This window comes from Sulfitobacter sp. 1A13496 (assembly GCF_043557225.1).
In the GTDB taxonomy this organism is placed as follows: Bacteria; Pseudomonadota; Alphaproteobacteria; order Rhodobacterales; family Rhodobacteraceae; genus Sulfitobacter; species Sulfitobacter faviae.
The window spans coordinates 1-55,428 of sequence record NZ_JBIFFP010000001.1; the positions used below are offsets into that span (position 1 = coordinate 1).

The 55,428-nt window shown below is 61.2% G+C and carries 62 protein-coding genes and 1 rRNA gene (1 of these 63 only partly in view); 55 read left to right on the forward strand and 8 right to left on the reverse strand.

The genetic code is table 11. The features are described 5' to 3' along the window. The 12 genes from rrf to ACGYLX_RS00060 form a co-directional block, all read left to right on the forward strand. Positions 1-102 (forward strand): 5S ribosomal RNA (rrf, locus tag ACGYLX_RS00005); the annotation flags it as partial. 443 nt (positions 103-545) lie between these two features. Beyond that, the gene (locus tag ACGYLX_RS00010) at positions 546-905 is read left to right on the forward strand and encodes a hypothetical protein (protein WP_394446638.1); all 360 of its coding nucleotides are present in this window, start codon (positions 546-548) and stop codon (positions 903-905) included. A gap of 76 nt (positions 906-981) precedes the next feature. Beyond that, positions 982-1,179 carry a preprotein translocase subunit SecE gene (secE, locus tag ACGYLX_RS00015; protein ID WP_007118815.1) on the forward strand — a complete coding sequence of 66 codons (198 nt, stop codon included), beginning with the start codon at positions 982-984 and terminating at the stop codon, positions 1,177-1,179. 208 nt (positions 1,180-1,387) lie between these two features. After that, positions 1,388-1,921 (forward strand): transcription termination/antitermination protein NusG, encoded by a 534-nt coding sequence (gene nusG, locus ACGYLX_RS00020; RefSeq protein ID WP_067264099.1) that lies wholly within the window; start codon positions 1,388-1,390, stop codon positions 1,919-1,921. A gap of 145 nt (positions 1,922-2,066) precedes the next feature. Beyond that, positions 2,067-2,492: a 50S ribosomal protein L11 gene (rplK, locus tag ACGYLX_RS00025; protein WP_067622128.1), complete on the forward strand. Its 426-nt coding sequence runs from the start codon at positions 2,067-2,069 to the stop codon at positions 2,490-2,492. Between the two features lies 1 nt (position 2,493). Beyond that, a complete protein-coding gene (gene rplA, locus ACGYLX_RS00030) occupies positions 2,494-3,192 on the forward strand; it encodes a 50S ribosomal protein L1 (protein WP_168612833.1) in 699 nt (232 codons plus the stop codon). Between the two features lie 272 nt (positions 3,193-3,464). Beyond that, complete coding sequence (gene rplJ / locus ACGYLX_RS00035) at positions 3,465-3,980, forward strand: 50S ribosomal protein L10 (RefSeq protein ID WP_067267943.1); 516 nt, start codon at positions 3,465-3,467, stop codon at positions 3,978-3,980. 74 nt (positions 3,981-4,054) lie between these two features. Beyond that, positions 4,055-4,426, forward strand: coding sequence for a 50S ribosomal protein L7/L12 (gene rplL, locus ACGYLX_RS00040; protein WP_067267945.1), 372 nt, complete (start codon positions 4,055-4,057; stop codon positions 4,424-4,426). Positions 4,427-4,669: 243 nt separating this feature from the next. Further along, entirely contained in the window at positions 4,670-8,806 is a 4,137-nt protein-coding gene (gene rpoB, locus ACGYLX_RS00045) for a DNA-directed RNA polymerase subunit beta (protein WP_168612832.1), read from the forward strand. A 94-nt stretch (positions 8,807-8,900) separates the two neighbouring features. Then, positions 8,901-13,151: a DNA-directed RNA polymerase subunit beta' gene (gene rpoC / locus ACGYLX_RS00050; protein ID WP_394446640.1), complete on the forward strand. Its 4,251-nt coding sequence runs from the start codon at positions 8,901-8,903 to the stop codon at positions 13,149-13,151. Between the two features lie 182 nt (positions 13,152-13,333). Beyond that, on the forward strand, positions 13,334-13,738 hold the full coding sequence (locus ACGYLX_RS00055) for a two-component system response regulator (RefSeq protein ID WP_067267950.1): 405 nt from the start codon (positions 13,334-13,336) through the stop codon (positions 13,736-13,738). Positions 13,739-13,851: 113 nt separating this feature from the next. Further along, positions 13,852-14,739, forward strand: a complete 888-nt coding sequence (locus tag ACGYLX_RS00060; protein WP_168613255.1) for a DMT family transporter — start codon at positions 13,852-13,854, stop codon at positions 14,737-14,739. Here ACGYLX_RS00060 and ACGYLX_RS00065 read toward each other — a convergent pair. Then, positions 14,712-15,515, reverse strand: a complete 804-nt coding sequence (locus ACGYLX_RS00065) for a putative rhamnosyl transferase (protein WP_168613254.1) — start codon at positions 15,513-15,515, stop codon at positions 14,712-14,714. The genes ACGYLX_RS00060 and ACGYLX_RS00065 overlap by 28 nt on opposite strands. Before the next feature lie 401 nt (positions 15,516-15,916). On the opposite strand from ACGYLX_RS00065, the gene rpsL reads away from it, so the two are divergent. The 15 genes from rpsL (at position 15,917) to rplP (ending at position 28,626) form a co-directional block, all read left to right on the forward strand. Beyond that, entirely contained in the window at positions 15,917-16,288 is a 372-nt protein-coding gene (gene rpsL / locus ACGYLX_RS00070; protein WP_007118826.1) for a 30S ribosomal protein S12, read from the forward strand. Positions 16,289-16,375: 87 nt separating this feature from the next. Further along, a complete protein-coding gene (gene rpsG, locus ACGYLX_RS00075) occupies positions 16,376-16,846 on the forward strand; it encodes a 30S ribosomal protein S7 (protein ID WP_067267956.1) in 471 nt (156 codons plus the stop codon). Between the two features lie 65 nt (positions 16,847-16,911). After that, positions 16,912-19,038 carry an elongation factor G gene (gene fusA / locus ACGYLX_RS00080; protein WP_168613253.1) on the forward strand — a complete coding sequence of 709 codons (2,127 nt, stop codon included), beginning with the start codon at positions 16,912-16,914 and terminating at the stop codon, positions 19,036-19,038. A gap of 93 nt (positions 19,039-19,131) precedes the next feature. Next, on the forward strand, positions 19,132-20,307 hold the full coding sequence (gene tuf, locus ACGYLX_RS00085; protein ID WP_067260569.1) for an elongation factor Tu: 1,176 nt from the start codon (positions 19,132-19,134) through the stop codon (positions 20,305-20,307). A gap of 427 nt (positions 20,308-20,734) precedes the next feature. Beyond that, complete coding sequence (rpsJ, locus tag ACGYLX_RS00090) at positions 20,735-21,055, forward strand: 30S ribosomal protein S10 (RefSeq protein WP_067267998.1); 321 nt, start codon at positions 20,735-20,737, stop codon at positions 21,053-21,055. An 18-nt stretch (positions 21,056-21,073) separates the two neighbouring features. Further along, a complete protein-coding gene (gene rplC / locus ACGYLX_RS00095) occupies positions 21,074-21,952 on the forward strand; it encodes a 50S ribosomal protein L3 (RefSeq protein WP_209218388.1) in 879 nt (292 codons plus the stop codon). Next, positions 21,949-22,566: a 50S ribosomal protein L4 gene (gene rplD / locus ACGYLX_RS00100; RefSeq protein ID WP_067267960.1), complete on the forward strand. Its 618-nt coding sequence runs from the start codon at positions 21,949-21,951 to the stop codon at positions 22,564-22,566. Before rplC ends, rplD begins: the two co-directional genes overlap by 4 nt. Continuing rightward, entirely contained in the window at positions 22,563-22,859 is a 297-nt protein-coding gene (locus ACGYLX_RS00105; RefSeq protein ID WP_067267962.1) for a 50S ribosomal protein L23, read from the forward strand. Before rplD ends, ACGYLX_RS00105 begins: the two co-directional genes overlap by 4 nt. 398 nt (positions 22,860-23,257) lie before the next feature. Beyond that, positions 23,258-24,289: a fatty acid desaturase gene (locus tag ACGYLX_RS00110; protein ID WP_394446643.1), complete on the forward strand. Its 1,032-nt coding sequence runs from the start codon at positions 23,258-23,260 to the stop codon at positions 24,287-24,289. Positions 24,290-24,529: 240 nt separating this feature from the next. Next, on the forward strand, positions 24,530-25,672 hold the full coding sequence (locus ACGYLX_RS00115) for a PRC-barrel domain-containing protein (RefSeq protein ID WP_394446644.1): 1,143 nt from the start codon (positions 24,530-24,532) through the stop codon (positions 25,670-25,672). Positions 25,673-25,983: 311 nt separating this feature from the next. Then, positions 25,984-26,826: a 50S ribosomal protein L2 gene (gene rplB / locus ACGYLX_RS00120; RefSeq protein ID WP_067267965.1), complete on the forward strand. Its 843-nt coding sequence runs from the start codon at positions 25,984-25,986 to the stop codon at positions 26,824-26,826. A 3-nt stretch (positions 26,827-26,829) separates the two neighbouring features. After that, positions 26,830-27,108 carry a 30S ribosomal protein S19 gene (gene rpsS, locus ACGYLX_RS00125; RefSeq protein WP_067267967.1) on the forward strand — a complete coding sequence of 93 codons (279 nt, stop codon included), beginning with the start codon at positions 26,830-26,832 and terminating at the stop codon, positions 27,106-27,108. Positions 27,109-27,111: 3 nt separating this feature from the next. Next, complete coding sequence (gene rplV, locus ACGYLX_RS00130; protein WP_067267968.1) at positions 27,112-27,492, forward strand: 50S ribosomal protein L22; 381 nt, start codon at positions 27,112-27,114, stop codon at positions 27,490-27,492. Further along, a complete protein-coding gene (gene rpsC / locus ACGYLX_RS00135) occupies positions 27,492-28,199 on the forward strand; it encodes a 30S ribosomal protein S3 (RefSeq protein WP_394446646.1) in 708 nt (235 codons plus the stop codon). Before rplV ends, rpsC begins: the two co-directional genes overlap by 1 nt. Before the next feature lie 13 nt (positions 28,200-28,212). Beyond that, complete coding sequence (rplP, locus tag ACGYLX_RS00140; protein ID WP_007118841.1) at positions 28,213-28,626, forward strand: 50S ribosomal protein L16; 414 nt, start codon at positions 28,213-28,215, stop codon at positions 28,624-28,626. Positions 28,627-28,695: 69 nt separating this feature from the next. On the opposite strand, the gene ACGYLX_RS00145 is transcribed toward rplP, so the two are convergent. Then, positions 28,696-29,250 carry a hypothetical protein gene (locus ACGYLX_RS00145; RefSeq protein ID WP_394446648.1) on the reverse strand — a complete coding sequence of 185 codons (555 nt, stop codon included), beginning with the start codon at positions 29,248-29,250 and terminating at the stop codon, positions 28,696-28,698. 294 nt (positions 29,251-29,544) lie between these two features. Continuing rightward, positions 29,545-30,165, reverse strand: coding sequence for a TIGR02466 family protein (locus ACGYLX_RS00150; protein ID WP_394446650.1), 621 nt, complete (start codon positions 30,163-30,165; stop codon positions 29,545-29,547). A gap of 181 nt (positions 30,166-30,346) precedes the next feature. Between ACGYLX_RS00150 and rpmC the strand changes: the two genes are divergently transcribed. The 28 genes from rpmC to ACGYLX_RS00290 all read left to right on the forward strand — a co-directional run bounded on the left by rpmC (position 30,347) and on the right by ACGYLX_RS00290 (position 50,854). Further along, the gene (gene rpmC, locus ACGYLX_RS00155) at positions 30,347-30,550 is read left to right on the forward strand and encodes a 50S ribosomal protein L29 (RefSeq protein ID WP_209218384.1); all 204 of its coding nucleotides are present in this window, start codon (positions 30,347-30,349) and stop codon (positions 30,548-30,550) included. Between the two features lie 14 nt (positions 30,551-30,564). Continuing rightward, a complete protein-coding gene (gene rpsQ / locus ACGYLX_RS00160; RefSeq protein ID WP_067267977.1) occupies positions 30,565-30,810 on the forward strand; it encodes a 30S ribosomal protein S17 in 246 nt (81 codons plus the stop codon). 63 nt (positions 30,811-30,873) lie between these two features. Then, positions 30,874-31,242: a 50S ribosomal protein L14 gene (rplN, locus tag ACGYLX_RS00165; RefSeq protein WP_005621870.1), complete on the forward strand. Its 369-nt coding sequence runs from the start codon at positions 30,874-30,876 to the stop codon at positions 31,240-31,242. 2 nt (positions 31,243-31,244) lie between these two features. Next, positions 31,245-31,556 carry a 50S ribosomal protein L24 gene (gene rplX, locus ACGYLX_RS00170; protein ID WP_067267981.1) on the forward strand — a complete coding sequence of 104 codons (312 nt, stop codon included), beginning with the start codon at positions 31,245-31,247 and terminating at the stop codon, positions 31,554-31,556. Beyond that, complete coding sequence (rplE, locus tag ACGYLX_RS00175) at positions 31,549-32,112, forward strand: 50S ribosomal protein L5 (RefSeq protein WP_209218383.1); 564 nt, start codon at positions 31,549-31,551, stop codon at positions 32,110-32,112. Before rplX ends, rplE begins: the two co-directional genes overlap by 8 nt. A gap of 18 nt (positions 32,113-32,130) precedes the next feature. After that, a complete protein-coding gene (rpsN, locus tag ACGYLX_RS00180) occupies positions 32,131-32,436 on the forward strand; it encodes a 30S ribosomal protein S14 (RefSeq protein ID WP_136720403.1) in 306 nt (101 codons plus the stop codon). 12 nt (positions 32,437-32,448) lie between these two features. Further along, a complete protein-coding gene (gene rpsH, locus ACGYLX_RS00185; protein ID WP_067267987.1) occupies positions 32,449-32,841 on the forward strand; it encodes a 30S ribosomal protein S8 in 393 nt (130 codons plus the stop codon). 10 nt (positions 32,842-32,851) lie between these two features. After that, the gene (gene rplF, locus ACGYLX_RS00190; protein ID WP_394446652.1) at positions 32,852-33,385 is read left to right on the forward strand and encodes a 50S ribosomal protein L6; all 534 of its coding nucleotides are present in this window, start codon (positions 32,852-32,854) and stop codon (positions 33,383-33,385) included. Between the two features lie 11 nt (positions 33,386-33,396). Beyond that, positions 33,397-33,756, forward strand: a complete 360-nt coding sequence (gene rplR, locus ACGYLX_RS00195; RefSeq protein ID WP_067267990.1) for a 50S ribosomal protein L18 — start codon at positions 33,397-33,399, stop codon at positions 33,754-33,756. A gap of 169 nt (positions 33,757-33,925) precedes the next feature. Beyond that, complete coding sequence (gene rpsE / locus ACGYLX_RS00200; RefSeq protein ID WP_067267992.1) at positions 33,926-34,507, forward strand: 30S ribosomal protein S5; 582 nt, start codon at positions 33,926-33,928, stop codon at positions 34,505-34,507. 2 nt (positions 34,508-34,509) lie between these two features. Beyond that, on the forward strand, positions 34,510-34,698 hold the full coding sequence (gene rpmD, locus ACGYLX_RS00205) for a 50S ribosomal protein L30 (RefSeq protein ID WP_067267994.1): 189 nt from the start codon (positions 34,510-34,512) through the stop codon (positions 34,696-34,698). A 431-nt stretch (positions 34,699-35,129) separates the two neighbouring features. Then, complete coding sequence (gene rplO, locus ACGYLX_RS00210) at positions 35,130-35,612, forward strand: 50S ribosomal protein L15 (protein WP_394446654.1); 483 nt, start codon at positions 35,130-35,132, stop codon at positions 35,610-35,612. A 119-nt stretch (positions 35,613-35,731) separates the two neighbouring features. Further along, positions 35,732-37,114, forward strand: a complete 1,383-nt coding sequence (gene secY / locus ACGYLX_RS00215; protein ID WP_394417095.1) for a preprotein translocase subunit SecY — start codon at positions 35,732-35,734, stop codon at positions 37,112-37,114. Then, positions 37,111-37,758, forward strand: coding sequence for an adenylate kinase (locus ACGYLX_RS00220; protein ID WP_394446656.1), 648 nt, complete (start codon positions 37,111-37,113; stop codon positions 37,756-37,758). Before secY ends, ACGYLX_RS00220 begins: the two co-directional genes overlap by 4 nt. Positions 37,759-38,003: 245 nt before the next feature. After that, positions 38,004-38,372 (forward strand): 30S ribosomal protein S13, encoded by a 369-nt coding sequence (gene rpsM, locus ACGYLX_RS00225; protein ID WP_067263150.1) that lies wholly within the window; start codon positions 38,004-38,006, stop codon positions 38,370-38,372. A 15-nt stretch (positions 38,373-38,387) separates the two neighbouring features. Beyond that, positions 38,388-38,777 (forward strand): 30S ribosomal protein S11, encoded by a 390-nt coding sequence (gene rpsK / locus ACGYLX_RS00230; RefSeq protein WP_067263152.1) that lies wholly within the window; start codon positions 38,388-38,390, stop codon positions 38,775-38,777. A gap of 114 nt (positions 38,778-38,891) precedes the next feature. After that, complete coding sequence (locus ACGYLX_RS00235) at positions 38,892-39,908, forward strand: DNA-directed RNA polymerase subunit alpha (RefSeq protein WP_007118862.1); 1,017 nt, start codon at positions 38,892-38,894, stop codon at positions 39,906-39,908. Between the two features lie 163 nt (positions 39,909-40,071). After that, complete coding sequence (gene rplQ / locus ACGYLX_RS00240; RefSeq protein WP_067263154.1) at positions 40,072-40,488, forward strand: 50S ribosomal protein L17; 417 nt, start codon at positions 40,072-40,074, stop codon at positions 40,486-40,488. Between the two features lie 114 nt (positions 40,489-40,602). Beyond that, positions 40,603-41,976: a trypsin-like peptidase domain-containing protein gene (locus ACGYLX_RS00245; RefSeq protein WP_394446658.1), complete on the forward strand. Its 1,374-nt coding sequence runs from the start codon at positions 40,603-40,605 to the stop codon at positions 41,974-41,976. 1 nt (position 41,977) lies between these two features. Further along, a complete protein-coding gene (locus ACGYLX_RS00250) occupies positions 41,978-43,285 on the forward strand; it encodes a replication-associated recombination protein A (RefSeq protein ID WP_394446660.1) in 1,308 nt (435 codons plus the stop codon). A gap of 31 nt (positions 43,286-43,316) precedes the next feature. Beyond that, positions 43,317-43,670, forward strand: a complete 354-nt coding sequence (locus ACGYLX_RS00255) for a fluoride efflux transporter FluC (RefSeq protein WP_394446661.1) — start codon at positions 43,317-43,319, stop codon at positions 43,668-43,670. Then, positions 43,667-44,713, forward strand: a complete 1,047-nt coding sequence (locus ACGYLX_RS00260) for an RluA family pseudouridine synthase (protein ID WP_271692978.1) — start codon at positions 43,667-43,669, stop codon at positions 44,711-44,713. The genes ACGYLX_RS00255 and ACGYLX_RS00260 overlap by 4 nt, the downstream gene beginning before the upstream one ends. Beyond that, positions 44,710-45,393: an HAD-IA family hydrolase gene (locus ACGYLX_RS00265; protein WP_394446663.1), complete on the forward strand. Its 684-nt coding sequence runs from the start codon at positions 44,710-44,712 to the stop codon at positions 45,391-45,393. The genes ACGYLX_RS00260 and ACGYLX_RS00265 overlap by 4 nt, the downstream gene beginning before the upstream one ends. Then, on the forward strand, positions 45,390-46,103 hold the full coding sequence (locus ACGYLX_RS00270) for an ATP12 family chaperone protein (protein ID WP_394446665.1): 714 nt from the start codon (positions 45,390-45,392) through the stop codon (positions 46,101-46,103). The genes ACGYLX_RS00265 and ACGYLX_RS00270 overlap by 4 nt, the downstream gene beginning before the upstream one ends. Positions 46,104-46,296: 193 nt before the next feature. After that, a complete protein-coding gene (locus ACGYLX_RS00275) occupies positions 46,297-47,313 on the forward strand; it encodes an amino acid ABC transporter substrate-binding protein (protein WP_209218372.1) in 1,017 nt (338 codons plus the stop codon). A 242-nt stretch (positions 47,314-47,555) separates the two neighbouring features. Next, positions 47,556-48,770 carry an amino acid ABC transporter permease gene (locus ACGYLX_RS00280; RefSeq protein WP_067263100.1) on the forward strand — a complete coding sequence of 405 codons (1,215 nt, stop codon included), beginning with the start codon at positions 47,556-47,558 and terminating at the stop codon, positions 48,768-48,770. Between the two features lie 3 nt (positions 48,771-48,773). After that, positions 48,774-50,072 (forward strand): amino acid ABC transporter permease, encoded by a 1,299-nt coding sequence (locus ACGYLX_RS00285; RefSeq protein WP_394446667.1) that lies wholly within the window; start codon positions 48,774-48,776, stop codon positions 50,070-50,072. A gap of 14 nt (positions 50,073-50,086) precedes the next feature. Then, positions 50,087-50,854: an amino acid ABC transporter ATP-binding protein gene (locus ACGYLX_RS00290; RefSeq protein WP_067263096.1), complete on the forward strand. Its 768-nt coding sequence runs from the start codon at positions 50,087-50,089 to the stop codon at positions 50,852-50,854. A 62-nt stretch (positions 50,855-50,916) separates the two neighbouring features. Here ACGYLX_RS00290 and ACGYLX_RS00295 read toward each other — a convergent pair whose 3' ends face one another. From ACGYLX_RS00295 to yidC, 5 genes are all read right to left on the reverse strand, one after another. Beyond that, positions 50,917-51,411: a SixA phosphatase family protein gene (locus ACGYLX_RS00295; protein WP_394446669.1), complete on the reverse strand. Its 495-nt coding sequence runs from the start codon at positions 51,409-51,411 to the stop codon at positions 50,917-50,919. A gap of 66 nt (positions 51,412-51,477) precedes the next feature. After that, the gene (gene argB / locus ACGYLX_RS00300; RefSeq protein WP_394446671.1) at positions 51,478-52,341 is read right to left on the reverse strand and encodes an acetylglutamate kinase; all 864 of its coding nucleotides are present in this window, start codon (positions 52,339-52,341) and stop codon (positions 51,478-51,480) included. A 37-nt stretch (positions 52,342-52,378) separates the two neighbouring features. Then, a complete protein-coding gene (gene yihA, locus ACGYLX_RS00305; RefSeq protein WP_093927124.1) occupies positions 52,379-53,029 on the reverse strand; it encodes a ribosome biogenesis GTP-binding protein YihA/YsxC in 651 nt (216 codons plus the stop codon). Continuing rightward, on the reverse strand, positions 53,029-53,766 hold the full coding sequence (locus ACGYLX_RS00310; RefSeq protein WP_394448058.1) for an MOSC domain-containing protein: 738 nt from the start codon (positions 53,764-53,766) through the stop codon (positions 53,029-53,031). Before ACGYLX_RS00310 ends, yihA begins: the two co-directional genes overlap by 1 nt. After that, a protein-coding gene (gene yidC, locus ACGYLX_RS00315) for a membrane protein insertase YidC (protein ID WP_394446673.1) crosses the window boundary here: on the reverse strand, positions 53,766-55,428 show its 3' portion. It continues 209 nt past the right edge of the window; only the last 1,663 of its 1,872 coding nucleotides appear in the window; its start codon lies off the right edge, out of view — the gene reads right to left on this strand; the stop codon is at positions 53,766-53,768. The genes ACGYLX_RS00310 and yidC overlap by 1 nt, the downstream gene beginning before the upstream one ends.

The following is a 55,428-nucleotide window of genomic DNA, read 5'->3' on the forward strand; positions in this document are numbered from 1 at the left end:
GCGCGAGCAAAACACCTGGTCCCATCCCGAACCCAGCCGTTAAGTGCCGTAGCGCCGATGGTACTGCGTCTTAAGACGTGGGAGAGTAGGTCATCGCCAAACCTAATAAGTTCCTAGACTATAGTATCTCTCTACGATGATCAGAATAACAAAACCGCCGCAGCTCAAAGCTGCGGCGGTTTTGCGTTTGGGGGGGGAAGTGATGCCCAATAACTGTCTATTTTCCGCCCTTCACTTGGCGCAATGAATCAGTAACTCTTTCGCAACTGCGTAGAGAGACTGATATGACGCCCCCCATTGATAAGGCTGCCCCTTCTTCGTCCGAGCTGGACCCCGCCGCGATGTCTGCGATTCGGAATCTCATGGCAGATACGGAGAGTGTTCCGGACCCACGCGCCGGTTCGGGCACGGCAGAGCCCCCGGTGGCCCCTCGGCGGCCGGGGCGCGTGGCTTTTCCGGACTTGCCGGAACCGGAAGCCGTAGAAGTTGATATCAGGAAGCCATCGCGCCGTAAGCGTGCCGCGAAACGTCCTCCGGCCCGGGCAGTGATCCTCAGCCTTCTGGCACTGGCGGTGGTTCTGCGCCCTTGGTTGGTGTTCGGCGTGCTATTCATCACCGTGTTTATCGTGTTGGGGGTCTTCCTCGCCCTCGGTTATGACGGATTTTGGCAGCGGGCGATGGCGCTTGGGCGCTGGTATGCAGCGCGGCGGCCGGAGCGTGCGGCGGCGCTTCATGCGCGGTTGGATGCTTTCGCGATAAAATGGGACGCCGTGCTTGACCGTTTCCCCGAAGGCACCGTCGACGGGCTGTATCTTCCTGACTTTGGCGAGATGGCAGCGGCTGAAGCGCGGCACGACGCGGCGCTTGACCGCCGGTTCGATCGTCTGCGCGACCCGGAAGCCTGAGGCGCGCGCGAAGACGTCTTGAAACTAGGGGGCGGACCCGTTACATCCGCCCAATCGGGCAACAGGGAAAGATGTCATGGCCACCACCAATCCGCTTCAGTTCATCCAGCAGGTTCGCACCGAAGTTGCAAAGGTTGTTTGGCCGACAAAGCGCGAAGTGATGCTGACCACGGTGATGGTCTTTATCCTCGCCGCGCTGACAGCTGTTTTCTTTGCAATTGTCGATATCCTGATCCGCGGCGGCTTGCAGCAGATCCTTGGGATGTTCGGCTGAGCACCGCCCGCATGGGTGATTTTATCTTTACACCCTTGAAACCTGCGTCTGCGCGGGCTATTGCGCAGACCTGACCTGAAAAGGGCGTGCGGCGATTCGAGTTGCGCGCCGATTTTTTGTTCAGATGTTGCGGGGGCTTTGCCCCCGTGTTGATTGACGAATTTCATGCCGGGGCAGCCCGCATGGCAAGACAGGGACCAGAGTTCAGATGGCAAAACGGTGGTATTCGGTCAGTGTCCTGTCGAACTTCGAAAAGAAGATCGCCGAGCAGATCCGCGCGTCCGTGGCCGAGCAGGAACTTGAAGACCAGATCGACGAAGTGCTGGTGCCCACCGAAGAGGTGATCGAGGTCCGGCGCGGCAAGAAGGTGACAACCGAGCGTCGCTTCATGCCCGGCTATGTGCTGGTGCATATGGAAATGTCCGACGCAGGCTATCACCTGATCAACTCGATCAACCGCGTCACCGGGTTCCTTGGCCCGCAGGGCCGCCCGATGCCGATGCGCGATGCCGAGGTTCAGGCGATCCTGGGTCGCGTGCAGGAAGGCGAAGAAGCGCCGCGCACGCTGATCCACTTCGAGGTCGGTGAGAAAGTCAAAGTCGCCGATGGTCCTTTCGAGGATTTCGACGGCATGATCGAAGAGGTCGACGACGAGAACCAGCGTCTCAAGGTCTCGGTCTCGATCTTTGGCCGGGAGACCCCGGTCGAATTGGAATTCACTCAGGTCAACAAACAGGTCTGAGTGTGCGGCGGGGTTTGCCTCGCCATCCCGGCACCCGAGGGAGCCGGTCATTGTGGGAGGGAAGGGGCGCCGCGGCGCCTAGGCCCGGACCACGCAACGAAGAACCCGCGGGGCGCGCCCCAAGGGTGTTGAAAGGAGAAGGCCAATGGCCAAGAAACTCGTCGGTACGATGAAGTTGCAAGTTAAAGCGGGTCAAGCAAACCCGTCCCCGCCCGTGGGTCCCGCCCTCGGTCAACGCGGCATCAACATCATGGAATTCTGCAAGGCGTTCAACGCCAAGACCGCAGATATGGAGCCGGGCGCACCGTGCCCCACCGTGATCAGCTACTATCAGGACAAGTCCTTCACCATGGACATCAAGACGCCCCCGGCGTCCTACTACCTGAAGAAAGCTGCCAAGGTAAACTCCGGCGCGAAAACGCCCTCGCGTGAAACCGTCGGCACCGTGACCACCAAGCAGCTGCGAGAGATCGCAGAAGCAAAAGCCGCCGACCTGTCCGCGAACGACGTGGAAGCGGCGATGAAAATCATCCTGGGCTCCGCCCGGTCCATGGGCATCGAGGTGAAGTAAGATGGCAAAACTTGGAAAACGCACCCGCGCCGCCCGTGAAGCTTTTGCTGGCAAAGAAGAGATCACCGTTGAAGAAGCGGTAAGCCTCATCAAAGCGAACGCCACCGCGAAGTTCGACGAAACCATCGAGATCGCGATGAACCTCGGTGTTGACCCGCGTCACGCAGACCAGATGGTCCGCGGCGTTGTCGGTCTGCCCAACGGCACCGGCAAAACCATGCGCGTTGCTGTCTTCGCCCGTGGCGCGAAGGCTGAAGAAGCCGAGAAGGCTGGCGCAGATATCGTTGGCGCAGAAGACCTGATGGAGACCGTGCAGTCCGGCAAGATCGACTTCGATCGTTGCATCGCGACACCCGACATGATGCCGATCGTTGGCCGTCTGGGTAAAGTGCTTGGTCCGCGCAACCTGATGCCGAACCCCAAGGTTGGCACCGTGACCATGGACGTCGCCGACGCCGTGAAAGCGGCCAAGGGTGGCGAAGTGCAGTTCAAAGCCGAAAAGGGCGGTGTCGTCCACGCAGGCGTTGGCAAACTGTCCTTCGACGAAGCCAAGCTGGTTGAGAACATCCGTGCCTTCGTCGGCGCCGTGTCCAAAGCCAAGCCGGCCGGTGCCAAGGGCACCTACATGAAAAAGATCAACCTGAGCTCCACAATGGGCCCGGGCGTGTCGGTCGCTGTCGAGAACGCGACTGCCGAGTGATCCCGTGGGGTGGGGGCGAGCCTCCCACCTTACGACCCGAGATTTGGCGGCTTCGGTCGCCAGATACGCAAGGACCAGAACATCGGTCCGCGCGTCTGTCCGAGACGGAGGGTTTGGGCCACGGCCTGAATAATTCCTTCCTGAGATGGGAAACCGGAAATTCCTGCCTTCGGGCGGTTTTGGCCGGGACCCTGACATTGGACCCGAATGGGGTGCAGAAGACCGCATCCTGAACTGAGCCGGGGGGCAACCCCCAAATTTGGAGTGAAACTGTGGATAGAGCACAAAAAGAACAGTTGGTCGACGAACTCGGCCAAATCTTTGAAAGCTCTGGCGTCGTTGTGGTTAGCCACTACGTCGGTTTGACAGTTGCCGAAATGCAGGACCTTCGGGCGCGCGCACGCGCAGCCGGTGGGGCCGTGCGTGTTGCCAAAAACAGGCTCGCCAAGATCGCCCTTGAGGGCAAGCCATGCGAAAGCATTGCTGACCTTCTGACGGGTATGACCGTTCTGACCTACTCTGAGGATCCTGTGGCCGCGGCCAAGGTTGCTCAGGAGTTCGCCAAGGAAAACAGCAAGCTTGTTATCCTCGGCGGCGCAATGGGTGAGAACGCGTTGGACGCCGCCGGTGTCGAAGCCGTGTCGAAAATGCCTTCGCGCGAGGAGCTTATCTCCTCCATCGCGGGCATGCTCGGCGCACCTGCTTCGAACATCGCCGGGGCCATTGGCGCACCTGCAAGCAACATCGCATCCATCTTGTCCACCATCGAGGACAAGGCGGCTGCGTAAGGCAAATCGTCAAACTGGCGCACGGGTTGAACACGCGCGTTGGAACACACATATCGTAACGGAAAGAGCTAAACATGGCTGATCTGAAAAAACTGGCAGAAGACATCGTTGGTCTGACTCTGCTTGAAGCACAAGAACTGAAAACCATCCTGAAAGACGAGTACGGCATCGAGCCCGCCGCTGGCGGCGCAGTGATGATGGCCGGCCCTGCTGAAGGTGGCGCTGCCGAAGAAGAAAAGACCGAATTCGACGTCGTTCTGAAGAACGCCGGCGCATCCAAGATCAACGTGATCAAGGAAGTCCGCGGCATCACAGGTCTCGGCCTGAAAGAAGCCAAAGACCTGGTCGAAGCCGGTGGCAAGATCAAAGAAGGCGTCGACAAAGCCGAAGCCGAAGACATCAAAGGCAAGCTGGAAGCAGCTGGCGCCGAAGTCGAGCTGGCCTAAGCCAGAGGTGCGTGTTCTCACGCACTACGCATGAACGAGGGCTGGACGGGAATTTTCCTGTCCAGCCTGACCTGTTTTGACGAATGTTCCCCGCGGGAGCATTTCTCTGGAGAGGTCCAAGGTCGGAAGGGGTGCAGTGGGACGCATTCCAAGAATTGACCCGGATTTTCCGCTCTTATGGGCGCGCACCACGGCCCCGGTGGTTGATGCGCTCGGCGAGAGACACGAAAGGTGACACGACACATGGCACAATCCTTCCTTGGCCAGAAACGTCTGCGTAAATATTACGGCAAGATCCGCGAAGTGCTGGAGATGCCGAACCTCATCGAGGTTCAGAAATCCTCCTATGATCTGTTCCTGAATTCCGGCGACGCCGAGACCCCCACCGATGGTGAGGGGATCACGGGCGTTTTCCAGTCGGTCTTCCCGATCAAGGACTTTAACGAGACTTCGGTACTCGAATACGTCAAGTACGAGCTAGAAAAGCCCAAGTACGACGTTGAAGAATGCCAGCAGCGCGACATGACCTATAGCGCGCCGCTGAAAGTGACCCTGCGCCTCATCGTGTTCGATGTGGACGAGGACACTGGTGCCAAGTCCGTCAAGGACATCAAGGAACAAGACGTCTTCATGGGCGACATGCCCCTGATGACCCCGAACGGCACCTTCGTCGTCAACGGCACCGAGCGTGTGATCGTCTCCCAGATGCACCGCTCCCCGGGCGTGTTCTTTGACCACGACAAGGGCAAGACCCACTCCTCGGGCAAGCTGCTCTTCGCCTGCCGCATTATTCCCTACCGCGGCTCCTGGCTGGACTTCGAGTTCGACGCCAAGGACATCGTCTATGCCCGCATCGACCGTCGCCGCAAGCTGCCGGTGACGACCCTGCTCTATGCCCTGGGGCTGGACCAAGAAGGCATCATGAATGCCTATTACAACACCGTCACCTTCAAGCTGGAGAAGAACAAGGGTTGGGTTGCGCCCTTCTTCCCCGACCGCGTGCGCGGCACCCGTCCGACCTACGATCTGATCGACGCCAACACCGGCGAGATCCTTTTCGAGGCCGGCAAGAAGGTTACCCCCCGTGCCGTCAAGAAGCTCTTGGACGAAGGCAAGGTCAAGGAACTGCTCCTGCCCTTCGACCACATCGTTGGCAAGTTCGTCGCGCGTGACATCATCAACGAAGAAACCGGCGCGATCTACGTCGAGGCCGGTGACGAGCTGACGCTGGAATACGACAAGGACGGTACGCTGATCGGCGGCACCGCGAAGGAGCTGATCGACGCGGGCATCACCGAGATTCCGCTGCTGGACATCGACAACGTCAACGTCGGTCCCTACATGCGCAACACCATGGCGATGGACAAGAACATGAACCGCGACACCGCGCTCATGGACATCTACCGCGTCATGCGTCCGGGCGAGCCGCCCACCGTCGAGGCCGCCTCGGCGCTCTTCGACACGCTGTTCTTCGATAGCGAGCGTTACGACCTCTCGGCCGTGGGCCGCGTGAAGATGAACATGCGTCTGGCGCTCGACAAGCCCGACACGCAGCGCACGCTGGACCGTGACGACATCGTCGCCTGCATCAAGGCGCTGGTGGACCTGCGCGATGGCCGTGGCGACATCGACGACATCGACCACCTCGGCAACCGCCGTGTGCGCTCGGTCGGCGAGCTGATGGAAAACCAGTACCGCGTCGGCCTGCTGCGCATGGAGCGCGCGATCAAGGAGCGTATGTCCTCGGTCGAGATCGACACCGTGATGCCGCAGGACCTGATCAACGCCAAGCCCGCCGCGGCTGCGGTGCGTGAATTCTTCGGCTCCTCGCAGCTGTCACAGTTCATGGACCAGACCAACCCGCTGTCGGAAGTGACGCACAAGCGTCGTCTCTCGGCGCTTGGGCCGGGCGGTTTGACACGTGAGCGTGCGGGCTTTGAAGTGCGCGACGTGCACCCGACCCACTATGGCCGGATGTGCCCGATTGAGACGCCGGAAGGTCCGAACATTGGTCTGATCAACTCGCTGGCCACCTTTGCCCGCGTGAACAAATACGGCTTCATCGAAACGCCTTACCGCGTTGTGAAGGACAGCAAGGTCACCGATGAGGTGCACTATATGTCCGCGACCGAGGAAATGCGTCACACCGTGGCGCAGGCCAACGCCAACCTCGACGACGACATGAAGTTCGTGAACGAGATGGTCTCGACCCGTCAGTCCGGTGACTACACGCTGGCGCCGACCGAGAACGTGGACCTGATCGACGTGAGCCCGAAGCAGTTGGTCTCGGTCGCCGCATCGTTGATCCCGTTCCTCGAAAACGACGACGCCAACCGCGCTCTTATGGGCTCGAACATGCAACGTCAGGCGGTTCCGCTTCTGCAAGCCGAGGCGCCGCTCGTCGGTACCGGCATCGAAGAAGTCGTGGCACGCGACTCTGGCGCTGCCTACACGGCACGCCGCGCGGGTATCATCGACCAAGTCGATGCCTCCCGTATCGTGATCCGGGCCACAGAAGACCTCGAGTTGGGCGACGCGGGTGTGGACATCTACCGCATGCGCAAGTTCCAGCGTTCGAACCAGAACACCTGCATCAACCAGCGTCCGCTGGTGAAAGTGGGCGAGAAGGTCACAAAGGGTCAGGTCATCGCGGATGGTCCCTCCACCGACATGGGGGAACTGGCGCTCGGCAAGAACGTCGTCGTCGCCTTCATGCCGTGGAATGGTTACAACTACGAAGACTCCATCCTGATCTCCGAGCGGATTTCCCGCGACGACGTCTTCACCTCGATCCACATCGAGGAATTCGAAGTCGCCGCGCGTGACACGAAGCTTGGGCCGGAAGAGATCACCCGTGACATCCCGAACGTCGGCGAGGAAGCTCTGCGCAACCTCGACGAAGCCGGTATCGTTTACATCGGTGCGGACGTGGAGCCGGGCGATATCCTCGTCGGCAAGATCACTCCGAAGGGCGAAAGCCCGATGACGCCGGAAGAGAAGCTTCTGCGCGCCATCTTTGGTGAGAAAGCCTCGGACGTGCGCGACACCTCGCTGCGGGTAAAGCCGGGCGACTTCGGCACCGTCGTTGAGGTGCGCGTCTTCAACCGTCACGGCGTTGAGAAAGACGAGCGTGCGCTGCAGATTGAGCGTGAGGAAGTCGAACGTCTGGCCCGTGACCGGGACGACGAGCTGGCGATCCTCGACCGCAACATCTACGCGCGTCTCAAGGACATGATCCTCGGCAAGGTCGCCGTGAAAGGCCCGAAAGGCGTGAAGGCGAACAGCCAGATCACCGAGGAACTGCTGGAAACCCTGACCCGCGGTCAGTGGTGGCAGCTGGCCCTCGAGGACGAGGATGACGCGAAGATCGTCGAGGCCCTGAACGAGCAATACGAGATCCAGAAACGGACCTTGGATGCGCGTTTCGAGGACAAGGTCGAGAAGGTCCGCCGTGGCGACGACCTGCCCCCGGGCGTGATGAAGATGGTCAAGGTCTTCGTGGCGGTGAAGCGTAAGCTGCAGCCGGGCGACAAGATGGCCGGTCGTCACGGGAACAAGGGTGTGATCTCGAAAGTGGTGCCGATGGAGGACATGCCGTTCCTCGCCGATGGTACCCCGGTCGACTTCTGCCTCAACCCGCTCGGCGTGCCGTCGCGGATGAACGTCGGTCAGATCCTTGAGACGCATATGGGTTGGGCCGCACGCGGTCTGGGCCTGAACGTCGACGAGGCGCTGCAGGAATACCGCCGCTCGGGCGACCTGACGCCGGTGCGCGAAGCGATGCAGCTGGCCTATGGCGAGGATGTCTACGAAGAGGGCATCACCGGCATGGACGAGGATACGCTGCTGGAAGCGGCCGACAACGTCCGCCGCGGCGTGCCGATCGCCACGCCGGTCTTCGATGGCGCCAAGGAAGCGGACGTGAACGACAGCCTCAAGCGGGCCGGGTTCGACACCTCCGGTCAGTCGGTGCTCTTCGATGGTCGGACAGGCGAGCAGTTCGCGCGTCCGGTGACCGTCGGCGTGAAGTACCTGCTGAAGCTGCACCACCTGGTAGACGACAAGATCCACGCGCGTTCGACCGGGCCGTACTCCCTCGTCACACAGCAGCCGCTGGGTGGTAAGGCGCAGTTCGGTGGCCAGCGCTTCGGTGAGATGGAGGTCTGGGCTCTGGAAGCCTATGGCGCCGCCTACACCCTGCAGGAAATGCTGACCGTCAAGTCGGACGACGTCGCGGGCCGGACCAAGGTCTACGAAAGCATCGTCAAGGGCGAGGATAACTTCGAAGCGGGCATTCCGGAGAGCTTTAACGTTCTCGTCAAGGAAGTGCGCGGCCTCGGCCTGAATATGGAACTCCTGGATGCGGAGGAGGATGAGTGAGGCATAGACGGAATTTTTCAAAAATTCCGGGCCGTTTTCTTTCAAAGAAAACGGCACCCCTCACTCCCAACGCACCCCTTTCAAGGATTTGAAAATGAACCAGGAACTGACAAATAACCCGTTCAACCCGCTGACGCCGCAAAAAGCGTTTGACGAAATTAAGGTCTCTTTGGCCTCGCCCGAGCGGATCCTGAGCTGGTCCTTCGGTGAGATCAAGAAGCCGGAAACCATCAACTACCGCACGTTCAAGCCCGAGCGTGACGGCCTGTTCTGCGCGCGTATATTTGGCCCGATCAAAGACTACGAATGCCTCTGCGGCAAATATAAGCGCATGAAGTATCGCGGCGTCGTCTGCGAGAAATGCGGCGTCGAAGTCACGCTGCAAAAGGTCCGCCGTGAGCGCATGGGCCACATCGAGCTCGCCTCGCCGGTGGCCCACATCTGGTTCCTCAAATCGCTGCCCTCGCGCATCGGCCTGATGCTGGACATGACTCTGCGTGATCTGGAGCGCGTGCTCTACTTCGAAAACTACGTGGTGATCGAGCCGGGTCTCACCGATCTTCAATACGGTCAGATGATGACCGAAGAAGAATATATGGACGCGCAAGACGCCTATGGCATGGACGCTTTCACCGCCAACATCGGCGCCGAAGCGATCCGCGAGATGCTGGCGGCGATCGACCTTGAAGCTGAAGCCGAAAACCTGCGCGCCGATCTGAAAGAGGCGACAGGCGAGCTGAAGCCCAAGAAGATCATCAAGCGTCTGAAAGTGGTCGAGAGCTTCCTTGAGTCCGGCAACCGTCCGGAGTGGATGGTCATGACCGTGATCCCGGTCATCCCGCCCGAGCTGCGCCCGCTGGTGCCGCTGGACGGTGGCCGCTTCGCGACCTCCGACCTCAACGACCTGTACCGCCGCGTGATCAACCGGAACAACCGCTTGAAGCGTCTGATCGAACTGCGCGCGCCTGACATCATCGTGCGCAACGAAAAGCGGATGCTGCAGGAATCGGTCGACGCACTCTTCGACAACGGCCGCCGTGGCCGCGTCATCACCGGTGCCAACAAGCGCCCGTTGAAGTCGCTGTCGGACATGCTGAAAGGCAAACAGGGCCGCTTCCGTCAGAACCTTTTGGGTAAGCGTGTCGACTTTTCGGGCCGTTCGGTCATTGTGACCGGCCCGGAGTTGAAGCTGCACCAATGTGGTCTGCCCAAGAAGATGGCGCTCGAACTGTTCAAGCCGTTCATCTACTCGCGGCTCGAGGCCAAAGGTCTGTCCTCTACCGTGAAACAGGCCAAGAAGCTGGTCGAGAAAGAGCGCCCTGAGGTTTGGGATATTCTTGATGAGGTGATCCGTGAGCACCCCGTCATGCTCAACCGCGCGCCGACGCTGCACCGTCTGGGCATTCAGGCGTTCGAACCCGTCCTGATCGAAGGCAAGGCGATCCAGCTGCATCCGCTGGTATGCTCGGCCTTTAACGCCGACTTCGACGGTGACCAGATGGCCGTTCACGTCCCGCTCTCGCTGGAAGCCCAGTTGGAAGCGCGTGTTCTGATGATGTCCACGAACAACGTTCTGTCGCCTGCAAACGGCGCGCCGATCATTGTGCCGTCGCAGGATATGATCTTGGGTCTCTACTACACGACCCTTGAGCGTGAAGGCATGGTTGGCGAAGGCATGGTCTTCGGCTCCGTCGACGAGGTGCAACACGCCCTCGACGCCGGTGCGGTTCACCTGCACTCGAAAATCAAGGCGCGGATCAAACAGATCGACGCCGAAGGCAACGAAGTGATGATGCGCTTTGACACGACCCCCGGTCGTATCCGTCTTGGTGCGCTTCTGCCGCTGAACGCCAAAGCGCCGTTTGATCTGGTCAACCGTCTGCTGCGCAAGAAAGAAGTGCAGCAGGTCATCGACACCGTCTACCGTTACTGCGGTCAGAAAGAATCGGTCATCTTCTGTGACCAGATCATGACCATGGGTTTCCGCGAAGCTTTCAAAGCGGGCATCTCCTTCGGCAAAGACGACATGCTGATCCCCGACACCAAATGGCCGCTGGTTGAAGAAACCCGCGAGCAGGTGAAGGACTTTGAACAGCAGTATATGGACGGCCTGATCACTCAGGGCGAAAAGTACAACAAAGTCGTCGATGCATGGTCGAAGTGTAACGACAAGGTGACCGAAGCGATGATGGGCTCCATCTCCGCCGTGGCTCACCATGAGAACGGTTCCGAGAAAGAGCCGAACTCGGTCTACATGATGGCTCACTCCGGTGCTCGTGGCTCGGTCACGCAGATGAAACAGCTGGGCGGGATGCGCGGCCTGATGGCGAAGCCGAATGGCGACATCATCGAGACGCCGATTATCTCGAACTTTAAAGAAGGTCTGACCGTTCTCGAGTACTTCAACTCGACCCACGGTGCGCGGAAAGGTCTGTCGGATACCGCTCTGAAAACAGCGAACTCCGGTTACCTGACACGCCGTCTGGTGGACGTGGCGCAGGACTGCATCGTGCGCGAGCATGACTGCGGCACCGAAACCGCGATCACCGCCGAAGCGGCTGTCAACGATGGTGAGGTTGTCTCCTCGCTGGCCGAGCGTCTGCTGGGCCGTGTTGCGGCGGACGACATTCTGGTGCCCGGCACCGAGGATGTTCTGGTGCCCGCAGGCACGCTGATCGACGAGCGCATGTCGGATGCCATCGACGAGGCCGGGGTGCAGTCCGCACGGATCCGCAGCCCGCTGACCTGTGATGCCGAAGAGGGCGTCTGCGCCATGTGCTATGGCCGTGACCTCGCACGCGGCACGCTGGTCAACCAAGGTGAGGCCGTCGGCATCATCGCGGCTCAGTCGATTGGTGAACCCGGTACCCAGCTGACGATGCGGACCTTCCACATCGGCGGTGTTGCGCAGGGTGGTCAGCAGTCCTTCCTTGAGGCCAGCCAGTCGGGCAAGGTCGCTTTCGAGAACGCACAGACGCTTGAAAACAGCGCCGGTGAAGTGCTCGTCATGGGGCGGAACATGAAGCTGTTGATCGTCGATGAGAATGGCGAGGAGCGGGCCAGCCACAAGATCGGCTACGGCACCAAGCTGCACGTCAAAGAAGGCGACGACGTTGCACGCGGTGACAAGCTCTTCGAATGGGACCCTTACACCCTGCCGATCATCGCCGAGAAACCCGGTACGACCAAATACGTCGACCTGGTCTCGGGCATCGCGGTCAAGGAAGACACCGACGAAGCAACCGGCATGACCCAGAAGATCGTGATCGACTGGCGCGCGGCCCCCAAGGGCAACGAGCTTAAGCCCGAGATCATCTTGGTCGGTGAAGATGGCGAACCGGTCCGCAACGATGCGGGCAACCCGGTGACCTATCCGATGTCGGTCGATGCGGTTCTCTCTGTCGAAGACCAGACGCAGGTTCAGGCCGGTGACATCATCGCGCGTATCCCGCGTGAAGGTGCCAAGACCAAGGACATTACCGGTGGTCTGCCGCGTGTGGCCGAACTCTTTGAGGCACGTCGCCCCAAAGACCACGCCATCATCGCGGAAATCGACGGCTATGTCCGCTTTGGCAAGGACTACAAGAACAAGCGCCGCATCGCGATTGAAAGCTCGGATGATCCGGACGTGAAGGTTGAATACATGGTGCCCAAGGGGAAACACATCCCCGTGGCCGAAGGCGACTTCGTGCAGAAGGGCGACTACATCATGGATGGCAACCCCGCGCCGCACGACATCCTCGCGATCATGGGCGTCGAAGCCTTGGCCGAGTATATGATTGACGAGGTGCAGGACGTTTACCGCCTGCAGGGTGTGAAGATTAACGACAAACACATCGAAGTCATCGTCCGTCAGATGCTGCAGAAGTGGGAAATCCAAGAAAGCGGCGACACCACGCTGCTCAAGGGTGAACACGTCGACAAGCAGGAGTTCGATCAGGCCAACGAGAAGGCGCTCAAGAAAGGAGGCCGCCCCGCCAAGGGCGAACCGATCCTCTTGGGCATCACCAAGGCGTCGCTGCAAACCCGCAGCTTCATCTCGGCCGCCTCCTTCCAGGAAACCACGCGCGTGCTGACCGAAGCCTCGGTTCAGGGCAAGCGGGACAAGCTGGTCGGTCTGAAAGAGAACGTCATCGTGGGCCGTCTGATCCCCGCCGGGACCGGTGGCGCGACGCAGGCGATGCGCAAAGTGGCGACAGACCGCGACAACGTCGTGATCGAAGCACGCCGCGAAGAGGCCGAAGCCGCTGCCCGTCTGGCCGCGCCGGAAGCCTCTGTGGAGGACGACATCGTCGGTGGCGATGTGTTCAACACGCCGGTCGGTGACGACGAGAGCCGCGATTGATCGCAGCACCTTATTGAAAAACAAAAGCCCCCGCAGTGACGCTGCGGGGGCTTTTTTATGGGGTGGGCAAATGCCGCGGCCAGACTCTGCCCCGGGGGGGGCTGGTTTCTGAGGCCAAAGCCTTATATCCGCCACATAGTCCGAATAGGTTTGCAAAAGCTTAACCGTCGTAAGGTGCTTTGATGACGTCCCGCATTCTACATATCGACGACGACCCGATCGTTCTGGAACTGGTCAAGATGATCTTTTCCGACGACAGGTCGCTGAGCTTTGTCTCCTGTCTGAACGCCCGCGATGCGCTGGCGGTGGTCGATGATCTCAAGCCTGACCTGATCATCAGCGATATTTCCATGCCGGATATGGGCGGGTTGGAACTGGCCCATCGGTTTGGCGAGAATCCGGCCATCGCCGGGACGCCGATCATATTTCTCAGCGGGCGCACCCGCGATCTTGAGGTCTATGACGCCTTCCGCGATCTGGCGGCCACGGTGATGCAAAAGCCGGTCGAGCCGGGGTTGCTGCGAAGCACGGTGCGCAATCTGCTGGCCAGCCAGCAGCAGCCGGTGGCGCAGGCTTCGAACCAGTAGAGCGCGCCAATCTGGGGGGGGCGGGCCGCCGTTCTTGACAGCCCCCGTAGCCGCTGCCAGTCATTCGGGGGCGGCAGTGAAATAAGCCGCACCATTTTTCCCGGAGCGCTTTCATGTCCCCCAATACCATCGGCGCGCTGCTGATGATCGCCTCGATGGCCTGTTTCACGTTTAACGACACGCTGCTCAAAATGACCGACGGGGCGCTGCCCCTGTTTCAGCTGTTGTTCCTGCGCGGGGTGACAACCTCGGTGCTGATCTTGGCCCTCAGTCGGCAGCTTGGTCGGATCGATTTCCGGCTTCAAGCACGGGACTGGCAGGTCATCGGCCTGCGCTCGGTGGCCGAGATCGCGGCGGCTTATTTCTTTCTCACCGCGTTGTTCAACATGCCCTTGGCGAATGTCACCGCCATCCTCCAGGTCGTGCCGCTTTCGGTGACGCTCGCGGCAGCGCTGGTTTTCCGGCAGGCCGTGGGCTGGCGGCGTTTGGTCGCCATCGGCATTGGTTTCTGCGGCGTGCTGTTAATCGTCAAACCGGGGGCGGAAGGGTTCAATATCTGGTCGATCTACGTTTTGATCGCCGTGCTCTGCGTGACGGTCCGTGACCTGTCGACCCGTGCCTTGTCACCGGCGGTGCCCTCGATGACCGTGACCTTGGTGACCGCCCTGTCAGTGATGACGGCGGCGGGTTTGGCGTCGCTGAGCGCGCCTTGGGCGCCGGTAGCGCCCTCGGTCGCGGCGCTGATCGGCGGCTCAGGGGTCTTTGTGCTAGGCGGCTATTTCTTCTCGATCCAAGTGATGCGGGTGGGCGATATCGGCTTTATCGCGCCGTTTCGCTATACCGGCCTGCTCTGGGCGCTTTTGCTGGGCTGGGTCGTCTTTGGTGACTGGCCGGGGGCCTTGACCCTCATCGGCGCGGGGATCGTGGTGGCCACGGGGGTCTTCACCCTCTACCGCGAGCGGAAGTTGAAGGTTCAGGCCGAGAAGACGCGCCGCACCTGAGCTTGGTCGATGGCGAAACGCTCCTGAAACAGCGCGTCGCCTTCGGCATCCAGCGGGGCCACTTCCACATGCCGCGCGAGCCCCTGCCGCGAATCGTTCGAGCCGTTGTGGCTGCGCACGAACATCGCCGCATCGGGCAGGCTGACGCAGGGCATGAAGCGGGGCAGTTTCTCATGGGCGAAGTTCATAATGGTGACCGGGCTGCCGCCCTTCACATACATCGCCAGCGCCGCGACGTTCAGCGGGCGGTACACTTCGGCGGCGCGGATCCCCTGCGGGCCGAATTCCGCGATGTAGCCCTTGGGCCAGTCAAAGGCGACGGAGCGCTGGCCTTTCAGCAGACCCGCGCTTTGCGCGACCGTCTGGCGCAGCCGGGCGATGAAGTCGACCGAGACCGCGTCATCGTCGTCGTAGCGGAATTGCAGGCAGGGTTCGGCCGGGTTGATCCGCGCGGCGTTGAGCACCTCCTTCATCACCTCCCGATGATTGCGCGGCGGCTCACGGTGAATAACCGCCTGCGGCAGGTCGGCCAGCAGCGATTCGAGGCGTCGGGCGTGTTCGGTGGGAAACTGGTCTCCGATCACGAAGACCATGGAGAAATCCGGGTCGGTTTGCGCCTTGAGGCAGGGCAGGGCGACGGTTTCGAGCAGGCGGAAACGTTCTTCGAGCCGGGCCGCGTCATAGAGATAGGCGATGCGTTCCTCGGTGGTCTCGTGGCCGACCTGAAAGCCACCCAAGGCCGGGTAGGAAAAGCGGCAAAGGCCGATCGCTTGCATGGAGATTTCCTTCTGTCCTTCGCCGGACTATGGCGAGCGGGGCAGGGGCGTGGCAAGGGTGGAATGTGCCACCCGGGCCCGGAACCAAGCCGCAGGCGCCGGGCCATCACCCGGCAAACCTCCGCGACCCCACCGGGGCCCACCTGTTGACAGGCCCCGCGCAACGCTCTATACGCCCGCTATCTCGGAGGTGGAGGCCGCTCTGCCAGTCCGAATTCATAACTGAAGTGGTCACGATCCGGCCTACTACTGGCCCGATCCTCTGTTAACCCACCGCGTCGTTTTCCTCGGTACGGGAACGTTGCGGTCATTTTGCTTTGTGGACGCACGAAGTAGCCGAATTTAGCCGCATGGGGGATCCCCCGTGTACACAATCTGAGCGATACGGGGATATAACCGGAATGCCAACGATCCAACAGCTGATCCGCAAGCCGCGGCAGCCGAAAGTCAAACGTTCGAAATCCATGCACCTGCAGGAGTGCCCGCAAAAGCGCGGCGTCTGCACACGCGTGTACACCACCACACCGAAGAAGCCGAACTCGGCGATGCGTAAGGTTGCCAAGGTGCGCCTGACCAACGGGTTCGAAGTGATCTCCTACATCCCGGGTGAGAGCCACAACCTTCAGGAACACTCCGTGGTTCTGATCCGCGGCGGTCGTGTAAAAGACCTTCCGGGTGTGCGTTACCACATCCTGCGCGGTGTTCTTGATACGCAGGGCGTGAAAGACCGTAAGCAGCGTCGTTCGAAGTACGGCGCGAAGCGTCCGAAGTAATCTCGCACCGGTGGGGCCCGCCCCCGCCGATCCACCCGATGTTCGGTGGGGCAGCGCCCCACCACCCGCCAAGAGGAAGACACTGACATGTCACGCCGCCACGCCGCTGAAAAACGCGAAGTCCTGCCAGACGCCAAATACGGCGATCTGGTTCTCACCAAATTCATGAACAACCTGATGATCGACGGCAAGAAATCTGTCGCCGAGCGTATCGTCTACAACGCGATGACCCGCGTCGAAGACAAGATCAAGCGCGCGCCGATCGAAGTGTTCCACGAAGCGCTGGAAAACATCCAGCCTTCCGTCGAAGTGCGCTCGCGCCGCGTCGGCGGTGCCACCTATCAGGTGCCGGTCGAAGTGCGCCCCGAGCGTCGTCAGGCGCTGGCGATCCGCTGGTTGATCAAAGCCGCCCGTGCGCGTAACGAAAACACCATGGAAGAACGCCTTGCCGGCGAGCTGCTGGACGCTGTGCAGTCCCGTGGTACCGCTGTTAAAAAGCGCGAAGATACGCACAAGATGGCCGACGCGAACAAAGCGTTCAGCCACTACCGCTGGTAATTTCAACGTCGCGCCCGGTTTCGGGCGCGATCCGTTCGTACTGATATTTTCGAGGAAGCAGCCCCATGGCACGCGACTATCCGCTCCAACGCTACCGCAACTTCGGCATCATGGCTCACATCGATGCCGGTAAAACCACTTGTTCCGAACGCATCCTGTTCTACACCGGCAAAAGCCACAACATTGGTGAGGTGCATGACGGCGCCGCAACCATGGACTGGATGGAGCAGGAACAAGAGCGCGGCATCACCATTACCTCCGCCGCGACCACCACTTTCTGGCAGCGTCAGGAAGAGCCCACAGCCGATGCGACATCCGACACCAAGTTCCGGATGAACATCATCGACACCCCCGGCCACGTTGACTTCACCATCGAAGTTGAGCGTTCGCTGGCCGTTCTCGACGGCGCGGTTGCCGTTCTCGACGCCAACGCCGGTGTTGAGCCGCAGACCGAAACCGTCTGGCGTCAGGCTGACCGCTACAAGGTGCCGCGCATCGTTTTCGTCAACAAGATGGACAAGATCGGCGCGGACTTCTTCAACTGCGTGCACATGATCAAGGACCGCACAGGCGCCACGCCTGCTCCGATCCAGATCCCGATCGGTGCCGAGAACGAGCTGGAAGGCATCGTCGACCTCGTGACCATGAAAGAATGGGTCTGGGCCGGTGAAGACCTCGGTGCCGCCTGGGAACAGCGCGAAATCCGTGACAGCCTGAAAGCGACCGCCGACGAATGGCGTGCCAAGCTCATCGAGACCGCGGTCGAGATGGACGACGAGGCGATGGAAAACTACCTGATGGACGGCGCCGAGCCCGACGTCGACACCCTGCGCGACCTGATCCGCAAGGGTACTTTGGCCATCAAATTCATCCCCGTTCTCTGTGGTTCCGCCTTTAAGAACAAAGGTGTTCAGCCCCTCTTGAACGCCGTGATCGACTATCTCCCCAGCCCGCTGGACGTTGTCGACTACATGGGCTTCAAGCCGGGCGACGAGACCGAGACCCGCAACATCCCGCGCCGCGCGGATGACGACATGGCGTTCTCGGGCCTTGCGTTCAAAATCATGAACGACCCCTTCGTTGGCTCGCTGACCTTCACCCGTATCTACTCGGGCGTTCTGCGCAAGGGCGACACGCTTCTGAACTCCACCAAGGGTAAGAAAGAGCGCGTCGGTCGTATGATGATGATGCACTCCAACAACCGCGAGGAAATCGAAGAGGCCTTCGCGGGCGACATCATCGCGCTGGCGGGTCTCAAGGACACCACCACCGGTGACACGCTCTGCGCGCAGAACGATCCGGTCGTCCTCGAAACCATGACCTTCCCCGATCCGGTGATCGAGATCGCGGTCGAGCCGAAGACCAAGGCCGACCAGGAAAAGATGTCCGCAGGTCTGGCCCGTCTGGCCGCCGAAGACCCTTCCTTCCGCGTCGAGACCGATCTGGAATCCGGTCAGACCATCATGAAGGGCATGGGCGAACTTCACCTCGACATCCTCGTCGACCGTCTGAAGCGCGAATTCAAGGTCGAGGCGAACATCGGTGCGCCGCAGGTGGCCTATCGTGAGACGATCTCGAAAGAGGCCGAAATCACCTACACCCACAAGAAGCAGTCGGGTGGTTCGGGTCAGTTCGGTGAGGTCAAGATGATCCTGACGCCGACCGAGCCGGGCGAAGGTTACTCCTTCGAGAGCCGCATCGTCGGTGGTGCCATTCCCAAGGAATACATCCCGGGCGTGGAAAAGGGTATCAAGTCGGTTCTGGACTCCGGTCCGCTGGCGGGCTTCCCGGTCATCGACTTCAAAGTGGCCCTGATCGACGGTAAGTTCCACGACGTTGACTCCAGCGTTCTGGCCTTCGAAATCGCCGCCCGTATGGCGATGCGTGAAGGCATGAAGAAAGCTGGCGCCAAGCTGCTGGAACCGATCATGAAGGTCGAAGTTGTAACCCCGGAAGAATACACCGGTGGCATCATCGGTGACCTGACATCTCGTCGGGGCCAGGTGCAGGGTCAAGATACGCGCGGCAATGCCATCGCGATCGACGCCTTCGTGCCGCTGGCCAACATGTTCGGCTACATCAACACCCTGCGTTCGATGTCGTCGGGTCGTGCGAACTTCACCATGCAGTTCGACCACTACGAACCCGTGCCGCAGAACATCTCGGACGAGATTCAGGCCAAGTTCGCTTAAGGAAATCGGCGCGTGGGAAACTGCGCGCCGACCCAAATCGTTGGGTGTGTGCTGCGCATACACCATTGAGAAAGACCAAAAGGAGCCAACACCATGGCAAAGGCAAAGTTTGAACGCACCAAACCGCACGTCAACATCGGCACGATCGGCCACGTTGACCACGGTAAAACCACGCTGACCGCGGCGATCACCAAGTATTTCGGTGACTTCCAGGCGTATGACCAGATCGACGGCGCGCCCGAAGAGAAGGCCCGCGGCATCACCATCTCGACCGCGCACGTCGAGTATGAGACCGAGAACCGTCACTACGCCCACGTCGACTGCCCTGGCCACGCTGACTATGTGAAAAACATGATCACCGGTGCGGCGCAGATGGACGGCGCGATCCTGGTTGTGAACGCGGCCGACGGCCCGATGCCCCAGACCCGCGAGCACATCCTGCTCGGCCGTCAGGTTGGCATCCCCGCCATGGTCGTCTTCATGAACAAAGTTGACCAGGTTGACGACGAAGAGCTGCTCGAGCTCGTCGAGATGGAAATCCGCGAACTGCTGTCCTCCTACGACTACCCCGGCGACGACATCCCCGTTGTTGCAGGTTCCGCTCTGGCGGCGATGGAAGGCAACAAGCCCGAGATCGGCGAAGAGTCCATCAAGAAGCTGATGGCCGAAGTTGACGCCTACATCCCGACACCTGAGCGTGCCGTGGACCAGCCCTTCCTGATGCCGGTCGAAGACGTCTTCTCGATCTCTGGCCGTGGTACCGTTGTGACTGGCCGTGTCGAGCGTGGCGTGATCAACGTTGGCGACGAAATCGAAATCGTCGGCATCCGCGACACCAAGAAAACCACCTGCACCGGTGTGGAAATGTTCCGCAAGCTGCTGGACCGTGGTGAAGCTGGCGACAACATCGGCGCCCTGCTGCGCGGCGTTGAGCGTGACGGCGTTGAGCGTGGTCAGGTTCTCTGCAAGCCCGGCTCCGTGACACCGCACACCAAGTTCGAAGCCGAAGCCTACATCCTCACCAAAGAGGAAGGTGGCCGTCACACGCCGTTCTTCGCGAACTACCGTCCGCAGTTCTACTTCCGTACAACTGACGTGACCGGCACCGTTCAGCTGGCAGAAGGCACCGAGATGGTCATGCCCGGCGACAACGTGTCCTTCGGCGTTGAGCTGATCGCACCGATCGCCATGGAAAACGGCCTGCGCTTCGCGATCCGCGAAGGTGGCCGGACTGTTGGCGCGGGCGTCGTTTCCAAAATCACTGAGTGATTTTGAAACGGACCCGGTGGGCGGCTGTCGCTCCGCAGGAGCGATGAGAGCCCACCCCCTGGCCTGACCGGGGACCACGGTTCAGATATTCGAAAGGCCGCAGCGTTTGCTGCGGCCTTTTGCTTTGGCGGGAGAGGGGCCTTTGGCGTGCGCGTGATACTGGGGGAGACGCCGCATTTATTGATTGTGATTGAACGCGGACGGGGTGCGCGGTCACGCCGGGGCGGCGTGACTTTGCGCGCTGGTTCTAAAAACACGGGGGTTTTTAGAACCCTCTTGCCACTTGCTTTGATTCCCCCTATAGGACGCGCATCGAACCGGGGTGCGTTAGACGCGCCCCGTTTGATTTATTACCAAGGCGCGAAGAGGGGGCCGGATGAGCCTGCTTCCTCCAATCCGTTAGAATCCCAAAACAAGGGATATGCATATGGCCGTTCAAAGCCAGAACATCCGCATTCGCCTGAAGGCGTTTGACTACCGGGTGCTCGATGCCTCCACTCAGGAAATCGTCAGCACCGCCAAGCGCACAGGCGCTTCGGTTCGCGGTCCCATTCCGCTGCCGAACAAGATCGAGAAATTCACCGTTCTTCGTGGTCCCCACGTCGACAAGAAATCCCGTGACCAGTTTGAAATCCGCACGCACAAGCGTCTGCTGGATATCATCGATCCGACCCCCCAGACCGTGGACGCGCTGATGAAGCTCGACCTCGCCGCTGGCGTGGACGTCGAGATCAAGCTGCAATCGTAAAGCCGGGAGGGTAATCATATGTTGCGCTCAGGCGTTATTGCAAAAAAAGTCGGCATGACCCGGCTGTTCATGGAAGACGGCAAGCAGATCCCTGTGACCGTTCTTCAGTTGGACAAGCTTCAGGTTGTCGCACAGCGCACCGCGGACCGTGACGGCTACACCGCCGTTCAGCTCGGTGCCGGTTCGGCGAAAGCCAAACGTACAAGCCAAGCGATGCGTGGCCACTTCGCCGCGGCGAAAGTGGAACCAAAGCGCAAGCTGGCCGAATTCCGCGTCGACGCGGATGCGATGATCAACGTCGGTGAGGAAATCACCGCTGACCATTACTTCGCCGGTCAGTATGTTGACGTTGCAGGCACTTCGATCGGTAAAGGTTTTGCCGGTGCGATGAAGCGTCACAACTTCGGCGGTCTGCGGGCGACACACGGTGTCTCCATCAGCCACCGTTCGCACGGCTCCACAGGCCAGTGTCAGGATCCCGGCAAGGTTTTCAAAGGTAAGAAAATGGCCGGTCACATGGGTGCTGCCCGTGTCACTACGCAGAACCTCGAAGTCGTCAAGACCGACAGCGCGCGTGGCCTGATCATGGTCAAAGGCGCCGTTCCCGGCTCCAAAGGTGGCTGGGTCACCGTCAAGGATGCGGTCAAAAAGCCGTTCCCCGAAGACGCGATTCTGCCCGCCGCTCTGAAATCTGCCGCTGACGAAGCCGCGAAAGCCGCCGAAGAGGCCGCCGCCGCAGCCGCCGCAGAGGCAGAAGCCGAAGCCAAGCGTTTGGCCGAAGAGCAAGCCGCACAGGAAGCTGAAGCGCTGAAAGCCGCAGAAGCCGAAATCGCAGCTGAAGGTTCGGATGCCGACAATTCCGATGCCGACGCTGACAAGAAAGAAGGTGACGCATGAAACTCGATGTCATCAAACTCGACGGTGGCAAAGCCGGGTCGGTAGACCTGGACGAAGCCCTGTTCGGCCTGGAGCCGCGTGCCGACATCCTGCACCGCGTCGTGCGCTGGCAGCGTAACAACGCGCAGCAGGGTACGCACAAGGTCAAGACCCGGTCCGAGACCAGCTACTCGACCAAGAAGATCTATCGCCAGAAGGGCACCGGCGGCGCACGCCACGGTGACCGCAACGCGCCGATTTTCCGCAAGGGTGGTATCTACAAGGGTCCGACCCCGCGCAGCCACGGCCACGAGCTGACCAAGAAGTTCCGCAAGCTGGGCCTGCGCCACGCGCTGTCCGCCAAAGCAAAAGCCGGTTCGCTGGTCATCATCGACGAAGCAACTTCCGAGGGCAAAACCGCCGCTCTGGCCAAGCAGGTCTCGAACCTGGGCTGGAAACGCGCGCTGGTCATCGATGGCGCTTCGGTCAACGAGAACTTCGCACAGGCCGCGCGCAACATCGATGGGTTGGACATCCTGCCGTCGATGGGCGCAAACGTCTATGACATCCTCAAGCGTGACACCCTGGTGATCACCAAAGCGGGGATCGAAGCATTGGAGGCACGCCTGAAATGAGCGCCAAGCATCAACACTACGACGTGATCCGCAAGCCGGTCATCACCGAGAAGGCAACCATGGCGTCCGAACAGAACGCCGTCGTCTTTGAAGTCGCGATCGACAGTAACAAGCCGATGATCAAAGAGGCCGTCGAGGCGCTCTTCAACGTCAAGGTGAAGGCCGTGAACACGACCATCACCAAAGGCAAGGTCAAGCGTTTCCGGGGCCAGATGGGCCGCCGTAAAGACGTGAAAAAGGCCTATGTGACGCTCGAAGAGGGCAACACAATCGACGTTTCCACCGGGCTGTAAGCCCTCGGTTTGGAATTTGGGAAAGGCCTCCGCTTTGCGGGGGCCTTTTTCGTTTCGGGGATGCGCCGGGGCCCGGGACAAGCCGCAGGCGCCGGGCCATCGCCTGCCCGCCCGAACGGGTAGGCGATTTGGTGAGGCTGGACGTGACCTCGCAAAAGCACATCTCGGTTGAACCATAAAGTGGCACCAAGGTCCGTCAGATCGCCGACCCGCGGGCAGGCGCTGGCCCTCGGACCATGAATGCCACCCCGGCCATGGACTAGCCACAGGGTCAACCCTCCCCCAAAGCAGGCTGTTTCCAGCCTAAATGCCGCGACGTAACGGCAAAGGGTGACGTGGGCGTTGCTTGCGGCGTGCTTTCCTCTACAAGACCTCGGATAACGACAAAAAGCAGGTCCATGTCCCACGAAAAATCTACCTCTGGCGCGTCTGCAGACGTGTCGAACGCGCGCGACTGGGTGCGCGTGCTGGCCCGTTACCGCGAGCCGAGCACATGGCGCAGCAGTTTTGAACTGGCGATCACGCTTGGCCCCTTCATCCTCTTATGGACGCTCGCTTGGTGGGCGCTCTCAATCAGCGGCTGGCTGACGCTTGCCATCTCGCTGGTGAACGCGGGCTTCTTGCTGCGGCTCTTTGCGATCCAGCATGATTGCGGCCATGCGGCCTTTTTCAGCAGCCGTCGCACAAGCGATTGGGTGGGCCGCGTGTTGGGGGTGCTGACGCTGACGCCCTATGATGTCTGGCGACGGACCCATTCGATCCACCATTCCTCGGCCGGGAACCTTGGCCGTCGCGGAATCGGCGACATCCATACACTCACCGTGGCGGAGTATCGCGAGCTCGGGCTGTTCGGGCGTTTGCACTATCGCCTCTACCGCAATCCGATCGTGCTCTTCGGTCTTGGGCCGAGCTATCTGTTTTTCGTGCAGAACCGCGTCCCGCTGGGGCTGATGGCGCAGACACGCTATTGGCTGAGCGCGATGGGCACCAACCTGACGATCCTCGTAGCACTTGCGGTGATCTTCTACTTCGGGGGGATCATGCCCATTCTGCTGATCTTCGTGCCCAGCACCCTTCTGGCGGCCACGGCGGGCATGTGGTTGTTCTATGTGCAGCACCAGTTCGAGACGACCCATTGGGAGGAGAACGACGCTTGGGACCTGCATGATGCGGCTTTTCACGGCTCGTCGCACTATATCCTGCCCCGTCCGCTGCAATGGCTGAGCGCGAATATCGGCATTCACCATGTGCACCATCTTTACAGCCGCATTCCCTTCTATCGTCTGCCAGAGGTGCTGCGGGATCATGTGGCCTTGGCCGAAGGTAATCGCATGACCATTCGCGAAAGCCTCGCCAACGCGCGGCTGCACCTTTGGGATGAGAAAAGCAAACGTCTGCTGTCCTTCGCGCAGGCACGTCGCGCCGCTTGAAGCCCTCGCTACTGATGAAAGAAGCCCCCGCCTTGGCGGGGGTTTTTGCGTTTTGAGGTCATGGTATTACTCATACGCGATCCAGCTGCCGCCGGGTTCAATCATGCGGCGACCCCTTAAAAGTTCCGAAAAAAAGCCATCAATTTTCTTGGAACAGAGCAGAAAGCTGCCGGTTGTCTCACCGTGGAAGACGGGGTGCTGCGCGCCTCATTTAACGTAAACGAACACGGGAGAGACCTAATGATCTATACCAAAACACTCATGGCTGGCGTATCCGCCGTTGCCCTTTTCGCGGCCGCTCCGGTTCTGGCGCAGGATGCGACAGAGAACGTCGAAGAGACCATCGAGCGCAATGCCGAAGTCGAAGCCGAGATGGAAGCCGAAGTCGAAGGTGGCGCAGCCGCGACCGCGAATGTTGCTGGCGGCCAAGTGGTTGTCGAGCAGGAAGACGCCGAAGTTGACGTGACCGTTCCCGAGCCCGATGTGAACGTCTCGCAGGACGCGCCCGTTGTGACCGTTGAGCAGGGCCAGCCCGAAGTGAACGTCGCCGTTCCCGAGCCGACCGTTCGCGTGCAGCAGCAGGCTCCCATCATCACCGTTGAGCAGGCCCAGCCGCAGGTTACCGTGCGCATCCCCGAGCCCGTCGTGACCGTGCAGGTGCCTAAGCCACAGGTTGATGTCGACACCGGCGAGCCGATCGTTGACCTCGAGCAGCCCGAACCCGTCGTGAAGTTCGTGCGCCCCGAGCCGAAAGTAACCATCGAAGAAGCCGAGCCGCGCGTGACCGTTGAGCAGGCCGAAGCCGATGTAAACGTGGCTGAATCCGAAGAAGCCCGCGTCGACGTTGAGCAGCAAGAAGCCAACGTGAACGTGCAGCAGGGCGAAGACGCGAATGTCGTCGTCGAAGAAGCCGAAGCGCCGCAGGTTAACGTTGAAGGTGCCGAAGGCGCCGAGATCGACGTCGAGCAAGAGCAAGCGCGCGTGCTGATGGAAGACTTCAACGCGGACGAGCAGGGCAATATGGCCGAAGAAGACCGCGCCCGCTATCAGGAGAACGTGCAGCGTCTGCCGATCTTCAACCTGACCGCCGAAGAACTGACTGGCCGCAGCGTTGCCACCGAGACCGGTGAAGATGTTGGCGAAATCGACTTCATTGGCGTCCGTGGTGACACCGTTGTAGCGATCATCGGCGTTGGCGGTTTCCTTGGTATGGGCGAAAACGAAGTCGCCATTCCGGTTGAGAAGCTGATCATGCGCGAAGACGAAGTCATCGTCCCCGGCGTGACCGAGGAGCGTCTGGAAAGCATGCCGGAATTCAACGAAGCCGAAGTTGAAATCCTCGACCCCGGTATGCGTCTGGCCGAGAGCATTGGCCTTGACTAATACCCACCTTGGGTAGTCGCTAAACCAATAGAAGTAGGCGCTTCGGCGCCTTCTTTTCTTTTGTGCGGGCAGGGGAGAGGATTTTCGCCATGCCCACTGGACGGGCTGTTGCGAACCTGTTACGTCGCCACATCGGCTCAGACCCCGGATTCGTCCGGGGTTTGGCTATTTGAACGATCCCGGTGGTTGGGATGCCTGCCTCGCAAGAGATTTAAACCCATCCACCACTCCCACAGGGGACCTTCGGGGCCCTATAACCAACGCGCTTTCACCTCGGTGCGAGCGTGCCTAGCAAACGGAAGACAGAGAACATGGCACTCAAGTCGTACAAACCGACGACGCCAGGCCAGCGTGGACTGGTACTGATCGACCGTTCGGAGCTGTGGAAAGGCCGCCCGGTCAAAGCCCTTACTCAGGGTCTGACCAAATCCGGTGGCCGGAACAACACCGGACGAATCACAATGCGTCGTACAGGTGGTGGTGCAAAGCGCCTCTACCGTATCGTTGATTTCAAGCGTAACAAGCTGGACATGTCCGCTGTTGTCGCGCGGATCGAATATGACCCCAACCGCACAGCCTTCATCGCACTGATCCAGTACGAAGACGGCGAGCAGGCCTACATCCTGGCCCCGCAGCGTTTGGCCATCGGCGACAAGATCATCGCCGGCGCCAAAGTGGACATCAAGCCCGGCAACGCGATGCCTTTCTCGGGCATGCCGATCGGTACGATCGTCCACAACATCGAGATGAAGCCCGGCAAAGGCGGTCAGATCGCCCGTGCCGCCGGCACCTACGCCCAGTTCGTGGGTCGTGACGGTGGCTACGCTCAGATCCGTCTGAGCTCCGGCGAGCTGCGTCTCGTGCGTCAGGAATGCATGGCCACCGTCGGTGCCGTCAGCAACCCCGACAACTCCAACCAGAACTACGGTAAAGCGGGCCGCATGCGTCACAAGGGCATCCGTCCTTCTGTTCGTGGTGTGGTGATGAACCCGATCGACCACCCGCACGGCGGTGGTGAAGGCCGGACCTCTGGTGGTCGTCACCCGGTTACTCCTTGGGGTAAGCCGACGAAGGGTGCCAAGACCCGCAACAAGAACAAAGCGTCCAGCAAGCTTATCATCCGCTCGCGTCACGCCAAGAAGAAGGGGCGTTAATCAATGGCTCGTTCAGTATGGAAAGGTCCTTTTGTCGACTCTTATGTCCTCAAAAAGGCAGAGGCTTCCCGTGAGGGCGGCCGTAACGAAGTGATCAAGATCTGGTCGCGCCGCAGCACGATCCTGCCCCAGTTCGTGGGTCTGACGTTCGGCGTTTACAACGGTCACAAGCACATTCCTGTCAACGTCAGCGAAGAAATGATCGGTCAGAAGTTCGGTGAATACTCTCCGACTCGGACCTACTACGGTCATGCCGCCGACAAAAAAGCGAAGCGGAAATAAGCCATGAGCAAGGATAAGAATCCCCGCCGCGTGGCAGACAACGAAGCAATGGCAAAGCTGCGCATGCTTCGTACGAGCCCGCAGAAACTGAACCTGGTTGCTGCCCTCATCCGTGGCAAGTCCGTGGACAAGGCGCTGACCGACCTGACCTTCTCCAAGAAGCGGGTCGCGCAGGACGTGAAGAAATGCCTTCAGTCCGCCATCGCCAACGCGGAAAACAACCACAACCTGGACGTCGATGAGCTGATCGTGGCCGAGGCCTATGTCGGCAAGAACCTGACCATGAAGCGCGGTCGCCCGCGGGCCCGTGGCCGGTTCGGCAAGATCATCAAGCCGTTTGCCGAGATCACGATCAAAGTGCGTCAAGTTGAGGAGCAAGCCTGATGGGTAACAAAGTCAATCCGATCGGTATGCGCCTTCAGGTGAACCGCACCTGGGACAGCCGCTGGTACGCCGACACCAAGGATTACGGTGATCTTCTGCTCGAAGACCTCGCAATCCGCGACTTCATCAAGAAAGAGTGCCACCAGGCCGGTGTTGCCCGTGTGATTATCGAGCGTCCGCACAAGAAGTGCCGCGTCACGATCCACACAGCACGCCCCGGCGTCATCATCGGCAAGAAAGGCGCGGACATCGAGATGCTGCGCCAGAAGATTGCCAAGATGACCAACTCGGAACTGCACCTCAACATCGTTGAGGTCCGCAAGCCCGAGCTGGACGCACATCTGGTTGGTGAGAGCATTGCACAGCAGCTGGAGCGCCGGGTGTCTTTCCGCCGCGCCATGAAACGTGCCGTGCAGAACGCCATGCGCATGGGCGCACTGGGCATCCGCGTGAACCTCGCGGGTCGTCTGGGTGGTGCCGAGATCGCGCGTACCGAATGGTACCGCGAAGGTCGCGTGCCGCTGCACACATTGCGTGCCGACATCGATTACGCGCATGTCGAGGCGTCCACCGCCTACGGCATCATCGGGATCAAAACCTGGATCTTCAAAGGCGAGATCATGGAACACGACCCCGCCGCGCGTGACCGCAAGGCACAGGAACTCCAAGACGGCCCAGCACCTCGCGGTGCCGGCGGTCGTCGCTAAGGGGGAATGAGAAATGCTTCAACCAAAGCGTACTAAATTCCGCAAGCAGTTCAAAGGCTCGATCAAGGGTCTGGCGAAGGGCGGGTCTGACCTGAACTTCGGCACCTATGGCCTGAAGGCGCTGCAGCCGGAGCGGGTTACAGCCCGTCAAATCGAAGCGGCACGCCGCGCCATGACGCGTCACATGAAGCGTCAGGGCCGTGTCTGGATCCGCATTTTCCCGGATGTTCCGGTAACCTCCAAGCCCGTCGAAGTTCGTATGGGTAAAGGTAAAGGTTCCGTCGACTTCTGGGCCGCCAAGGTCAAGCCGGGCCGCATCATGTTCGAGATCGACGGTGTCGGTGAAGACGTGGCGCGCGAAGCCCTGCGTCTGGCAGCCATGAAGCTGCCGATCAAGACCCGGGTTGTGGTCCGCGAGGACTGGTAAGCCCGTAGCCCCGCAAGGGGTGTTGAGAGAAAAGACCCCCGTCGAGCGATCGGCGGGGGTTTTGCATTGTCAGTCTTCGCGGTCCAGTGCGAGCCAGAGTTTCCCGCCCCGGTAGCCGCCCTTCACCAGATGGCCCGGGGTGCTGATCTCGGGGTGGGCCTCGCTCCAATCCCGGAACTGGTCCCGGCTGACGATCCGGCCGCGGTGATCGCGAGCCGCTTTCAAAATGTAGGGATCGGCGGGCGTGCCTTTCGGGACGACCATCACGCGGCTTGCGGGCAGGTCAAGCTGGCTGCTCAACGCCTTGTCGTGTTGGTACCGGCCGATTAGGCGATAGCCGGCATTTGCGTCGAAAACCACGCAAGGGGATTGTCCGCGCGCGCGGAGTTCGTCCACCACCTCGCGCACGGCGCGGATGTCAGGTGCTCCGGTTTTCCAGAACATGACGTTGGAGCCGTCAACGATAACCCAGTCTTGGCGCCCCCAGCGGAGCGACCGCAGGAGGAGGATCGCGCTGGCGAAGGCGCAGGGCAGGGCGATGAGCAGCAGGTCGCGGAATGCAGGGTTTATGAATGCAGCAGCCGTGGCGGCGGCTGAGGCGAGGAGAAGGATGCGGAGAAACATGGCGACGCGAATGACCTTTTAAATGCGATCAACTGTCGGTCAAGTTTTCCATCAGGGCAAGAAGCCTGTCACTGCCACCCCGGCCCGATCCGCGCCGCAGGCGCCGGGCCATCGCCTGCCCGCCCGTCACGCCAGAAGCGTGCCAGAATATACGAGGCGCACCTTTGGTGCGACCGGGTAGGCGATTTGGTGAGGCTGGGCGCGACATCGAGGGCGCACATCGCAGTCAAGATATAAAGTGGCCGGGGCAGCCACGGATCGCCGACCCGCGGGCAGGCGATGGCCCTCAGTCTTTTACGCCCAGTTGTAGTTAAAACTCACCGAAACCCGATCTTCCTCGATCATGTTCATCGGCACCTCGTGCCGCAGCCAGCTTTCCCACAGCAGCACGTCGCCCGCTTCGGGGGCCACATAGATGAAAGGCCGCAGTTCCTCGCGCGCGTCCTTCATCCGGCCCGGCGCAGCCATCATCATCGGCAGGCGCGGGTCTTCGAAACGGATCGCGCTGGCGCCCTCGGGCATGGTCACATAGGTCGTGCCTGAAATCACCGAATGCGGGTGGATATGCGAGGTGTGGATGCCGCCCTCGGGCAGGATGTTCAGCCAAAGCGAGTCGAGCACCAGCTTGCGGTCACCCAGATCGAACTGCAGATCTTCGACAAAGGCCGCAACATGTGCGTCCAGCACCTTCTTCAGATCCGCGAAGATCGGGAACCGGTAGGGCAGGTCATCCAGCGAGGCATAGGAGGTGTAGCCCGCATAGCCGTTCTCTTCGCACCAGTCCTGACCGGCCTCGTCATCCTCGGCTATCGAGAAGCAGGATGCGGCCAGTTCATCGGTGTCGATGGGCTTGCCATGGTCCGACAGGGCGGCGTGATAGAGGCGGGTGGCGAAAAGCGATTTGATGTTTGACATGGAACCTCCTTACGCCGAACATACCCCTATCGCCAGCCTATTTGCGCCAAAAGCGCAGATGCGGGCCAACGGGGGTTGCCATGTGCGACCTCAACGCGTATTGGCACCTTTCATCATGAACTCCACCAGAATCATGGTCACCCTGACAGGGGCCTACTGGTGATGTTGAAAGGAAGAGGCCGTGAAAGCCAGCGAACTGCACGACAAGACGCCGGACCAGCTCCGCGACGAACTTGTGAACCTGAAAAAAGAATCCTTCAACTTGCGTTTCCAGCAGGCCACCGGCCAGCTTGAGAATTCCGCACGTCTGAAGACTGTTAAGCGTGACGTGGCCCGTGTCCACACCGTGCTGAACCAGAAAGCCGCTGCTGCGGCAGCCGAATAATAGGAGCCTGAAACATGCCCAAGCGTATCCTTACAGGCACCGTGACATCGGACGCCAACGCACAAACAGTTTCCGTTTCCGTAGAGCGCCGCTTTACGCATCCGGTTCTGAAAAAGACCATCCGTAAGTCCAAAAAGTACCGGGCTCACGATGAGAACAACACGTTCAAGGTGGGCGACACTGTGCGCATCATCGAATGTGCCCCCAAGTCGAAAACCAAACGTTGGGAAGTTCTGACTTCGGACAAAGCCGAGGCCTGAGCCCCTTAAACGAAACCCTGGGATGAGGGCCGCATCGCCCCCCAGAAGGTCGGGAGAAACCAAATGATCCAGATGCAGACCAACCTGGATGTTGCTGACAACAGCGGCGCGCGCCGTGTTCAGTGCATCAAGGTCCTGGGTGGTTCCAAGCGTAAATACGCGTCCGTCGGCGACATCATCGTCGTGTCGGTCAAGGAAGCCATCCCGCGTGGTCGTGTGAAAAAGGGCGACGTCCGTAAGGCCGTCGTCGTTCGCACCGCCAAAGAAGTTCGTCGTGAAGATGGCACCGCCATCCGCTTTGACCGCAACGCTGCTGTTATTTTGAATAACAACAACGAACCCGTCGGCACCCGTATCTTCGGGCCGGTCGTTCGTGAGCTGCGCGCGAAGAACTTCATGAAAATCATCTCGCTCGCTCCGGAGGTGCTGTAATCATGGCTGCTAAACTTCGCAAAGGTGACAAGGTCATCGTCCTGTCCGGCAAGGACAAAGGCAAGACGGGTACCATCTCGTCCGTTGACCCCAAGTCGAACAAGGCCATCGTTGACGGCGTGAAAATCGCCATCCGCGCCACGCGCCAGACACAGACATCTCAAGGCGGCCGCATCCCCAAGGCGATGCCGATCGACCTGAGCAACCTCGCACTGGTGGATGCCAATGGCAAAGCCACCCGCGTGGGTTTCAAAATCGAAGGCGACAAGAAAGTGCGCTTTGCCAAGACCACGGGGGACGTGATCGATGCTTGATACCGCAACCTACACACCCCGCCTTCAGGCCGAATACCGCGAGAAGATCCGCGCCGCCCTGAAAGAGGAATTCGGCTACAAGAACGACATGATGATCCCCAAGCTGGACAAGATCGTTCTGAACATCGGCTGCGGTGCCGAAGCCGTACGCGACAGCAAGAAAGCCAAGTCGGCTCAGGAAGACCTGACCGCGATTGCAGGCCAGAAGGCTCTGACAACCGTGGCCAAGAAATCCATCGCTGGTTTTCGCGTGCGTGAGGACATGCCTTTGGGTGCGAAAGTCACCCTGCGTGGCGACCGTATGTACGAATTCCTTGATCGTCTGATCACGATCGCAATGCCCCGTATCCGCGACTTCCGCGGCATCTCGGGCAAAAGCTTCGACGGCCGTGGCAACTACGCCATGGGCTTGAAAGAGCATATCGTGTTCCCCGAAATCGACTTCGACAAAGTTGACGAGACTTGGGGTATGGACATCGTGATCGCCACCACGGCGAAAACCGACGCTGAAGCCAAGGCGCTGTTGAAAGCATTCAACATGCCCTTCAATTCATAAGCGCGGGAAGGATTAGAAATGGCTAAGAAATCCATGATTGAGCGCGAGAAGAAGCGCGAAGCACTGGTTAAGAAGTACGCTGACAAGCGCGCGGCTCTGAAAGAGATCGTGAGCGACGAAAGCAAACCGATGGAAGAGCGTTTCCGCGCTTCCCTGAAGCTGGCGAAACTGCCGCGCAACAGCTCTGCTGTGCGTCTGCACAACCGTTGCCAGCTGACGGGCCGCCCGCACGCCTACTATCGTAAACTGAAAATTTCGCGGATCGCGCTGCGGGACCTTGGCTCTTCCGGCCAGATTCCCGGCATGGTCAAGTCGAGCTGGTAAGGAGCGCATCAGATGAACGATCCTATCGCAGATATGCTGACACGCATCCGTAACTCTTCGCTGCGCGGCAAATCCACCGTCATGACACCGGCTTCCAAGCTGCGTGCATGGGTTCTGGACGTGCTGGCCGACGAAGGCTACATCCGCGGCTATGAAAAAGTCACGGGCGCCGATGGCCACCCCGCCATTGAGATCAGCCTCAAGTACTACGAAGGCGAACCTGTTATTCGCGAGCTGAAGCGGGTTTCCAAGCCCGGTCGCCGCGTCTACATGGCCGTCAATGACATCCCCGTCGTCCGTCAGGGCCTCGGCGTGTCGATTGTCTCCACCTCCAAAGGTGTGATGTCGGACGCATCTGCACGGTCTGCCAATGTTGGCGGCGAAGTGCTCTGCACCGTATTCTAAGGAGAAGACAATGTCTCGTATCGGTAAGAAACCAGTCGCTATGCCTTCGGGTGTCTCGGCAGAGGTGAGCGGTCAGATCATCGAAGTGAAGGGCCCCAAGGGCACCCGCAGCTTCCGTGCCACTGATGACGTGAGCCTCGCGGTCGAAGACAACGCAATCACTGTGACACCGCGCGGCAAGTCCAAGCGCGCCCGTCAGCAGTGGGGCATGTCCCGCACCATGATCGAAAACCTGGTGACCGGCGTCACGACGGGCTTCAAGAAAGAGCTTGAAATCCAAGGTGTTGGTTATCGTGCGGCCATGAACGGCAACACGCTGAAACTGAACCTCGGCCTCAGCCACGATGTCGACTACGTTGCGCCCGAGGGCGTGACCGTGACGGCACCCAAGCAGACCGAAATCGTTGTGGAAGGCATCGACGAACAGCTCGTTGGTCAGGTTGCCGCGAACATCCGCGCATGGCGCAAGCCCGAGCCCTATAAGGGCAAAGGCATCCGCTATAAGGGCGAGTTCATCTTCCGCAAAGAAGGCAAGAAGAAGTAAGGAACGGATTGATGGCAAATACCAAACGACAGCTGTTCCTGAAGCGCCGCATGCGCGTTCGGAACAAACTCCGCAAAGTCAACGCCGGGCGTCTTCGCCTGTCGGTACACCGTTCGTCCAAGAACATCTCGGCCCAGCTGATCGACGATGTGAACGGCGTGACACTGGCCTCCGCCTCCTCCATGGAGAAGGATCTGGGCGTGGTTGGCAAAAACAACATCGAAGCAGCGACCAAAGTCGGTGCCGCGATTGCCGAACGTGCCAAGAAAGCCGGCGTCGAAGAAGCATACTTCGACCGTGGCGGCTTCCTCTTCCACGGCAAGGTGAAGGCTCTTGCCGAAGCCGCGCGTGAAGGCGGTTTGAAGATCTGATTGTGCGGTGCGTGGGCAACCACGCACCCGCTCTCATACGAAGGCTATGCCTCGCGCATAGCTCTCCTGCGAAGAGGGCTGGGAAGGCCCTCTCGATGATCCGGGAGCCATGGGCTCACCAGGATTGATCCTAAGGGCCGGCAAGGCCACAGAAAAAGGAAGATGCCAGATGGCAAGAGATGACAACCGTGGGGGCAACCGCCGCAACCAACGCGACGAGACCCCGGAATTCGCTGACCGTCTGGTCGCGATCAACCGCGTGTCCAAGACCGTTAAGGGTGGTAAGCGTTTCGGCTTCGCCGCACTCGTGGTCGTGGGCGATCAGAAAGGCCGCGTCGGCTTTGGCAAGGGTAAAGCGAAAGAAGTGCCCGAGGCCATCCGCAAGGCGACCGAGCAAGCCAAGCGTCAGATGATCCGCGTTCAACTGCGCGAAGGCCGCACTCTGCACCACGACATGCATGGTCGTCACGGCGCAGGCCGCGTCATCATGCGCACAGCACCTGAAGGTACCGGTATCATCGCCGGTGGTCCGATGCGTGCCGTGTTCGAGATGTTGGGTGTGAAAGACGTTGTGTCCAAATCGGTCGGTTCGCAGAACCCCTACAACATGATCCGCGCCACTTTGGACGGTCTGAAGAAAGAGCAATCGCCCCGTTCCGTCGCGCAACGTCGCGGCAAGAAAGTGGCTGACATTCTGCCCAAGCGTGAAGACAACGTAGAGTCCTCCGCTCAAGTGGCTGAGGAGGCATAAGCATGGCCAAGACACTCGTAATCAAGCAGGTCGGTTCGCCGATCCGCCGCCCCGCCAAACAGCGCGCAACGCTGGTCGGCCTCGGCCTCAACAAAATGGGTCGCACCCGTGAGCTGGAAGATACTCCTTCCGTGCGCGGCATGATCAACAAGGTCTCGCATATGGTCGAGATCGTTGAGGAGAAAGGCTGAACTTAGGGTTCAGCGGTAGGGTGGGGGACCATCCTACGAAAGCGCCTCGCAGGGAACTGCGGGGCGTTTTGCGTTGTGGGGCAGGGGCGTCGTTCCGTGGGACAGCAAGCTCGGAATCAATCCGAAGGCGGCGGGCCATCTGCTGCCCGCACCGGAAGGCTGGCGATTTGGTGGGGCTGGGCACGACCTTGATAGAGTACACTATCGCGGCGCCATGAAGTGGGTCGGATAGCCGTTAAGATCGCCACCCCACGGGCAGGCGCTGGCCCTCGTGGCTGCGCAAAAAACCCTAGGCGCCATGCCCCCCTTGTCACGCCGCCCGCCATCCCCTATACGCCCCCGGTGGCCCGCGTTGGGTCGCAATGGAATCGCAACGCCGCGTTTGGCCACTCCCGTCGCTGGGGGCCATTTCCGGCATAAGGAGAAGCGACATGAAACTGCACGAACTTTCCGACAACGAAGGCGCAGCCAAGAAGCGTATGCGCGTTGGCCGTGGTCCCGGCTCTGGCAAGGGTAAAATGGGTGGCCGCGGTATCAAGGGTCAGAAGTCCCGCTCGGGTGTGAGCATCAACGGCTACGAAGGCGGCCAGATGCCCATCTACCAGCGTCTGCCCAAGCGTGGCTTCAACAAGCCGAACCGCAAATCCTTCGCTGTCGTTAACCTGGGCCTGATCCAGAAATTCATCGACGCGAAGAAACTCGACGCCGGCAACACCATCGACGCCGCAGCGCTGGTCGCTTCCGGTCTGGTCCGTCGTGAGCTGGACGGTATCCGCGTTCTGGCCAAGGGTGACATCACCTCCAAGATCGACCTGAACGTCGCTGGCGCTTCCAAGTCCGCCATCGAGGCGGTCGAGAAGGCAGGCGGCAAGGTGACCGTGACCGCCCCCAAGGCGGCCGAGGTATCCGAGTAAAGCGGCCTTAAGGCTTGTGAGCGGCGCGCCAGCCGCTTACATAGCCTCAAGTTTTCCCGAACGCCGCCCGCCGGAAAACGGCCCGGGCGGCGTTTTCGCAACAAGAGAAGAGACCCCTCATGGTATCTGCCGTCGAAAACATGGCCGCGAACACGAGCTGGTCCGCATTGGGCAAGGCAACAGACCTGCGCAACCGGATTCTGTTCACGCTCGGGCTGCTTATCGTTTACCGCCTTGGCACCTTCATTCCGGTTCCCGGCATCGACGGTGGCGCGCTGCGTGACTTTATGGAGAGCGCAGGCCAAGGCATCGGCGGCATGGTGTCGATGTTCACCGGCGGCGCGCTTGGCCGGATGGGTATCTTCGCTCTAGGCATCATGCCCTATATCTCGGCCTCGATCATCGTTCAGCTGCTGACCTCCATGGTTCCTGCGCTAGAACAGCTCAAGAAAGAGGGCGAGCAGGGGCGCAAGAAGATCAACCAGTATACACGCTACGGGACCGTGGCGCTGGCGACTTTGCAGTCCTATGGCCTTGCCGTGAGCCTTCAGGCCGGTGACATCGTCGCCGATGGCCAGATGGGTTTTAGCTTCATCGCAGCCTGTATGATTACCCTCGTCGGCGGCACCATGTTCCTGATGTGGCTGGGTGAGCAGATCACCGCACGCGGCATCGGCAACGGCATTTCGCTGATTATCTTCGTCGGCATCATCGCCGAGGTTCCCGCCGCCATCGCGCAGTTCTTTGCCTCGGGCCGATCGGGCGCGATCAGCCCCGCCGTGATCGTGGGTGTGCTGGTCATGGTGATCGCGACGATCATGTTCGTGGTCTTTATGGAGCGCGCGCTGCGCAAGATTCACATTCAATACCCCCGCCGCCAAGTCGGCATGAAAATGTACGATGGCGGCACCAGCCACCTGCCGATCAAGGTGAACCCGGCGGGCGTGATCCCGGCGATCTTCGCCTCCTCGCTGCTGTTGCTGCCAGTCACCGTCAGCACCTTCTCGGGCAATTCCACCAGCCCGGTGATGTCTTGGCTCTTGGCGAACTTCGGCCCCGGTCAGCCGCTCTACCTGCTGTTCTTCGTGGGCATGATCGTCTTCTTCGCCTATTTCTATACCTTCAACGTCAGCTTCAAACCCGATGACGTGGCCGACAACCTGAAGAACCAGAACGGCTTTGTCCCCGGCATCCGTCCCGGCAAGCGCACCGCCGAGTATCTGGAGTATGTGGTCAACCGCATCCTCGTCCTCGGCTCGGCCTATCTGGCGGCGGTCTGTGTTCTGCCCGAGATTCTGCGCGGCCAGTTCGCCATTCCCTTCTACTTCGGCGGCACCTCGGTGCTGATTGTCGTCTCGGTCACCATGGACACGATCCAACAGGTTCAGAGCCATCTGCTGGCGCATCAGTATGAAGGTCTGCTTGAGAAGTCTCAGCTGCGCGGCAAGGGCGCGGGCAAAGGCAAAGGTACACGCAAGAAACGGAGCCCCGTACGTCGATGAATATTATCCTACTCGGGCCTCCGGGCGCAGGCAAAGGCACCCAAGCACGTCATCTGGTTGAAACCCGCAACATGGTTCAGCTCTCCACCGGCGACATGCTGCGTGAAGCCAAGGACAGCGGGACGGAGATGGGCAAGATCGTGGCCGACGTGATGGACCGCGGCGCGCTTGTCACCGATGAGATCGTCATCGGCCTGATCCGCGAAAAGCTGACCGACAAGGCCGAGCATGGCGGCTTCATCTTCGACGGCTTCCCCCGCACGCTGGCGCAGGCCGATGCGCTGGCCGATCTGATGGCGCAGGAGGGGCAGACCCTCGACGCCGTGATCGAGATGAAGGTCGACGATGAGGCGCTGGTCGCGCGCATCACCGCGCGGTCCACTTGCGCAAGCTGTGGCGAGGTTTATAACGACCTGACCAAACCGATCCCCGAAGATGGTAAGTGCACGAACTGCGGCGGGACCGAGTTCAAGCGCCGCGCAGACGACAATGAGGAAAGCCTCAAAACCCGTCTGATGGCCTATTACAAGCAAACCTCGCCGCTGGTGGGCTACTACTACGCCAAAGATATGCTGAGCGGCGTCAATGGTCTGGGCAAGATCGACGAAGTCCGCAGCGCCATCGCCGAGATCCTCGACGCCTGAGCGCGTCGGGGCGGGCAGGGGCCGCGGCCCTGACCTTGATCTTCCGGTTTTGTGCGGGCCTTGACGCTCCGCGCAAAACCTCATAGTCACCCCTATCTCGAATGAGAATCAATTTGCGGATCGGCCTTCGGGCACCTGCCGCAAGATCACCTGATCAGCCTTAGCCCGATGGCCCTATGCCTCGGGCTTGTGTTGTGAAAAAAGGGTCTGGAATCACGGACCCGCAACGAAAAGGAATAGCTAACGTGGCACGTATTGCCGGCGTAAACATCCCGACTGCAAAGCGGGTTCCCATCGCCCTCACCTATATCACCGGTATTGGCAGCTCCTCCGCCAAGGCCATCTGCGAAGCTGTCGGCATCGACGAGACCCGCCGGGTCAACGAGCTGTCCGACGCCGAAGTTCTGGCCGTGCGTGAGCACATCGACGCCAACTACACCGTCGAAGGCGACCTGCGTCGTGACACGCAGATGAACATCAAGCGCCTGATGGACCTCGGCTGCTACCGTGGCCTGCGCCACCGTCGCAACCTGCCGGTTCGCGGCCAGCGCACCCATACCAACGCACGCACACGCAAAGGCCCCGCGAAGGCCATTGCTGGCAAGAAGAAATAAGGGAGGGTCCGATCAATGGCACGCGATAAGACACGCACCAAGCGTAAGGTCTCCAAGAACATCGCCGCAGGCGTGGCGCATGTGAACTCGAGCTTCAACAACACCAAGATCCTGATCTCGGACGTGCAGGGCAACGCGATCTCCTGGTCGTCTGCTGGCACCATGGGCTTCAAAGGGTCGCGCAAGTCGACACCTTACGCCGCACAGATGGCCGCAGAAGATGCAGGCCGCAAAGCTCAGGATCACGGCGTCAAGACGCTGGAAGTCGAAGTGCAGGGCCCCGGTTCGGGTCGTGAATCCGCACTGCGCGCTCTGGCGGCTGCCGGTTTCAACATCACCTCGATCCGTGATGTGACCCCGATGGCCCACAACGGCTGCCGCCCGCCGAAGCGCCGCCGCGTTTAATCCGGGACTGTTTTACATGGGGTCGCGCCTTGCGTGCGGCCCCATACCGCTTTTCAGAAACCTCGAGCGTTTGTGTCATTTGGACATGAGGCACAAACAAGGATGGAGGGACGCATGATCCACAAGAATTGGGCTGAATTGATCAAGCCGCAACAGCTTGACGTCAAGCCGGGCAACGACCCCGCACGTCAGGCGACCGTCATGGCCGAACCGCTGGAGCGGGGCTTCGGTCTGACCCTCGGCAACGCGCTGCGCCGCGTGCTGATGTCCTCGCTGCAGGGCGCGGCGATCACCTCCGTGCAGATCGACAACGTACTGCACGAGTTTTCCTCCGTCGCCGGTGTGCGCGAAGACGTGACCGACATCATCCTGAACCTCAAGGGCGTCAGCCTGCGCATGGAAGTCGAAGGGCCGAAGCGCCTGTCGATCTCCGCGAAGGGTCCGGGCGTCGTTACCGCCGGTGACATCTCCGAATCCGCCGGCATCGAGATTCTGAACCGCGAGCATGTGATCTGCCACCTCGACGATGGTGCGGACGTCTACATGGAGCTGACCGTCAACACCGGCAAGGGCTATGTCTCTGCCGACAAGAACAAGCCGGAAGACGCGCCCATCGGTCTCATCCCGATCGACGCGATCTATTCGCCGGTCAAGAAGGTCTCCTACGACGTGCAGCCGACCCGTGAGGGCCAGGTGCTGGACTATGACAAGCTGACCATGAAGGTCGAAACAGACGGCTCCATCACGCCGGACGACGCGGTGGCCTTCGCCGCGCGCATCCTGCAGGACCAGCTGGGCATCTTCGTCAACTTCGACGAGCCGGAAAGCGCCTCGCGTCAGGACGACGACGACGGTCTGGAGTTCAACCCGCTGCTGCTGAAGAAGGTCGACGAGCTGGAGCTTTCGGTCCGTTCGGCGAACTGCCTGAAGAACGACAACATCGTCTACATCGGCGATCTGATCCAGAAGACCGAAGCCGAGATGCTGCGCACGCCGAACTTCGGCCGCAAGTCCTTGAACGAGATCAAGGAAGTGCTGTCGGGCATGGGTCTGCACCTGGGCATGGACGTCGAGGACTGGCCGCCAGAGAACATCGAAGACCTCGCCAAGAAGTTCGAGGATTCGTTTTAAGATACGGTGCCCGGAAACTTTCAAAGTTTCCGGGGCCGATTTCTTTCAAAGAAATCGGGTGCCGTGAAGACCGGGCACACGCCCCAAGGAGAGCTCGTGACACGCATCGCGGGCCAGACAAAGCAAAACCGCCCGTAGAGGGCATCACGATTGGAGTAAGACAATGCGTCACGCACGTGGATACCGCCGCCTGAACCGTACACATGAACACCGCAAGGCGCTGTTCTCGAACATGGCAGGCTCGCTCATCGAGCATGAGCAGATCAAGACCACCTTGCCGAAAGCCAAGGAACTGAAGCCGATCATCGAAAAGATGATCACCCTCGCCAAGCGCGGCGACCTGCACGCCCGCCGTCAGGCCGCGTCGAAGCTGAAAGAAGACCAGTATGTCGCCAAGCTGTTCGACGTGCTGGGCCCGCGCTACAAGGACCGTCAGGGCGGCTACGTCCGCGTCCTGAAGGCCGGCTTCCGCTATGGTGACATGGCGCCGATGGCGATCATCGAATTCGTCGACCGCGACCGCGACGCCAAGGGTGCCGCCGACAAGGCGCGTCTGGCCGAGGAAGAAGCGGCGGAATAAGATCCCCGCCATCGTTATTTGGAAAGCCCCGCCCTCGGCGGGGCTTTTCTTTTGCAGGGGAGAGTGACGGAAAACGCAGTTGCACCGGCCCCACTCCCTGCGCATATCTGGGGCATGAGAACCCTTGCCCTGATCCTCATGCTACTGGCCGTGCCCGCGATGGCGCAGCAGGTGCCAAGCTCTGCCGCGCAGATGCAGCTGAGCTTCGTGCCGCTGGTCAAAGAGGCCGCGCCGGCGGTGGTCAACATCTACGCCCGCACCATCACCAAGGCCCGCCGCACGCCGCTGCAGGCTGACCCGTTCTTCGAACGGTTTTTCCGCGATCCCTTCTCCGAGCGGCCCCGGGTGCAGAACTCGCTCGGCTCGGGCGTGATCCTCTCTGCTGACGGGATCGTCGTGTCGAACTACCACGTCGTCGGCACCGCCACCGACATCCGCGTCGTGCTGAACGACCGGCGCGAGTACAGCGCCCGGGTGCTTCTGGGCGATGCCGACAGCGATCTTGCGATCCTCAAGCTCGAAGGCGCGGAGGGCCTGCCGTTTCTTAAGTTGCGCGACAGCGACGCGGTAGAAGTGGGCGAGCTGACGCTGGCCATCGGAAATCCCTTCGGTGTGGGGCAGACCGTCTCGAGCGGGATCGTCTCGGGGCTGGCGCGCTCTGGCGCGGCAGGCGGGGGCGGGCAGGGCTATTTCATCCAGACCGACGCGCCGATCAATCCCGGCAACTCCGGCGGGGCGCTGATCGACATGGGCGGAAGGCTCATCGGAGTGAACACCTCGATCCTGACCCGCTCGGGCGGCAGCAACGGCATCGGTTTCGCCATTCCCGCCGATCTGGTCGCCGCCTTCGTCGCACAGGCCCGCGCCGGGGAGACCGCTTTCCAGCGCCCCTGGGCGGGGCTTTCAGGCCAGCCAGTCGATGCCGACATGGCGGGGCCCTTGGGGCTGGACCGTCCGGGCGGGATCATCGTTTCCGGGCTGCATCCCGCCAGCCCCTTCAACGGAGCGGGGCTGGAGGTTGGCGACGTGATCGTCAGCGTCGACGACCAGCCGGTGAACACGCCCGCCGAGATGATCTACCGCATGTCGGTCGCGGGGCTCGGCCATTCCGCGCGCGTGGGCGTCATGCGCGACGGCGACCTGATGGAGGTGACCGTGGCCCTGATCGCCGCGCCGGACGTGCCGGACCGGGCCGAGGTCACCTTGGGCACGCGCAGCCTGCTGCCGGGCCTCAGGGCCGCGCGGATCAACCCGGCGGTGATTGCCGAGATGAACCTGCCCTTGGAAAGCGCGGGCGTCGTGGTGCTCGATACGGGGCGCTTCGGCCCGCGCGTGGGGCTCAGGGACGGCGACGTGATCCTCTCGATCAACGGCGTCGCGGTAGAAGATACGGCCGCCCTCGTGGCGCTGCTCTCGGGGCAGGTGCGCCGCATCCAGATGGTGATACAACGGGGCGACCGGCGCATGGCGCTGCAGTTCAGGGGGTAGCGTGGCGGATCTGTTCGGAGACACGGAAGAGGCGGACGAGGGCGGCCACCGCCCCTTGGCCGACCGGCTGCGGCCGAAGTCGCTTGCCGAGGTGATCGGGCAGGAGAAGGTGCTTGGCCCCGATGCGCCGCTCTCAGTAATGCTGTCCGCCGGGGCGCTGTCCTCGCTGATCTTCTGGGGGCCGCCGGGGGTGGGCAAGACCACCATCGCGCGGCTCTTGGCCGATGAGACCGATCTGCATTTCGTGCAGATCAGCGCGATCTTCTCGGGCGTGCCGGAACTGCGCAAGGTGTTCGATGCCGCCAAGATGCGGCGGCGGCAGGGACAGGGGACGCTGCTCTTCGTCGACGAGATCCACCGGTTCAACAAGGCGCAGCAGGACGGCTTCCTACCGCATATGGAGGATGGCACCATCCTTCTGGTCGGCGCCACCACGGAGAACCCAAGTTTCGAGCTCAACGCCGCCGTGCTCAGCCGCGCACAGGTGCTGGTGCTGGAGCGCCTGCCGCATGACGATCTGGAGCGTCTTGCGCAACGGGCTGAGCGCGAGCTGGGCAAGCCCCTGCCGCTGCAACCCGACGCACGCGAGGCGCTGCTAGAGATGGCCGACGGCGATGGGCGCGCGCTGCTCAATCTGATCGAACAGGTAACCGCGTGGAAGGACGACGCGCCGCTCGACAAGGCGGGCCTGTCGAAACGCCTCATGCGCCGCGCGGCGCAATACGACAAGTCGGGGGATTCGCATTACAACCTCATTTCGGCCCTGCATAAATCCATGCGCGGCTCGGACCCGGACGCGGCGCTCTACTGGTTGGGCCGGATGCTGGAGGGAGGCGAGGATCCGCGCTACCTGATGCGGCGCATCACCCGCATGGCGGTGGAGGACGTCGGCCTTGCCGATCCGCAGGCACAGACCTTCTGCCTTCAGGCATGGGAGACCTACGAGCGTCTCGGCAGCCCCGAAGGGGAGTTGGCCATCGCGCAGGCGCTGACCTACATCTGCCTCGCGCCGAAATCCAACGCTGTCTACAAGGCCTACAAGGGCGCGCGGCGTCTCGCGCGCAGCACCGGGTCGGAGCCGCCGCCGAAACATATTCTGAACGCGCCCACCAAGCTGATGAAGGATCAGGGCTACGGTTCGGGCTATGCCTATGACCATGACGCCGAGGATGGGTTCTCAGGCCAGAACTACTTCCCCGACGCGATGGAGCGCCCCAGCCTCTACGAGCCGGTCGAGCGCGGTTTCGAGCGGGAGTTGAAAAAGCGGCAGGATTACTTCGCCGGGCTGCGCGCCAAGCGGAAAACTTGACTCCGGGCCGCGCAGGCGCGATGGGGGGTCGATGATGAAAACACTGATCATGGTGGCGCTCGGCGGCGCTCTGGGGGCCTGTCTGCGCTACCTTGTCGGTCTGGCCGTGGGCTTCCCGCTGGGCACGCTTGCGGTGAACGTTGCGGGCTCGCTCGCCATCGGGGTGGTCTGGGTCACGCTCGCCGACAAGGCGCTGCTGCTGCCCTTCCTGATGACCGGGCTGCTGGGCGGCTTCACCACCTTCTCGGCGTTTTCACTCGACACGCTGCGTCTGCTTGAGGCAGGTCGCGCCGCTGTCGCATTTTCATATGTGGGGGCCTCGGTGATCTTGTCGCTGGCCGCCTGTTTGCTGGGCCTCTGGTTGGCCCGAGAGGTATTGGCATGAGCCGCGTACAGACAGTGACCGTCGCCGAGGGCGATGGCGACCAGCGGCTTGACCGCTGGTTCAAGCGGATGTTTCCGCAGATCAATCAGGGCCTCATCGAGAAGATGTGCCGCAAGGGTGAGATCCGGGTCGATGGGGGCCGGGTCAAGGCCAACACCCGGCTCGAGGCGGGCCAGCAGGTGCGCGTGCCGCCGCTGCCCGATGCCGCGCCGCCCCCACCGCCCAAGCGGACACGCATCACTGAGGCGGATGCCAAGATGATCCGCAACTGCGTGATCTACCGCGACGACCATGTCATCGCGCTGAACAAGCCCGCCGGGCTGGCGGTGCAGGGCGGCTCCGGTCAGGCCGACCGCCATGTCGACGCGCTGTCCGAGGCGCTGATCTTCGACGCCGAGGAGAAGCCGCGCCTCGTGCACCGGCTCGACCGCGATACCTCGGGCGTCTTGCTCTTGGCGCGCACCCGCGCGGCGGCCAAGGCGCTGACGGCGGCGATGCGCCACCGTGAAACGCGCAAGATCTACTGGGCCATCGTCGCCGGCGTGCCGACGCCCTATCTGGGCGAGATCAAATACGGTCTGGTGAAGGCCGGCGGCCATGGCCGCAAGGGCGAGGGCGAGAAGATGATCGCCGTGCACCCGCGCGATATGGACGACACGCCGGGCGCGAAACGCGCGCATACGCTTTATGCAACGCTGTTCCGCGTCGGCTCGCGCGCGTCTTGGGTGGCGATGGAGCCGGTCACGGGCCGCACCCACCAGCTGCGGGCGCATATGGCCGAGATCGGGCATCCGATCGTCGGTGACGGCAAATACGGCGGTTCGGGGCAGGAGAACCTCGGCGACGGCTGGGGCGCGCAACTGGGCGGGATCATCTCGAAGAAGCTGCATCTGCACGCGCGGATGATGCGTTTCGAACATCCGCACACGCGCAAGGTGGTGACGATCACCGCTGAACTGCCCGACCATATGGCGCATAGCTGGGACACCTTCGGCTGGACCGAGGATCTCGCCGAAGAAGACCCTTTCGAGTCGCTGCAATGAGCAAACCGCTCCGTTTGGTGATCTTTGACGTCGACGGCACGCTGGTCGACAGCCAAGGCGATATCGTCGCGGCGATGACGGCGGCCTTTGCGGCTGTGGAGGCGCCCGCACCGACGCGGGCCGAGATCCTGTCAATCGTCGGCCTGTCGCTGGATGTGGCGATGACGGTGCTGGCCCCCACGCGCCCGGCGGGGGATCACCTTGCGATGGTTGAAGCCTATAAGGCTGCCTATATGACGCTGCGGGCCGAGGCGGGGGTGGCGCAATCCTCGCCGCTTTACCCCGGCGCGGTTGAGACGTTGCGGCGTCTTCACGCAGAGCCGGAGGTGCTGTTGGGCGTCGCCACGGGCAAGTCGAAACGCGGGTTGGATAAGCTGATCGCCGGTCACGGGCTGGAGGGGCTTTTCATCACGCAGCAGGTGGCGGATTTCCATCCCTCCAAGCCGCATCCGTCGATGATCTATCAGGCGATGGCCGATGCCGGGGTAGGGCCTGAGGCCACGGTGATGATCGGCGACACCTCTTTCGACATGGACATGGCCGCCGCTGCCGGGGTGACCGGGATCGGCGTCAAATGGGGCTATCACGGCCCGGAACGGTTGGCCGCCGCCACGCATCTGGTCGAGGATTTCGCGGCGCTGCCCGCCCTGCTGGAACAAATCTGGAGCATTCCCGCATGAGTGACTGGAAAGCCAAACGCTTTTGGAAAGACGCCGCCGTGGTCGCGGTCGAAGATGGTTTCACCGTCGAGTTGGACGGCCGCCGGGTGAAAACCCCGGCCAAGCGCCCGCTGACCCTGCCCACCCGCGCCATGGCCGAGGCGGTGGCCGCCGAATGGCAGGCGCAGGAGAAAAAGATCGACCCGCGTACCATGCCGGTGACCAAGACCGCCAATGCCGCGATCGACAAGGTCGCGGTGCAAAAAGCCGAGGTCGTCGAGATGCTCGCGGCCTATGGCGACAGCGATCTTCTGTGCTACCGCGCCGACAGCCCCGAAGGTTTGGTCGCCCGGCAAGCGGCTGAGTGGGATCCGATGCTGGACTGGGCGGCGCAAACCCTTGGCGTGCGGTTGGAGACGCGGGAGGGCATTATGCATGAGCCGCAAGCGCCCGAAGCCCTGGCCCAATTGCACCAGCGTACGGCAGCGCTCGATCCCTTTGAACTGGCGGCTTTTCATGACCTTGTGAGCCTCACCGGCTCGCTGATCCTTGGCTTTGCCGCGCTCGAACAGGCCTCTGACCCCGAGGAGATTTGGGCCCTGTCGCGGCTGGATGAGACATGGCAGGCCGAGCAATGGGGCCGCGATGACGTGGCCGAGCAAGAGGCCGAAATCAAGCGGCAGGCGTTTTTACATGCATGTGCAATAATAGTGCTTTGCAAAGCTGCTTAACTTGATAAAAGCTTTGCGACTCGATGTGAAAACCCGCCCTGATTTTGCCCATCGCGCCCTTGACCTTCAAACCTGAATCCGCCCACACTGCTTTTCATTGAGCAGGGGAAACCCTGCACAAGATCGCTTTCGGCGTCATCTGGCGTCGGATTAACCGCCAGTGAACGTGGCGGACTATCAGGAAGAGGTAAAAATGAAAAAAACCGTAATTTTTGGCGCGCTGACCGTTGCTGGCCTTGCGGCCGGTGCTGCTGGTGCCGCCACGCTTGATGACGTCAAAGCCCGTGGCAAGCTGAACTGTGGCGTGACCACCGGCCTTGCTGGCTTTGCCGCGCCGAACGCCAACGGCGAATGGGAAGGTTTCGACGTGGCCGTCTGCCGTGCCGTTGCCGCCGCCGTTCTGGGCGACAAGAACGCCGTGGAATTCGTGCCGACAACCGGCAAAACCCGCTTCACCGCGCTGGCCTCGGGCGAGATCGACTTCCTCGCACGGAACACCACATGGACCTTCAGCCGTGACACCGACCTGAAGTTCGACTTCATCGGCGTGAACTACTACGACGGTCAGGGCTTCATGGTCCCCAAAGCGCTTGGCGTTTCCTCGGCCAAGGATCTGGACGGCGCGACCGTCTGCATCCAGACCGGCACCACTACCGAGCTGAACCTCGCGGACTTCTTCCGCAAGAACAACATCAGCTATGAGCCCGTGCCCGTTGAAACCAACGCCGAAGGCCAGCAGCAGTACCTTGCTGGTGCCTGCGACACCTACACCACCGACGCATCGGGCCTTGCCGCGACACGTGCAACCTTCGAGAACCCCGATGAGCACGTGCTGCTGCCCGAGATCATCTCGAAAGAGCCGCTGGGCCCGCTGGTCCGTCACGGCGATAACGACTGGGGCGACATCACCCGCTGGGTGCTGAACGCGCTGATCGCTGCCGAAGAACTGGGCATCACCTCGGCCAATATCGAAGAGATGACCGGCAACACCAACAACCCCGAAGTTGCCCGCCTTTTGGGCACCGAGGGCACATTGGGTGAGATGATCGGCCTCGACGCCGACTGGGCCAAGCGCGCCATCATGGCCGAAGGCAACTACGGTGAGATCTTTGCCAAGAACATCGGCGAAGAGACACCCATCGGTCTGGCACGCGGGCTGAACGCCCAGTGGACAGACGGTGGCCTGCTCTACGCACCGCCCTTCCGCTAAATAGCGAAGCGAGGGGCGCGGGAATTCCTGCGCCCCTTGCGCCTCTGGCCGGTGGGGCTGCCTGCCTCTGGCCAACAAAAGCTCCCTACTGACAAGAAGAACGGTCAAAAAACGACTGACGAAACCCCAACGAGACAATAAAAACCCACGATCGAGATAAATCGATCTACGACCAAAAATGATTCGGCCATGGTGCGCCAAATGCACCGATAAAAAACAAGCCGGAACACAGGGATACATACATGACGACATTCTCCGACCCTCCCAAGGCGTCGTTCCGGCCATCTATGCTGTTGAGCGACACCCGCTATCGGTCGATCACCTTTCAGGTGATCGCGCTGGCGCTGCTGGTCACGGCGATCTGGTATCTGGGATCGAACCTTGCCGCGAACCTGCGCGCCGCGGGTTTGAACATCTCTTTCCAGTTCCTCGGCAATCCGGCGGGCTATGACATCAACCAGACGCTGATCCCCTATACCAGCCAATCGTCGAACCTTCAGGCGGCTTGGGTCGGGATCATCAACACGCTGCTGGTGTCTTTCCTTGCATGTGTCACGGCCACGATCTTTGGCGTCATCGCCGGGGTTCTGCGCCTCTCGAACAACTGGCTCGTGCGCAAGCTGATGGCCGGCTACGTCGAGATTTTCCGCAACATCCCGGTGCTGATCTGGATCCTGATCATCTACACCATCATGACCGCCGCGATGCCCGCGCCTTCGGCCTTCCGCGGTGACGATCCGGCCTCGACCATGATGCTGGGCTCTTTCGCCTTCACCAACCGGGGCGTCTATATTCCCGGGCCGGTCTGGGGGCCGGGGTCGATGATCGTGGTGGCGACCTTTGTCGCCTCGGTGATCGGCGTCTTTGCCTACCGCCGCTATGCGACCAAGCTGCTTTATGACACCGGTCGCCTGCTGCCGATGCTCTGGCCTTCGGTCGCGATCCTGTTGCTGCCGACGATCATCATGTTCTTCATCATGGGCATGCCGATCGGGCTCGACTATCCCGCGCTGAAGGGCTTCAACTTCCGAGGCGGCATCCAGATCGGCGCGCCGCTGATCGCGCTGTGGTTCGCCCTGTCGATCTACACCGGTGCCTTCATTGCCGAGAACGTCCGCGCCGGCATTCAGGCGGTCAGCAAGGGCCAGTCCGAAGCCGCCGCAGCCTTGGGCCTCCGGTCGGGCCGGATCATGAACCTTGTGGTGCTGCCGCAGGCGCTGCGCGTCATCATCCCGCCGCTTATTTCGAACTACCTCAACATCACCAAGAACTCCTCGCTGGCGATCCTCGTGGGCTATGCCGACATCACCGCGACGCTGGGCGGGATCACCCTGAACCAGACCGGTCGGGCGATTGAATGCGTCGTTCTTTTGATGCTCTTCTACCTCGTCATCTCGCTGGGCATCTCCATGGTGATGAACGTCTACAACAACGCAACGAAGCTGAAGGAGCGTTAAGCCATGTCAGACACACATGCTGAATCCATCGCCTTCGTGCGTGAAACCTCGCTGCCGCCTGCGGCCCCGCCGGATAAGGTCGGCGGCCCGCTGAAATGGGTGAAGGACAACCTTTTCCCGACATGGGCGAATGCGATCCTGACGATTGTGGCGCTCTATTTCCTCTACCTTCTAGTCTCGGGCTCTCTGCCGTGGCTGTTGAACGGCGTCTGGTCGGCGAGCAGCCTGTCGGAATGTCGTGAGATTTTGGACGGCGCGACCGGGGCCTGTTTCTCGGTGCTGAGCGAGCGTTGGCATCAACTGCTCTTTGGCTTCAAATACCCCAGCGACCAATACTGGCGTCCCACCCTCGCGCTGGTGCTGCTGTTCCTTGCCGCGGCCCCCGTGCTCTTCATTGACCTGCCGCGCAAGCTGCTGCTTTTCACCGGCGTCTACCCGTTCCTCGCCTTCTGGCTGATCTGGGGCGGGCCGATCTGGGGGCCGATCTTCGCGCTCTTGGGCGTCGTGGCGGGCTATGTCGTCTATAGCCGTCTGGTGCAGAAAAGCTTTGCCATGGCGCTGGCGGGCGGCGTCGTCGCTGCGGTGATCGTCTGGTATATTGGTGGCTTCATTGGCGAGGCGCTGCGCCCTGCCTCGCCGCTGCTGCAAGCGATCCCGAGCCGTGACCTTGGTGGCTTCATGCTCAACATGATGCTGGGCATCACCTGCGTGTCGCTGTCGCTGCCCATCGGCATCGCGCTGGCGCTTGGCCGCCAGTCGCATCTGCCGATCGTTAAAGGCATCTGCGTGATCTTCATCGAATTCGTTCGCGGCGTGCCGCTGATCACGCTCTTGTTCGTGGCGAACGTAATGCTGGCCTATTTCTTCCCGCCGGGCTCGGGGGTGGACCTCTTCATCCGCGTGGTGATCATGATCACCATGTTCTCCTCGGCCTATATCGCCGAGGTGATCCGGGGTGGCCTCGCCGCGCTGCCGAAGGGCCAGTACGAGGCCGCCGACAGCCTTGGCCTCGACTACCCGCAGGCGATGCGGCTGATCATCCTGCCGCAGGCGCTGAAAATCTCGATCCCGGGCATCGTGAACATCGCGGTGGGCCTGTTCAAGGACACCACGCTGGTCTCGGTCATCTCGCTGTTCGACATCATCGGCATGATCCGCGGCCCGATCCTCGCCTCGACCGACTGGAACGGCGTCTACTGGGAGCTTTTCCTCTTTGCTTCCGTGCTGTTCTTCATCGTCTGCTACGGCATTTCTCAATACTCGCAGTGGCTGGAACGCCGTCTTGCGACTGACCATCGTTAAGGGAGGGTTCTCGCATGGCTGAGACCGCACAAATGAAAGTATCCGACGAAGTCGCGATCCGCATCGACAACATGAACAAGTGGTACGGGGCCTTCCACGTGCTGCGCGACATCAACCTGACCGTGCACCGGGGCGAGCGGATCGTGATCTGCGGGCCATCGGGCTCGGGCAAGTCGACGCTGATCCGCTGCATCAATGCGCTGGAAGAGCATCAGAAGGGCACCATTGAGGTCGACGGCACGCTGCTAAGCTCGGACCTCAAGAACATCGACAAGATCCGCTCAGAGGTCGGCATGTGCTTCCAGCACTTCAACCTCTTCCCGCATCTGACGATCCTTGAGAACTGCACGCTGGCGCCGATCTGGGTCCGCAAGACGCCCAAGAAGGAAGCCGAAGAAACGGCGATGCATTTCCTTGAAAAGGTGAAAATCCCCGATCAGGCCAATAAGTATCCCGGCCAGCTTTCGGGCGGTCAGCAGCAGCGTGTGGCAATTGCCCGTTCGCTCTGCATGCGCCCGCGGGTCATGCTGTTCGATGAGCCGACATCGGCCCTCGACCCCGAGATGATCAAAGAGGTGCTCGACACGATGATCGAGCTTGCCGAAGAGGGCATGACCATGCTCTGCGTGACCCATGAGATGGGCTTTGCCCGTCAGGTGGCGAACCGCGTGATATTCATGGACGAAGGCCAGATTGTTGAGCAGAACGAGCCGGAGGCTTTCTTCAACAACCCGCAAAGCCCGCGCACGCAGCTGTTCCTGAGCCAGATTCTCGGGCATTGAACCGGGCAAATCGGACCAAGGTAAAACATGCGCCCCGGCCATTTGGTCGGGGCGTTTGCGTTTCAAACCAGCTGTTTGGGGACGGTGAAGGCGTGCAGCAGGCCGCTGCCGGGGGCCACCTCGGCCCAGCTTTCAACCGCGAAATCCATCACCGTCGTCGCGCCCGAGGGATAGCGATCAAAGGCTTCCTGTTCGGGCGGCTGCTGCAACAGCCCTGCGGCGGCAGCGGCGATGCCGGGGTTATGCGCCACCAGCAGCAAGGTGTTGCCTGTGCCGCGCTGGCGCAGGCTGGTGATGATCTGATCAGGCTCGGCGAGGTAAAGTTCGCGAAGGTACTCCACCTGACAGCCCTCAGGCAGCGCCAAGCGGGCGCAGGTTTCGCGGGTGCGGGCCGCCGTTGAGCAGAGCACCGCATCAGGCAGCAGCGCCTCTGCGCGCAGCCAATTGCCAAGGGCTTGGGCCGCCCCGCGCCCGCGGGCATTCAGGGGGCGGTCGTGATCGCTGGTCCCATGGGACCAGAACGATTTCGCGTGTCGCATCAGGATCAGGCGGCGCATGTCGTTCCTTTCACTGCTCGACCCATCATAGGCGCGAAGCAGGGGCAGGGGGCAAGCGCTTTGGGCCTAGCCCTTGCGAATGATGCTGCCTGCGCCGTGTTCGGTGAAAAGCTCCAACAGGCAGGCATTGGGCGCGCGCCCGTCGAGGATGACCGCCGCCCGCACACCGCCTTCGAGCGCGTCCAGCGCGGTTTGCACTTTGGGAATCATCCCGCCCGCAATGGTACCATCGGCGATCATCACGTTGATCTGGCTCGCCGTCAGGTCGGTCACAACCTCGCCATTGCCGTCCTTGACGCCCGCCACATCCGTCAGCAGCAGCAAGCGGTCGGCCTCCAGCGCCCCCGCGATGGCGCCAGCGGCGGTGTCGCCGTTGATGTTATAGGTCTCCCCCCCGTGGCCCATGCCGAGCGGCGCGATGACGGGAATGATGCCCTTGTCGGCAAAGTCCCGCAGGATGCGCGGGTTGACCTGTGTCGGGTTGCCCACGAGGCCTAGGGCGGGGTCTTCGGGGTCGCAAACGATCAACCCGCTGTCTTTGCCCGAAACACCAACCGCGCGGCCGCCTTGCTCTGAAATCGCCTGCACGATCCGCGCGTTGACGAGGCCCGAGAGCACCATCTCGACCACTTCCATGGTCGCGGCATCGGTCACCCGTTTGCCGTTCACGAATTCGGATTTGATGTTCAACCGCGCCAGCATGTCGTTGATCATCGGGCCGCCGCCATGGACGATCACCGGGTTCACCCCCACCTGCCGCATCAGCGCGACATCGCGGGCGAATTCGTCCATCGCTTCGTCGCTGCCCATCGCATGGCCGCCCAGTTTGATGACCACGGTGGCATCGGCGTAGCGTTGCAAAAAGGGCAGAGCTTGGCTGAGGGTTTGGGCGGTGGCGATCCAGTCGCGGTTCATGTCTTGCGTTCTCATCTGTTGACCCATGGGAAGCCGATAGCGGCGGGAGGTGCTATACCAGCGTGGCGATGATGGCACGCAGCGTAGGGATGCCCCAGCCCTTTTCCGAAGATGTCACGACAATCTCCGGGTAGGCGGCGGGGTGTTTGCTCAGCGCGTCTTTCACCTGCGTTAGGATTTTCTCACGCTCGGCTTCTTTGACCTTATCGGCTTTGGTTAGCACCACTTGGAAGGTCACGGCAGAGCTGTCGAGCAGGGACATAATTTCATTGTCGACCTTTTTGACCCCATGCCGCGCGTCGATCAGCACGAAGGCGCGGCGCAATGTCTGGCGGCCCGAAAGGTATTGCTTGAGCAGGCGCTGCCATTTCTCGACCACGGGTAGTGGGGCATTGGCATAGCCATAGCCCGGCAGGTCGACGAGGTAGTGCTCTTCCCCGGCGGTAAAAAAGTTAATCTCTTGCGTCCGGCCCGGCGTGTTCGACGCCCGTGCCAGCGCTTTCATCCCTGTCAGCGCATTGATCAGCGTCGATTTCCCGACGTTGGAGCGCCCGGCAAAGCAGACCTCCATCCGGTCAGGGGGCGGCAACCCATCCATCGCCACCACGCCTTTGACGAATGTCGTCTCCCCGGCGAAAAGCATCCGGCCCTTCTCGGCGCTCGGGGCGTCCGGCTCTTCGGCGATGGTGTAGTTCACTTGCATCAGATCAGCTCCAGTTCGTCGCCCACGGCGATCTCTCCGCCCTTGGTGACGGTCAGGGTAACACCGAAATCCCGGTGACCCAATTGGTCGAGCGCGGCAAGCGTGTCGACGTCGCGCGCGCCGGTGTTGGTGTTGACGGTGGTGGCAAGGCAGCGGGTGATGCGTTTGGAGACATGCAGCCGTGCTTCGCCGATTTTCAAGTCGCGCCCCAGCCAGTCGAACTCGGCCCAAGGGGCGGCGCCGTCAAACCAGATGTTGCCGCGCCAGCGGGCGGTTTGCAGCGGGGCTGCTGCCAAGTCTTCGACGGCGCGATGGGAGGTGAGGCTGTTGAGCGAGAGCGTCGGCTCTGCGCTGTCGGTATAGCCGCGGCCATCGAGACGGAGGATATCCACCGGAGCGGCGCGGCCTTCGGCCACCAGCGGGCGCACCCAGTCGAGGAAGGCAGCCTGTTCGCGATCCGGGTGGAAGGTGATTCCGCCGCGCGTCGGGTGGCGCAGGGTGAGCATTTCAGTGGTCTCATCCAGCTTGGCTGTGATCGCCTGCAACTGCGGCGAAGAGGCCCCCCGGGTGAAATTTAAACATCGCGCCCAATCTCCCGGCGCGGCTTTGGAGGCGTCATGGGCCACGGCCCAGAGCCGGTCATAGGGCATGGATTGCCCGGCGCGCAGGGTCACACGCTCAACCGTCTCGCGGCCATGGGCCTTGAGCGGATGCCGGTTGAGCGCGTTGACCTGCATCACTTTTTCGACTTGCCCGATTTGGGCTTGGCATCCGCATTGGCGGCAGCGCTCTTGGGCGTGCGTTTGAAGCCCCCTTTGATGTTGCCCCAAAGGTCAGGTTTGTAACCCTGGCTGCGCATGATCAGATACTGCTGGGTAAAGGTGATCGTGTTGTTGGCGATCCAGTACACCACCAAGCCGCTCGCGAAACCGCCCAGCATGAACATGAACACCCACGGCATCCACGCAAAGATCATTTGCTGTGTCGGATCGGTGGGCGCCGGGTTCAGCTTTTGCTGCAAGAACATGGAGATACCCAAGAGCAGCGGCAGGATGCCGATGAAGATCAGCGCCAGCATCGAACCCGGCTCGGGCGCGGCATAGGGCAAGAGGCCCCAGAGGTTCATGATTGAGGTCGGATCGGGCGCGCTGAGGTCTTGGAACGGGCCAAAGAAGGGCGCGTGGCGCAGTTCGATCGTGACGAAAATCACCTTGTAGAGCGAGAAGAAGATCGGGATTTGCAGCAGGATCGGCAGGCAGCCCGCAGCAGGGTTCACCTTGTTCTTCTTATAGAGCTCCATCATGCCCTGTTGCATCTTCTGACGGTCGTCGCCCGCTTCTTTCTTCAGCTTTTCCATCTCGGGCTGAAGCTCTTTCATCCGCGCCATGGAGACGTAGGATTTGTACGCCAGCGGGAAGAGGACCGCCTTGATCAGCAGCGTCAGGCCGATGATGGCGACACCCATGTTGCCGATAAGTTTGTTCAGCTCATGCAGCAGCCAGAAGATCGGCTTGGTCAGGAAGAAGAACCAGCCCCAGTCGATGCTGTCGATGAATTTGGCGACGCCGGAGGATTGGTAATCCTGAAGCGTTTCCCACTCCTTGGCACCGGCGAAAAACTTGCTGGAGGTGCTTACGCTTTCGCCTGCCGCGACCGAGCGGGTGGGCTGGCGGGTGAAGGCGCGGTAGGTGTCCGCGCGCGGATCATAGGTGAGCGCCTGTTCAAAGGTTTCGCCCGCGTCGGGGATCAGTACCGCCTGCCAATAGTGATCGGTAAAGCCGACCCAGCCCTCGGTGACGCCTTCGGTGACCACGGCGGGGCGGCCCCAGGTGCTGTTCACATCGGCTTCGGCGATATCGTCCCAATCGACTTCGGCAAGTTCACCATTGGCCATGGCCACGGCGCCCTCATGTAGGATGAAGAAGCTTTTCAGGTCTTCGGGCAGCCCGTGCTGCGCGATCATGCCGAAGGGGGCGAGGTTCACCGCGCCTTCGCCGTTGTTGGTCACGCTCTGGGTGATGTCGAACATATATTGGTCATCGACCGAGATGGTGCGGGTAAAGACCTGCCCGGCGCCATTGTCCCAAGTGAGGGTCACGGGGCTGTCGACGCCCAGCGTTTCGCCCTCGCTCAGGGTCCAAAGCGTGTCGACACCCGGGACGGCATCGGGGGCGAGGCCCGAACCGGCGGCCCAACCGTGCAGCGCATAGTAAGCATCGCTCGACCCTTCGGGGGAGAGCAGGGTCACGATTTCGGCATCCGCGTCGAGCGTGGTTTGGTAATCGTTCAATTTCAGATCGTCGATCCGACCGCCCATGAGCGAGATGGAGCCGCTGACCTTGTCTGTCGCGATTGCCACGCGGGGCGCTGCTGCCAGTGCCGCGCGGCGGCCTTCGGGG

Coding starts and splice junctions, on each gene's coding strand:
- secE (WP_007118815.1), top strand. CDS start 982: ATGGCCACCACCAATCCGCTTCAGTTCATCCAGCAGGTTCGCACCGAA.
- nusG (WP_067264099.1), top strand. CDS start 1,388: ATGGCAAAACGGTGGTATTCGGTCAGTGTCCTGTCGAACTTCGAAAAG.
- rplK (WP_067622128.1), top strand. CDS start 2,067: ATGGCCAAGAAACTCGTCGGTACGATGAAGTTGCAAGTTAAAGCGGGT.
- rplA (WP_168612833.1), top strand. CDS start 2,494: ATGGCAAAACTTGGAAAACGCACCCGCGCCGCCCGTGAAGCTTTTGCT.
- rplL (WP_067267945.1), top strand. CDS start 4,055: ATGGCTGATCTGAAAAAACTGGCAGAAGACATCGTTGGTCTGACTCTG.
- rpoB (WP_168612832.1), top strand. CDS start 4,670: ATGGCACAATCCTTCCTTGGCCAGAAACGTCTGCGTAAATATTACGGC.
- rpoC (WP_394446640.1), top strand. CDS start 8,901: ATGAACCAGGAACTGACAAATAACCCGTTCAACCCGCTGACGCCGCAA.
- ACGYLX_RS00055 (WP_067267950.1), top strand. CDS start 13,334: ATGACGTCCCGCATTCTACATATCGACGACGACCCGATCGTTCTGGAA.
- ACGYLX_RS00060 (WP_168613255.1), top strand. CDS start 13,852: ATGTCCCCCAATACCATCGGCGCGCTGCTGATGATCGCCTCGATGGCC.
- ACGYLX_RS00065 (WP_168613254.1), bottom strand. CDS start 15,515: ATGCAAGCGATCGGCCTTTGCCGCTTTTCCTACCCGGCCTTGGGTGGC.
- rpsL (WP_007118826.1), top strand. CDS start 15,917: ATGCCAACGATCCAACAGCTGATCCGCAAGCCGCGGCAGCCGAAAGTC.
- rpsG (WP_067267956.1), top strand. CDS start 16,376: ATGTCACGCCGCCACGCCGCTGAAAAACGCGAAGTCCTGCCAGACGCC.
- fusA (WP_168613253.1), top strand. CDS start 16,912: ATGGCACGCGACTATCCGCTCCAACGCTACCGCAACTTCGGCATCATG.
- tuf (WP_067260569.1), top strand. CDS start 19,132: ATGGCAAAGGCAAAGTTTGAACGCACCAAACCGCACGTCAACATCGGC.
- rpsJ (WP_067267998.1), top strand. CDS start 20,735: ATGGCCGTTCAAAGCCAGAACATCCGCATTCGCCTGAAGGCGTTTGAC.
- rplC (WP_209218388.1), top strand. CDS start 21,074: ATGTTGCGCTCAGGCGTTATTGCAAAAAAAGTCGGCATGACCCGGCTG.
- rplD (WP_067267960.1), top strand. CDS start 21,949: ATGAAACTCGATGTCATCAAACTCGACGGTGGCAAAGCCGGGTCGGTA.
- ACGYLX_RS00105 (WP_067267962.1), top strand. CDS start 22,563: ATGAGCGCCAAGCATCAACACTACGACGTGATCCGCAAGCCGGTCATC.
- ACGYLX_RS00110 (WP_394446643.1), top strand. CDS start 23,258: ATGTCCCACGAAAAATCTACCTCTGGCGCGTCTGCAGACGTGTCGAAC.
- ACGYLX_RS00115 (WP_394446644.1), top strand. CDS start 24,530: ATGATCTATACCAAAACACTCATGGCTGGCGTATCCGCCGTTGCCCTT.
- rplB (WP_067267965.1), top strand. CDS start 25,984: ATGGCACTCAAGTCGTACAAACCGACGACGCCAGGCCAGCGTGGACTG.
- rpsS (WP_067267967.1), top strand. CDS start 26,830: ATGGCTCGTTCAGTATGGAAAGGTCCTTTTGTCGACTCTTATGTCCTC.
- rplV (WP_067267968.1), top strand. CDS start 27,112: ATGAGCAAGGATAAGAATCCCCGCCGCGTGGCAGACAACGAAGCAATG.
- rpsC (WP_394446646.1), top strand. CDS start 27,492: ATGGGTAACAAAGTCAATCCGATCGGTATGCGCCTTCAGGTGAACCGC.
- rplP (WP_007118841.1), top strand. CDS start 28,213: ATGCTTCAACCAAAGCGTACTAAATTCCGCAAGCAGTTCAAAGGCTCG.
- ACGYLX_RS00145 (WP_394446648.1), bottom strand. CDS start 29,250: ATGTTTCTCCGCATCCTTCTCCTCGCCTCAGCCGCCGCCACGGCTGCT.
- ACGYLX_RS00150 (WP_394446650.1), bottom strand. CDS start 30,165: ATGTCAAACATCAAATCGCTTTTCGCCACCCGCCTCTATCACGCCGCC.
- rpsQ (WP_067267977.1), top strand. CDS start 30,565: ATGCCCAAGCGTATCCTTACAGGCACCGTGACATCGGACGCCAACGCA.
- rplN (WP_005621870.1), top strand. CDS start 30,874: ATGATCCAGATGCAGACCAACCTGGATGTTGCTGACAACAGCGGCGCG.
- rplX (WP_067267981.1), top strand. CDS start 31,245: ATGGCTGCTAAACTTCGCAAAGGTGACAAGGTCATCGTCCTGTCCGGC.
- rplE (WP_209218383.1), top strand. CDS start 31,549: ATGCTTGATACCGCAACCTACACACCCCGCCTTCAGGCCGAATACCGC.
- rpsN (WP_136720403.1), top strand. CDS start 32,131: ATGGCTAAGAAATCCATGATTGAGCGCGAGAAGAAGCGCGAAGCACTG.
- rpsH (WP_067267987.1), top strand. CDS start 32,449: ATGAACGATCCTATCGCAGATATGCTGACACGCATCCGTAACTCTTCG.
- rplF (WP_394446652.1), top strand. CDS start 32,852: ATGTCTCGTATCGGTAAGAAACCAGTCGCTATGCCTTCGGGTGTCTCG.
- rplR (WP_067267990.1), top strand. CDS start 33,397: ATGGCAAATACCAAACGACAGCTGTTCCTGAAGCGCCGCATGCGCGTT.
- rpsE (WP_067267992.1), top strand. CDS start 33,926: ATGGCAAGAGATGACAACCGTGGGGGCAACCGCCGCAACCAACGCGAC.
- rpmD (WP_067267994.1), top strand. CDS start 34,510: ATGGCCAAGACACTCGTAATCAAGCAGGTCGGTTCGCCGATCCGCCGC.
- rplO (WP_394446654.1), top strand. CDS start 35,130: ATGAAACTGCACGAACTTTCCGACAACGAAGGCGCAGCCAAGAAGCGT.
- secY (WP_394417095.1), top strand. CDS start 35,732: ATGGTATCTGCCGTCGAAAACATGGCCGCGAACACGAGCTGGTCCGCA.
- ACGYLX_RS00220 (WP_394446656.1), top strand. CDS start 37,111: ATGAATATTATCCTACTCGGGCCTCCGGGCGCAGGCAAAGGCACCCAA.
- rpsK (WP_067263152.1), top strand. CDS start 38,388: ATGGCACGCGATAAGACACGCACCAAGCGTAAGGTCTCCAAGAACATC.
- ACGYLX_RS00235 (WP_007118862.1), top strand. CDS start 38,892: ATGATCCACAAGAATTGGGCTGAATTGATCAAGCCGCAACAGCTTGAC.
- rplQ (WP_067263154.1), top strand. CDS start 40,072: ATGCGTCACGCACGTGGATACCGCCGCCTGAACCGTACACATGAACAC.
- ACGYLX_RS00245 (WP_394446658.1), top strand. CDS start 40,603: ATGAGAACCCTTGCCCTGATCCTCATGCTACTGGCCGTGCCCGCGATG.
- ACGYLX_RS00255 (WP_394446661.1), top strand. CDS start 43,317: ATGATGAAAACACTGATCATGGTGGCGCTCGGCGGCGCTCTGGGGGCC.
- ACGYLX_RS00260 (WP_271692978.1), top strand. CDS start 43,667: ATGAGCCGCGTACAGACAGTGACCGTCGCCGAGGGCGATGGCGACCAG.
- ACGYLX_RS00265 (WP_394446663.1), top strand. CDS start 44,710: ATGAGCAAACCGCTCCGTTTGGTGATCTTTGACGTCGACGGCACGCTG.
- ACGYLX_RS00270 (WP_394446665.1), top strand. CDS start 45,390: ATGAGTGACTGGAAAGCCAAACGCTTTTGGAAAGACGCCGCCGTGGTC.
- ACGYLX_RS00275 (WP_209218372.1), top strand. CDS start 46,297: ATGAAAAAAACCGTAATTTTTGGCGCGCTGACCGTTGCTGGCCTTGCG.
- ACGYLX_RS00280 (WP_067263100.1), top strand. CDS start 47,556: ATGACGACATTCTCCGACCCTCCCAAGGCGTCGTTCCGGCCATCTATG.
- ACGYLX_RS00285 (WP_394446667.1), top strand. CDS start 48,774: ATGTCAGACACACATGCTGAATCCATCGCCTTCGTGCGTGAAACCTCG.
- ACGYLX_RS00290 (WP_067263096.1), top strand. CDS start 50,087: ATGGCTGAGACCGCACAAATGAAAGTATCCGACGAAGTCGCGATCCGC.
- ACGYLX_RS00295 (WP_394446669.1), bottom strand. CDS start 51,411: ATGCGCCGCCTGATCCTGATGCGACACGCGAAATCGTTCTGGTCCCAT.
- argB (WP_394446671.1), bottom strand. CDS start 52,341: ATGAGAACGCAAGACATGAACCGCGACTGGATCGCCACCGCCCAAACC.
- yihA (WP_093927124.1), bottom strand. CDS start 53,029: ATGCAAGTGAACTACACCATCGCCGAAGAGCCGGACGCCCCGAGCGCC.
- ACGYLX_RS00310 (WP_394448058.1), bottom strand. CDS start 53,766: ATGCAGGTCAACGCGCTCAACCGGCATCCGCTCAAGGCCCATGGCCGC.